At 74.0% G+C, this 46,422-nt stretch carries 42 protein-coding genes and 1 pseudogene (1 of these 43 running past the window's edge); 25 read left to right on the top strand and 18 right to left on the bottom strand.

Annotated features, from left to right (window positions below; translation table 11 throughout):
- Together ACH4ZA_RS05875 and ACH4ZA_RS05880 are read left to right on the top strand one after the other, a co-directional pair.
- Positions 1 to 298, top strand: the 3' portion of a protein-coding gene (locus tag ACH4ZA_RS05875) for a cytochrome P450 (protein WP_319277780.1). Its footprint begins 1,049 nt before the window's first position; the window shows 298 of its 1,347 coding nt (coding positions 1,050–1,347); its start codon lies off the left edge, out of view; the stop codon is at positions 296 to 298.
- A 222-nt stretch (positions 299 to 520) separates the two neighbouring features.
- On the top strand, positions 521 to 1,681 hold the full coding sequence (locus ACH4ZA_RS05880; RefSeq protein WP_319277779.1) for a tryptophan dimethylallyltransferase family protein: 1,161 nt from the start codon (positions 521 to 523) through the stop codon (positions 1,679 to 1,681).
- Between the two features lie 167 nt (positions 1,682 to 1,848).
- Here ACH4ZA_RS05880 and ACH4ZA_RS05885 read toward each other — a convergent pair whose 3' ends face one another.
- The 8 genes from ACH4ZA_RS05885 to ACH4ZA_RS05920 all read right to left on the bottom strand — a co-directional run bounded on the left by ACH4ZA_RS05885 (position 1,849) and on the right by ACH4ZA_RS05920 (position 10,393).
- The gene (locus ACH4ZA_RS05885) at positions 1,849 to 3,135 is read right to left on the bottom strand and encodes an NAD(P)-binding domain-containing protein (RefSeq protein WP_319277777.1); all 1,287 of its coding nucleotides are present in this window, start codon (positions 3,133 to 3,135) and stop codon (positions 1,849 to 1,851) included.
- 187 nt (positions 3,136 to 3,322) lie between these two features.
- On the bottom strand, positions 3,323 to 4,054 hold the full coding sequence (locus ACH4ZA_RS05890) for a GntR family transcriptional regulator (RefSeq protein ID WP_319277775.1): 732 nt from the start codon (positions 4,052 to 4,054) through the stop codon (positions 3,323 to 3,325).
- A gap of 116 nt (positions 4,055 to 4,170) precedes the next feature.
- Positions 4,171 to 5,172 (bottom strand): proline racemase family protein, encoded by a 1,002-nt coding sequence (locus tag ACH4ZA_RS05895; protein WP_398428209.1) that lies wholly within the window; start codon positions 5,170 to 5,172, stop codon positions 4,171 to 4,173.
- Between the two features lie 222 nt (positions 5,173 to 5,394).
- On the bottom strand, positions 5,395 to 6,384 hold the full coding sequence (locus tag ACH4ZA_RS05900; protein WP_398428210.1) for a dihydrodipicolinate synthase family protein: 990 nt from the start codon (positions 6,382 to 6,384) through the stop codon (positions 5,395 to 5,397).
- 47 nt (positions 6,385 to 6,431) lie between these two features.
- Positions 6,432 to 7,862 carry an FAD-dependent oxidoreductase gene (locus ACH4ZA_RS05905; protein ID WP_398428211.1) on the bottom strand — a complete coding sequence of 477 codons (1,431 nt, stop codon included), beginning with the start codon at positions 7,860 to 7,862 and terminating at the stop codon, positions 6,432 to 6,434.
- Positions 7,855 to 8,154: a (2Fe-2S)-binding protein gene (locus tag ACH4ZA_RS05910; protein ID WP_398428213.1), complete on the bottom strand. Its 300-nt coding sequence runs from the start codon at positions 8,152 to 8,154 to the stop codon at positions 7,855 to 7,857. The genes ACH4ZA_RS05905 and ACH4ZA_RS05910 overlap by 8 nt, the downstream gene beginning before the upstream one ends.
- Positions 8,151 to 9,383: an NAD(P)/FAD-dependent oxidoreductase gene (locus tag ACH4ZA_RS05915; protein ID WP_398428215.1), complete on the bottom strand. Its 1,233-nt coding sequence runs from the start codon at positions 9,381 to 9,383 to the stop codon at positions 8,151 to 8,153. The genes ACH4ZA_RS05910 and ACH4ZA_RS05915 overlap by 4 nt, the downstream gene beginning before the upstream one ends.
- A gap of 92 nt (positions 9,384 to 9,475) precedes the next feature.
- Positions 9,476 to 10,393, bottom strand: coding sequence for a hypothetical protein (locus ACH4ZA_RS05920; protein ID WP_398428217.1), 918 nt, complete (start codon positions 10,391 to 10,393; stop codon positions 9,476 to 9,478).
- A gap of 249 nt (positions 10,394 to 10,642) precedes the next feature.
- Between ACH4ZA_RS05920 and ACH4ZA_RS05925 the strand changes: the two genes are divergently transcribed.
- Both ACH4ZA_RS05925 and fusA read left to right on the top strand, forming a co-directional pair.
- Complete coding sequence (locus tag ACH4ZA_RS05925; RefSeq protein WP_398428218.1) at positions 10,643 to 11,332, top strand: DNA polymerase beta superfamily protein; 690 nt, start codon at positions 10,643 to 10,645, stop codon at positions 11,330 to 11,332.
- A gap of 462 nt (positions 11,333 to 11,794) precedes the next feature.
- Entirely contained in the window at positions 11,795 to 13,981 is a 2,187-nt protein-coding gene (fusA, locus tag ACH4ZA_RS05930) for an elongation factor G (protein ID WP_398428220.1), read from the top strand.
- Between the two features lie 206 nt (positions 13,982 to 14,187).
- Here the strand turns inward: fusA and ACH4ZA_RS05935 are convergent, their stop codons facing one another.
- Positions 14,188 to 16,038, bottom strand: coding sequence for a coagulation factor 5/8 type domain-containing protein (locus tag ACH4ZA_RS05935; RefSeq protein WP_398428222.1), 1,851 nt, complete (start codon positions 16,036 to 16,038; stop codon positions 14,188 to 14,190).
- Between the two features lie 269 nt (positions 16,039 to 16,307).
- Between ACH4ZA_RS05935 and ACH4ZA_RS05940 the strand changes: the two genes are divergently transcribed.
- Genes ACH4ZA_RS05940 through ACH4ZA_RS05955 form a run of 4 tightly spaced genes read left to right on the top strand, consistent with a single transcriptional unit; the run spans position 16,308 to position 20,851 of the window.
- Positions 16,308 to 17,627 (top strand): ABC transporter substrate-binding protein, encoded by a 1,320-nt coding sequence (locus ACH4ZA_RS05940; RefSeq protein ID WP_398428224.1) that lies wholly within the window; start codon positions 16,308 to 16,310, stop codon positions 17,625 to 17,627.
- Between the two features lie 5 nt (positions 17,628 to 17,632).
- Positions 17,633 to 18,616, top strand: a complete 984-nt coding sequence (locus tag ACH4ZA_RS05945; RefSeq protein WP_398428225.1) for a carbohydrate ABC transporter permease — start codon at positions 17,633 to 17,635, stop codon at positions 18,614 to 18,616.
- Entirely contained in the window at positions 18,606 to 19,463 is an 858-nt protein-coding gene (locus ACH4ZA_RS05950) for a carbohydrate ABC transporter permease (protein ID WP_398428226.1), read from the top strand. The genes ACH4ZA_RS05945 and ACH4ZA_RS05950 overlap by 11 nt, the downstream gene beginning before the upstream one ends.
- A 29-nt stretch (positions 19,464 to 19,492) precedes the next feature.
- Positions 19,493 to 20,851 carry a GH1 family beta-glucosidase gene (locus ACH4ZA_RS05955; protein ID WP_398428228.1) on the top strand — a complete coding sequence of 453 codons (1,359 nt, stop codon included), beginning with the start codon at positions 19,493 to 19,495 and terminating at the stop codon, positions 20,849 to 20,851.
- A gap of 95 nt (positions 20,852 to 20,946) precedes the next feature.
- Here ACH4ZA_RS05955 and ACH4ZA_RS05960 read toward each other — a convergent pair whose 3' ends face one another.
- Complete coding sequence (locus tag ACH4ZA_RS05960) at positions 20,947 to 21,339, bottom strand: SCO5389 family protein (protein ID WP_398428229.1); 393 nt, start codon at positions 21,337 to 21,339, stop codon at positions 20,947 to 20,949.
- Between the two features lie 105 nt (positions 21,340 to 21,444).
- Positions 21,445 to 22,395, bottom strand: a complete 951-nt coding sequence (locus ACH4ZA_RS05965; RefSeq protein WP_319282099.1) for an ATP-binding protein — start codon at positions 22,393 to 22,395, stop codon at positions 21,445 to 21,447.
- A 128-nt stretch (positions 22,396 to 22,523) separates the two neighbouring features.
- Here ACH4ZA_RS05965 and ACH4ZA_RS05970 point away from each other — a divergent pair, with 128 nt between their 5' ends.
- The 6 genes from ACH4ZA_RS05970 (at position 22,524) to ACH4ZA_RS05995 (ending at position 29,282) form a co-directional block, all read left to right on the top strand.
- Positions 22,524 to 23,123 (top strand): GNAT family N-acetyltransferase, encoded by a 600-nt coding sequence (locus ACH4ZA_RS05970; RefSeq protein ID WP_398428231.1) that lies wholly within the window; start codon positions 22,524 to 22,526, stop codon positions 23,121 to 23,123.
- A 4-nt stretch (positions 23,124 to 23,127) separates the two neighbouring features.
- Positions 23,128 to 24,708 (top strand): ABC transporter substrate-binding protein, encoded by a 1,581-nt coding sequence (locus ACH4ZA_RS05975; RefSeq protein WP_398428233.1) that lies wholly within the window; start codon positions 23,128 to 23,130, stop codon positions 24,706 to 24,708.
- Positions 24,709 to 24,712: 4 nt separating this feature from the next.
- On the top strand, positions 24,713 to 26,524 hold the full coding sequence (locus ACH4ZA_RS05980; protein WP_398428234.1) for an ABC transporter permease subunit: 1,812 nt from the start codon (positions 24,713 to 24,715) through the stop codon (positions 26,522 to 26,524).
- Complete coding sequence (locus ACH4ZA_RS05985; RefSeq protein ID WP_398428236.1) at positions 26,521 to 27,750, top strand: MDR family MFS transporter; 1,230 nt, start codon at positions 26,521 to 26,523, stop codon at positions 27,748 to 27,750. The genes ACH4ZA_RS05980 and ACH4ZA_RS05985 overlap by 4 nt, the downstream gene beginning before the upstream one ends.
- Before the next feature lie 50 nt (positions 27,751 to 27,800).
- On the top strand, positions 27,801 to 28,400 hold the full coding sequence (locus ACH4ZA_RS05990) for a hypothetical protein (RefSeq protein ID WP_319282087.1): 600 nt from the start codon (positions 27,801 to 27,803) through the stop codon (positions 28,398 to 28,400).
- 99 nt (positions 28,401 to 28,499) lie between these two features.
- The gene (locus tag ACH4ZA_RS05995; protein ID WP_398428262.1) at positions 28,500 to 29,282 is read left to right on the top strand and encodes a YcnI family protein; all 783 of its coding nucleotides are present in this window, start codon (positions 28,500 to 28,502) and stop codon (positions 29,280 to 29,282) included.
- Positions 29,283 to 29,355: 73 nt separating this feature from the next.
- On the opposite strand, the gene ACH4ZA_RS06000 is transcribed toward ACH4ZA_RS05995, so the two are convergent.
- Positions 29,356 to 30,111 carry a CDP-alcohol phosphatidyltransferase family protein gene (locus ACH4ZA_RS06000; protein WP_319281858.1) on the bottom strand — a complete coding sequence of 252 codons (756 nt, stop codon included), beginning with the start codon at positions 30,109 to 30,111 and terminating at the stop codon, positions 29,356 to 29,358.
- A gap of 108 nt (positions 30,112 to 30,219) precedes the next feature.
- Here ACH4ZA_RS06000 and ACH4ZA_RS06005 point away from each other — a divergent pair, with 108 nt between their 5' ends.
- The 5 genes and pseudogenes from ACH4ZA_RS06005 to ACH4ZA_RS06025 form a co-directional block, all read left to right on the top strand.
- Positions 30,220 to 31,209: a zinc-binding alcohol dehydrogenase gene (locus tag ACH4ZA_RS06005; RefSeq protein ID WP_319281860.1), complete on the top strand. Its 990-nt coding sequence runs from the start codon at positions 30,220 to 30,222 to the stop codon at positions 31,207 to 31,209.
- Between the two features lie 112 nt (positions 31,210 to 31,321).
- Entirely contained in the window at positions 31,322 to 31,720 is a 399-nt protein-coding gene (locus ACH4ZA_RS06010) for a 6-carboxytetrahydropterin synthase (RefSeq protein WP_319281863.1), read from the top strand.
- Positions 31,717 to 32,910 carry a glycosyltransferase family 4 protein gene (locus ACH4ZA_RS06015; RefSeq protein WP_319281865.1) on the top strand — a complete coding sequence of 398 codons (1,194 nt, stop codon included), beginning with the start codon at positions 31,717 to 31,719 and terminating at the stop codon, positions 32,908 to 32,910. The genes ACH4ZA_RS06010 and ACH4ZA_RS06015 overlap by 4 nt, the downstream gene beginning before the upstream one ends.
- Positions 32,907 to 33,980, top strand: coding sequence for a class I SAM-dependent methyltransferase (locus tag ACH4ZA_RS06020; protein ID WP_319281867.1), 1,074 nt, complete (start codon positions 32,907 to 32,909; stop codon positions 33,978 to 33,980). The genes ACH4ZA_RS06015 and ACH4ZA_RS06020 overlap by 4 nt, the downstream gene beginning before the upstream one ends.
- Positions 33,977 to 34,987, top strand: a pseudogene (locus ACH4ZA_RS06025) (YbhN family protein); the annotation flags it as partial. The gene ACH4ZA_RS06020 and the pseudogene ACH4ZA_RS06025, both read left to right, overlap by 4 nt.
- Positions 34,988 to 35,226: 239 nt before the next feature.
- Here ACH4ZA_RS06025 and ACH4ZA_RS06030 read toward each other — a convergent pair.
- Positions 35,227 to 35,991, bottom strand: a complete 765-nt coding sequence (locus tag ACH4ZA_RS06030) for a creatininase family protein (RefSeq protein WP_319281870.1) — start codon at positions 35,989 to 35,991, stop codon at positions 35,227 to 35,229.
- Positions 35,992 to 36,029: 38 nt separating this feature from the next.
- Here ACH4ZA_RS06030 and ribA point away from each other — a divergent pair, with 38 nt between their 5' ends.
- From ribA to ACH4ZA_RS06050, 4 genes are all read left to right on the top strand, one after another.
- Positions 36,030 to 36,689, top strand: a complete 660-nt coding sequence (gene ribA / locus ACH4ZA_RS06035; protein ID WP_319281872.1) for a GTP cyclohydrolase II — start codon at positions 36,030 to 36,032, stop codon at positions 36,687 to 36,689.
- A 109-nt stretch (positions 36,690 to 36,798) separates the two neighbouring features.
- Positions 36,799 to 37,944 (top strand): FAD-binding oxidoreductase, encoded by a 1,146-nt coding sequence (locus ACH4ZA_RS06040; protein WP_319281875.1) that lies wholly within the window; start codon positions 36,799 to 36,801, stop codon positions 37,942 to 37,944.
- The gene (locus ACH4ZA_RS06045) at positions 37,941 to 39,002 is read left to right on the top strand and encodes a saccharopine dehydrogenase (RefSeq protein ID WP_398428237.1); all 1,062 of its coding nucleotides are present in this window, start codon (positions 37,941 to 37,943) and stop codon (positions 39,000 to 39,002) included. Before ACH4ZA_RS06040 ends, ACH4ZA_RS06045 begins: the two co-directional genes overlap by 4 nt.
- Positions 38,995 to 40,158, top strand: a complete 1,164-nt coding sequence (locus ACH4ZA_RS06050) for a saccharopine dehydrogenase family protein (protein ID WP_319281879.1) — start codon at positions 38,995 to 38,997, stop codon at positions 40,156 to 40,158. Before ACH4ZA_RS06045 ends, ACH4ZA_RS06050 begins: the two co-directional genes overlap by 8 nt.
- Before the next feature lie 42 nt (positions 40,159 to 40,200).
- On the opposite strand, the gene ACH4ZA_RS06055 is transcribed toward ACH4ZA_RS06050, so the two are convergent.
- The 3 genes from ACH4ZA_RS06055 to ACH4ZA_RS06065 all read right to left on the bottom strand — a co-directional run bounded on the left by ACH4ZA_RS06055 (position 40,201) and on the right by ACH4ZA_RS06065 (position 43,499).
- A complete protein-coding gene (locus ACH4ZA_RS06055) occupies positions 40,201 to 41,430 on the bottom strand; it encodes a serine hydrolase domain-containing protein (protein ID WP_398428239.1) in 1,230 nt (409 codons plus the stop codon).
- Positions 41,431 to 41,493: 63 nt separating this feature from the next.
- Positions 41,494 to 42,855, bottom strand: a complete 1,362-nt coding sequence (locus ACH4ZA_RS06060; RefSeq protein ID WP_398428263.1) for an MFS transporter — start codon at positions 42,853 to 42,855, stop codon at positions 41,494 to 41,496.
- 53 nt (positions 42,856 to 42,908) lie between these two features.
- Entirely contained in the window at positions 42,909 to 43,499 is a 591-nt protein-coding gene (locus tag ACH4ZA_RS06065) for a TetR/AcrR family transcriptional regulator (RefSeq protein WP_319281884.1), read from the bottom strand.
- A gap of 106 nt (positions 43,500 to 43,605) precedes the next feature.
- On the opposite strand from ACH4ZA_RS06065, the gene ACH4ZA_RS06070 reads away from it, so the two are divergent.
- The gene (locus tag ACH4ZA_RS06070; protein WP_398428240.1) at positions 43,606 to 44,055 is read left to right on the top strand and encodes a TIGR03618 family F420-dependent PPOX class oxidoreductase; all 450 of its coding nucleotides are present in this window, start codon (positions 43,606 to 43,608) and stop codon (positions 44,053 to 44,055) included.
- A gap of 168 nt (positions 44,056 to 44,223) precedes the next feature.
- Positions 44,224 to 44,634, top strand: coding sequence for a VOC family protein (locus ACH4ZA_RS06075; RefSeq protein ID WP_319281890.1), 411 nt, complete (start codon positions 44,224 to 44,226; stop codon positions 44,632 to 44,634).
- Positions 44,635 to 44,804: 170 nt separating this feature from the next.
- Here ACH4ZA_RS06075 and ACH4ZA_RS06080 read toward each other — a convergent pair whose 3' ends face one another.
- Together ACH4ZA_RS06080 and gnd are read right to left on the bottom strand one after the other, a co-directional pair.
- On the bottom strand, positions 44,805 to 45,392 hold the full coding sequence (locus ACH4ZA_RS06080; RefSeq protein ID WP_319281893.1) for a histidine phosphatase family protein: 588 nt from the start codon (positions 45,390 to 45,392) through the stop codon (positions 44,805 to 44,807).
- Between the two features lie 8 nt (positions 45,393 to 45,400).
- Positions 45,401 to 46,282, bottom strand: a complete 882-nt coding sequence (gnd, locus tag ACH4ZA_RS06085) for a phosphogluconate dehydrogenase (NAD(+)-dependent, decarboxylating) (protein WP_398428264.1) — start codon at positions 46,280 to 46,282, stop codon at positions 45,401 to 45,403.
- Between the last annotated feature and the right edge of the window lie 140 nt (positions 46,283 to 46,422).

The raw sequence follows: 46,422 nt of genomic DNA on the forward strand, positions 1-46,422 counted from the left end.
CGCCTGCCCGTCCAAGGATCCCGCCCGGCAGATCACCGTGACGGCCATCGAGAACCTGCTGAACAAGCTGCCCGACGTCGAGCTGGCGGTGCCCACCGAGAGCCTGACCTGGCGTCCGGGCCCCTTCAACCGGGGACTCACGGTGCTGCCCGCCAAGTTCACCCCGGTCCAGATCGTGCGGCGGCCCGCCCCCGCACCCAGGGAGGCCCCGGTGCGTCCGCAGCACACGGTCCCGGCGGGCGGCAGGAGCGAACGGGGAGGCGTGTGGAGCCAGTTCCTCAACTGGCTGACGAGGTGACGCACACAACACCCGTCAACTCCACCACAGTGCATGACGATTCAACCGCAGGGGTAGTGAGGAACGCGTTATTCCGTGTTCCTCACGAGTAGGAGGAGATGTCGTGGACCGTAGATCCGCCGACGCCGATCTCATACGACACCCCATCGTCGTGCACCCCCTGATACCCGCCTCCCCAGGCGGGTATCTTCTTGCCCGCCCCGTTTCCGACGGCGAGGTCCGATGAGCACCCCGCGCCCCGACACCCCGGGCGACCCGGCGGGGGACACGCTCGGCGGCCACGCGGCCCGTCAGTTACTGCGACTGAGCGAGATCGCGGGTCTGCCCGCCGCCGACTGCGCGGACTACGCGCGCACGCTTCTCGACGTGCTGGGCCCTCTCGCGCACCGACCGCTGCAGTTGCCTCCGGCCAGCCGCAGCTTCCTCTCGGACGACCACACCCCCGTGGAGTTCTCCCTTTCCTGCGAACCGGGCGCGCCGCCCACCCTGCGGGTGCTCCTCGAGCCGGGGGCGGGCGCCGACGACCTGGCGGACAACGGCCGCACCGGGCTGCGGGTGATACGGGAGATGGGCCGGCGCTGGGGCTTCGGCACCGAGCCGCTCGACGACCTGGAGGATCTGTTCTTCCCGGCGTCGCCTCAGGGGCCGCTGGCGCTCTGGTGCGCGCTGGAGCTGTGTGCGGGCGGCGTCCCCCGGGTCAAGGTCTATCTGAACCCCGCGGCCTCGGGAGAGAAGCGGACCGCCAAGACCGTACGGCAGGCGCTGAAACGACTCGGTCACCGCAAGGCGTTCCAGGCGCTGCCCGACGGCGACCGTCATCTGTTCTTCGCCCTGGACCTCGGTGACTGGGCGGAGCCACGGGTGAAGGTCTATCTGGCGCACGACGACCTGTCGGCCGCGGAGGCGGGCGCCCTGTCCCGCATGGACGACGGCCCCGGCAGCGCGGAGATCGAGGAGTTCTTCCGCATCGTGGCGGGGGAGGAGCACAAACCGCAGCTCGACCGCCGGCCCGTCCAGACGTGCCACGCCTTCACCGAGACGGGGACCGGCCTGCCGAGCGGCTTCACGGTCTACATCCCGGTCCGCGACTACGCCCGCCACGACGGCGAGGCCCTGGGCCGGGCCGCCGCACTGCACGCCCGCTACGGCATCGACCCGGTCTCGGTGCGGCGCGCCTCGGCCGCGGTCACCTCGCGGCAGCCGGAGGACGGCGTGGGCCTCGTCGCCTACCTGGGGCTGGCCCACCAACGGGGCCGTCCGCCGCGGGTCATGACGTACATCTCCTCGGAGGCGTACGAGGTCCGGCCGCCCACGGCCCTCTCGCCGGACCTGCCGGCCGCCGTGCCGACCGCCGTCCCGCCCCCGGTGCCCGCCGAGGCGTGAGCGCGCGGTGACCGGCAACGGGGGACGGGAACCCCGAGGGGGGCCGTGCGCCGACGCCGTCGAACGCTCCCCTCGCCCGCACGGCACGCGAAGCCGGCGGGACGCACCCCGGCGCACGGACGCGCCGGGCTCGGCTCCGTCGGCCGCCGCCTCGAGGTGACACGGCGTCACTCCGCCTGCAGGTCCTCCAGATAGGGCGCGACGTCGACCTGGATCGACGCGCCCTGCACCTGGCCGTACTGGCCGGCGATGCCGTCCAGGTAGTCGACGATCTCCTTGCGCATGACCTCCCGCTGCGGCAGGGTCGCCCTGCCCGCCGCGATCCGTGCCACCCAGCGGGACTGGGCCTCCACGAGACGGGTGACGGAACCGTGCGGCCGGACCAGGCCGACGAAGTGCAGACCGGGGTGGTCGGGCGCGACGACCCGCTTGTACAGCTCGACGGATCCCTGCGGACCGATCGGGCAGCCCGGCGGCAGGAACGGGTACGCCATGCGGTACCCGGTGCAGTGGACCACCGCGTCGGCGGGCACGGAAGTGCCGTCGGTGAAGACCACGCGGTCGGCGTCCAGGCGCTCGATCGCGGGCTTGGGGACGACCCCGCCGTGCCGGATGCGGGTGAGGATCTCGTCGGAGACGGTCACGGCCGAGGCGAAGATCGGATGGTCCGGCTCGGGCAGCCCGTAGTCCGAGAGCTTGCCGCGCGCGACGAGCAGGGCCTGCTCGATGAAGCGGCGCTGCTCCGCGAGGGTCATGGCCGTCCACCACGGCGCCTCGGCGACGTCGTCCAACGGCATGCCGAAGAGCTGCTTGGGCATGATGTGCAGTCCCCGGCGCACCGACAGGACGGTCTGCGCGGCGTACCGGGAGACGTCGGCGGCGATGTCCACCGCCGAGGCGCCCAGTCCCACCACGACGACCCGCCGGCCGGTGAAGTCGCTGCCGTCGCGGTAGTCGAGAGCGTGCAGCACCGCGCCTTCGAAGGTGTCGGAACCCGGGAGCGGAGCGGGCAGGACCGGCTCGGTGTTGTGCCCCGAGGCGACGACGACCTGGCTGAAGTCGCGTGTGGTGCGCCGTCCTCGGGCGTCCTGGCTGACCACGGTCCACGAACCGCCGGCGCTCTGCGTGACGGACTCGACCGTCGTCCCCTTCTCGATGCGGTCCGTCAGGCCCGCCCAGTCGGCGAAGGCGCACAGGTAGGCCGCGACGTCATCGTGGCGCGGGTAGACGGGGTAGGAGTCGGGCATCGGGTAGTCGGCGTAACCGGTGAGCCGTTTGTTGGTGTTGAGGTGCAGCGAGAGGTAGCCCGGCCCGCGTTCGCCGGCCTGCGGCTGCCGCCAGAGCCCGCCGACCTCGGGCGCCCGCTCCAGGACGACGAAGTCGACGCCCTCGGACTTCAGGGCGTGCGCGGTCGCCAGCCCCGACAGTCCAGCACCTATCACACACAGGCTCACACGTTCCCCCACAGAAAAGACACCGATCGTTCGTGCACGGGCAGTTGCATGCCCGTGCGGCGCACCCAGCACGCTTCGCACAGCCGCGACAAGGATCACAGACGTGCTCGACGGCCCGGGGTGGGGCGCGGAGCGGCGGGGGGTACGGCGGACTTCGTGGGGCGAGCCGCCCACTTCGGGCGGGCCGTCACTCCCGAGCGGTGGCCCACAGGCCCCGGACGTGGCCCAGGTGCCGGGTCATGACCTCGCGCACCGCCCGCTCGTCGCGGGCCAGCAGGGCGTCGAGGAGCTCCAGATGCTCCTCGGCGGACGCCAGCAGACGCCCCGACGCGGACAGGGCGGTCAGCCCGTACAGCCGGGCGCGACCGCGCAACTCGCTCACCACCCGCACGAGATGGGTGTTGCCGGCGAGGGCCAGCAGGCCCAGGTGGAAGCGGGTGTCGGCCTCGACGTAGGCGATGAGGTCGCCCGCGACCGCCGCGGCGACGATCTCACGGGCCGCGGGACGCAACGCCTCCAGGGACACCGGGTCGGCGGTGGTCGCCAGCGCGACCACCGTGGGGATCTCGATGAGCGCGCGGACGTGGGTGTACTCGTCGAGCTGCCGGTCGGAGACCTCGGTGACCCGGAACCCCTTGTTCGGGACGGCGTCGACCAGGCCCTCCTTCGCCAGGTCGAGCATCGCCTCGCGCACCGGGGTGGCCGAGACGCCGAAGCGGGCGGCGAGGGCGGGCGCCGAGTACACCTCGCCGGGCAGCAGCTCGCCCGCGATGAGCGCGGCCCGCAGGGCGTCGGCGACCCGCTCGCGGTAACTGCTCCGGCGACCGCCGAGCACCGGCAGGGCGGGGGCGGGTGCGGGCGCCGGAGCCGGAGCCGGTGAGGCGGGCTTCCGGCTGCTGGTGCGCGGGGCGGCGGCCATGGGGTCTCCTCGGAACGCTGTGCCATGTCACGTGCCACCAGTATCTACGGGCCCGGCCGCCCCGGGCCGCCGCCGTCACGGTCGCCGGACGGGGCGCGGGCGGGCCGGGCGCGCGGTCAGAGCACGAAACCGGCCGGGAAGGGGTCGGTGGGGTCCAGCAGGTACTGGGCCGTGCCGGTGATCCAGGCGCGGCCGGTGAAGCTGGGCAGCACCGCCGGACGGCCCGCGACCTCGGTCCGCCCGAGGAGGCGGCCCGTGAAACGGGTGCCGATGAAGGACTCGTTGACGAACTCGGTGTGCAGCGGCAGTTCGCCTCGCGCGTGCAGCTGGGCCATGCGCGCGCTGGTTCCGGTGCCGCACGGCGAGCGGTCGAACCAGCCGGGATGGATGGCCATCGCGTGCCGGGAGTGCCGGGCGGTGGCGCCGGGCGCGTACAGGTGGACATGATGGCAGCCGCGGATGGACGGGTCCTCCGGATGCACCGGCTCCTCCTCGGAGTTGATCGCCGCCATCAGCGACAGCCCGGCGTGCAGGATGTCGTCCTTGCGGGCGCGGTCGAAGGGCAGCCCGAACTCCTCCAGCGGCAGGATGGCGTAGAAGTTGCCGCCGTACGCCAGGTCGTAGGTCACCGTGCGGCCGTCGGGCAGAACCGCCTTGCGGTCCAGCGCGACCGCGAAGGAGGGGACGTTGCGCAGGGTGACGGAGGTGGCCGCTCCGTCCTCCACCGCGACCTCGGCGACGACGAGCCCGGCCGGGGTGTCCAGCCGGATCGTGGTGACGGGTTCGACGACCTCGACCATGCCCGTCTCGACGAGGACGGTCGCCACCCCGATCGTGCCGTGCCCGCACATCGGGAGATAGCCGGAGACCTCGATGTAGAGGACGCCCCAGTCGCAGTCCGGCCGGGTGGGGGGCTGCAGGATCGCGCCGCTCATCGCGGAGTGTCCGCGCGGCTCGTTCATCAGCAACTGCTTGACGTCGTCCCGGTGTTCGCGGAACCACAGCCGCCGCTCGTTCATGGTCGCGCCGGGGACGACGCCGATGCCGCCCGTGACGACCCGGGTCGGCATGCCCTCGGTGTGCGAGTCGACGGCGTGCAGGACGAGCTTGCTGCGCATGAGGTGCCTCTCCGTGCCGTGCGGTCGCCCGCCGGCCGCGTGTCGTGCGCCGCGGACGGGTGGAACCTGTGGTCGTCCGCCGTGGCGGTCCGTCCTGTGATCTGTTGCGGCGGTCCGCCGTGGCGCTCTGCCGTGGTCCGCTGCGGGGCCGCCGGCCGTGGGCCGGGCGACGTGCGCGTCTCGGGCGGCGTGCGCGCCGCGGGGGCCCAGGGCGGGGCCGCGTCATGCGAGACCGGCGGCGACGGCCTTCTCGGTGGCCGCGCGGACGGCCGCCTCCTGGTCCGGCAGCAGCGGGACCCGCGGCGGACGGCAGCGGCCGCCGTGCCGGCCCACGACGTCCATCGAGAGCTTGATGGCCTGGACGAACTCGACGCGCGAGTCCCAGCGCAGCAGCGGATGCAGTTCGCGGTAGAGGGGGAGCGCGGTGGTGAGGTCGCCGGCGACGGCCGCCCGGTACAGCTCCGCCGAGGCCCTCGGCAGCGCGTTGGGGTAGCCGGCCACCCAGCCCTTCGCGCCGGCCACGGCCAGCTCCAGCAGTACGTCGTCCGCGCCCACCAGCAGATCGAGTTCCGGGGCGAGTTCGGCGATGCGGTAGGCGCGGCGGACGTCGCCGGAGAACTCCTTGACGGCGTGGACGTGACCCTCGCCGTGCAGCCGCGCCAGCAGTTCGGGCACCAGGTCGACCTTGGTGTCGACGGGGTTGTTGTACGCCACGACCGGCAGGCCCGTGCGGGCCACCTCGGCGTAGTGGGCGACGACGGACCGCTCGTCGGCGCGGTAGGCGTTGGGCGGCAGCAGCATCACCGCCGAGCACCCGGCCCCGGCCGCCTGTTCGGCCCAGGAGCGGGCCTCGGCCGAGCCGTACGCGGCGACCCCGGGCATGACGCGCGCCCCTCCCACGGCGGCGACCGCGGTCTCCACCACCCTGGCGCGCTCCTCGGGCGTGAGCACCTGGTACTCGCCCAGTGAGCCGTTGGGCACGACGCCGTCACAGCCGTTCGCCACCAGCCAGGCGCAGTGCTCGGCGTACCGGTCGTGGTCGACGCGGAGGTCGTCGTCGAGCGGCAGCGCGGTGGCGACGAGGACGCCGTGCCAGGGGCGCCGGCGGGAGGCGGTGGGAGCCGGGGCGACGACTGAGGAGCGGGCGGGCGTCGACGGGCCGGCGGGCACCGGCGGTGCGGCGGGCACGGGGGATGTGGCGGGGGTGGTCATGCACGGGTCCCTTCACAGGCGGTGACGTGGGAACGAGGTGTGACATGTCACGTGTTGGCCGGGGGTTCGACCGGAGGTTCGAGCGAGGGTTCGGCCTGGGCGGCCAGCACGCCGAGCGGCACCGGGCGGGCGAGCAGCCGTCGCGCAGGGGTGAGCGGGCAGCCCGCCACGCCGGCCACGCCGGGCTCGCACACGCGGCCCTGGCACCAGCCCATGCCGGCCCTGGTCAGCAGTTTCACGGTCCGCAGGTCACCGGCCCCGAGAGCGTCGACGGCCTCTCGGACCGCGCCGGCGGACACCTCCTCGCAGCGGCACACGAGCGTCTCGTCGGTCACCTGCTCCGTCCACCGGACGGGCTGTGCGGCGTACGCGGCGTCCAGCGCGGCGAAGAACGTCCGCAGCCGGTCACGGGTCCGGGCGGCCGGCGCCCAGCCGTCCGGGTCGGGGACCCGTCCCGTCAGCCGGGCCGCCGCCGACCGGCCGGCGATGTGGCCCTCCGCCAGCGACAGCGTCGCGCCGCCGACGCCCGTGCTCTCGCCCGCGGCCCAGACGCCGGGCACGTCGGTGCGCTGCTCGGCGTCGACCCACACACCCGGTCCGTCGGGGCGGCAGCCGAGCCCGTCCGCGAGATCCCGGTGCGGCAGCAGACCGTGACCGACGGCGAGGGCGTCGCAGGAAAGCCGCCGTCGGCTGCCGGGCACGGGACGGCCGTCGGCGTCCAGCGCGGCCACGGTGACCGACTCCAGCCGGTCGGCGCCATGCGCCTCCAGCACGACGTGACGGACCATCACCGGCACGCGCAGGAAAGCCAGTCGGGCCGCGAGCGCCGCCCCCTCGGCGAGCTTCGCGGGGACCGCGGCGAACGCGCGGGCGCCGCGTGCGAGACCCTTGGGACCGGCCGACTCGACCAGGGCGACCACCCGCGCGCCCGCCGCCGCGAGAGCGGTCGCCACGGGCAGCAGCAGGGGACCGGTGCCGGCGACGACGGCCGTACGGCCGGGCAGCGACAGCCCTCCCTTGAGCAGCGCCTGCGCGCCGCCCGCGGTGACCACCCCGGGCAGGGTCCAGCCAGGGAAGGGCAGAACCTTCTCGTATCCGCCGGTCGCCAGCAGCACCGCGTCGGCCCGCACGGCGACGGACTCGCTCTGCTGCGGACCCAGCAGCGCGTGCACGACGAGGCTGCCCGACTCCCGCTCCACACACCAGACATGACGGTCATTCAGGTGCGTCACCCGGCCCGCGGCGACATGGGCGTCGAGTCCCGCGCGCAGACGCTCCCAGGTGCGCCACTGGTGGTGCAGCGCCTCGGGCCGCCGAGCGCCGAGGCCCCGCGCCGGCTGCCGGTAGAACTGCCCGCCCGCCTCGACCGCGGAGTCGATCAGCACCACCCGCACGCCGCGCGCCGCGGCCGCCAGAGCGGCGGCGAGTCCGGCCGGGCCGGCGCCGATCACCGCGAGGACGGGGCGGCGCTCACTCACCGTGACCCGTCCCGGCCTGCGAGCGGACGACGGCCCCCGGCGCGGCCGGCACCAGACAGGCCCGCTGGTCGGGCCGGCCGTCGACGGTGACCAGGCAGTCGAAACAGACTCCGATCCCGCAGAACACCCCGCGCGGCCGGCCCGCCCCACGGGTCGTGCGCCAGGCCGTGACACCGGACGACCACAACGCGGCGGCCAGCGTCTGCCCGGGCAGCGCCTCGATCTCCCGGTCGTCGAAGGTCACGGTGAACGCAGCGCCGGGACGGGCCCGGACCAACCGCAGGGGATTCACGGGGAGGCCTCCTCGTCGAAGGATTCCGCACGGTCCGGGCGGCCGGCGACGCGGCCGGGGCGCGGGGTGCGGGGCGTGCGGTCGAAGCGGTCGAAGCGGTCGGGACGGAACGGCGTCAGATCCAGCTCCGGGCCGGCGCCGGTGAGCGTCTGCGCGAGGAGCCGGCCCGTGCCGGTGGCGAGACCGATGCCCGCGCCCTCGTGTCCGCAGGCGTGGAACAGCCCGGGTACCCGCGGGTCGGGGCCCAGCGCGGGCAGGTGGTCGGGCAGGTACGGGCGGAAGCCGACGTAGGCGCGCATCGCCCGGACGTGCGCCAGGAAAGGGAAGAGGCGGGTGGCTCCCGCGGCCAGGGCGCGCACGACCGGCAGCGAGAAGGACTTGTCGAAGCCGACCCGTTCCCGGCTCGCGCCGATCAGCACCGGTCCTGCGGCGGTGCCCTCGACGACGGGGGAGGTCTGCAGGGCCGCCGAGTCGCTGGCCACGTCGGCGACGTAGTCGGCGGCGTACACCTTGTGGCGTACGCGCGGCGGCAGCGGCTCGGTGACCAGGACGAAGCCACGGCGGGGCAGCACGGGAACGTCGACGCCGGCCAGGGAGGCGACCTCCGCCGCCGCGACGCCCGCCGCGTTGACCACGGCGGGCGCGAGGATGTCCCCGCGATCCGTCCGCACCCCGCGCACCGCCCCGTCGGGGCCGCGCAGGACGCGGGTCACCGCACGGCCGGTCTCCACCCGTGCGCCCGAGGCGCGCAGCAGGTGGGCGGCGGCGAGAGACGGCATGACCTGCGCGTCCTGCGGGTACAGCACACCGCCGGCGAGTCCGTCCGCCACGTGCGGCTCCAGGTCCCGCAGTCGGTCCGCGTCGACGGCGACCGCCCGTACCCCTGCGGCGCGCTGCCCGGCCGCGAGGGCCGTCAGGGCGGAGAGGGATGCCGCGGTCGACGCCACCACGAGACCGCCCTTGGGCTCGTACTCCACGGCGGCGGCGAGCTCCTCCTGAGCCAGTTCGCGCCACAACCGGGACGACAGCAGGGCCAGTTGGAGCTCGGGCCCGGGCTCCTTGTCGGAGACGAGGAGATTGCCCTCGCCGGCGCCGGTGGTGCCGCCCGCCACCGGCCCGCGGTCCACCACGATCACGTCGAGACCGGCGCGCGCGGCGTACAGCGCACAGGCGGCGCCCACCATGCCCGCGCCGACGACCACCACGTCACCGCTCGGTCGCTTGGTCACGCCAGTAATATGTCACATGGCGCTGCACCGGGGAAGACGGCGTACGGGCGTGCGCCGACGGCCCGCCGAGCCGGTGCGCCCGGACTGCGCCCTCAGTCGAACTCGCTGGGCTCCGGGGCCGGAGTGCGGCCCTCCCGGACGTCCTTGAGCCGGGTGGTGCCGTGGGTCATCGCGGCCTTGGTGCTGTCGTGGTCCACCCCGTGGTACCCGCCGTTGGTGACGGTGATCGCGTCGTCACCCACCCGTACGGCCGCGACGTCCAGGGTGAGGGTGACCGGCGCGCCGCCGGACGTGCCCTTCACCGTGACGGTGACGCCCTCCCGGGCGTCGCCCACCTTCGGCAGCGAGGAGATCGCGACGACCTGCACGGTGCGCGTGCCGCCGGAGCCTTTCGCGGTGAACTGGTCGCACTCGGTGGTCAGGGATCCCAGCCAGTCCAGGGACTTGTCGAGGTCGTCCCGGTCGTACGCGCCGACCTGGTAGAGGAGCCGGGAGACGCCCTCGGTGAAGCCGGTGAGCGCCGACGCGCCCGACGGGCGGCCCAGCAGGTCGTCGCCGTACAGCCCGTCGAGCAGCCGCTGGCAGGCGGCGGCCTGCGTCTTGCCCGTGAGGAACTGCTGGGTGTCGACCGTGCCGACGACCAGCTCGTCCTCCCAGGACGCGGCCTCCTTCTCCGACACCTGCGTCCAGTCGTCCTCCAGGTCGCCCTCGGTGATCAGAGCGGTCCGGGCGCCGGCCGGTGTGAGCGTGTCCTTGCCGGGGGACGGGGTGGTCGTCCGTTCGGCCACGGGCGAGGCCGCGACGCTGGAGGCGCTGCCGGCGCTGGACGTGCCGGACGCGCCGTCCTCGCCGCCCCCGCAGCCGGCCGTCGTGACGAGCAGCGTTCCGGCGGCCAGGGCGGCGGTCAGCGCCCGCACCGGGCCGCCCGGCCGGCCCGGACGGGTCGGACCGGCCGGGCCCGACGGACGGGGCGGACAGGTCGGACGGGACGACGGACGAGGGGTGGTCACGGGTACCTCCAGAGGACGGGGCCGGGCTGCCCTGCCCTCCACGGCACCACCGGCCGGGCCGCTCGACCAGCGCAACGAGTCGTACGGGTGACGCCGCGGCGCGGGCGCGGGCACCGGGCGACCCGGCGTCCGCGGCGCCGCCGGGAAAATGCGAGGTGACCGGCACCGGGGGCAGGGCATCATGGCGGTCCCGTAGCCCGACCGCGGCGCCGGGACGATCATCGTCGGGGGAACGACCGGGGGGCACCTGTGACCGTCACCAACATCCTGCTGTCCGGCGTCGTCGGCTCGACCGCCTACGGACTCGCCCACGAGGGCTCCGACGTGGACCGGCTCGGCATGTTCGCCGCCCCCACCGAGGAACTGCACGGCCTGCACACTCCCAAGGAGTCGCACGTCAGCACGGCGCCCGACCGCACACTGCACGAGGCCGCGAAGTGGTGCAGGCTCGCGCTCGGCGGCAATCCGACCGCCATGGAACTCGTCTGGCTGCCCGACGAGCTGTACGAGGTGCGCACCCCGCTCGGCGACGAACTCATCCGGCTGCGCTCCACGTTGCTCAGCGCCCAGCGGGTCCGTGACGCCTATCTCGGCTACGCCACGCAGCAGTTCCGCAGGCTGCGCAACCGCGGCGAGGGCGCTCCCGCGCAGGACGGCCGCCGACGCAGCGCCAAGCACGCCAGGCATCTCAAGCGGCTGTGCGTCCAGGGCTACGAGCTCTACGCCACGGGACGGCTGACGATCCGGGTCGACGACCCGGAGAGCTACCACCGGTTCGGCGACGAGGTCGCCGCCGATCCCGACGCCGCGCTGCCGCTGCTGCGCGGTTTCGAGGAGGCGTTCGCCAAGACGCGCAGCGTCCTGCCGGACCGGCCCGACGAGAGAGCCGCCGACGCCTGGCTGCGCCGCGTGCGCAGGCGGTTCTACACGACGCAGTAGTCAAGTCCCGTTCTTCGTCCTGGCCTTGACGGCAGGCCCGTCCGGGCGATGGCCGAGGCCTTTGCCCGGACGACGGCAAAAATCGCGTGCCGGGCCGCTCCCCGGCTCCTACACTCGCAGCAGACCGAACGCGGCCGCCGCAGGGCGCCGCACCGTACCGAGAGACACGAGGGGAGCCGGACCGTGCGTGACCACACCGCTGTCGCCGCTCCCCGTTCCCGCTACGAGGTGATCCTCGTGTCCTCGTCCGTCCGGTGCCCGCAGCGCGGCCGGCACCGGATCTCCTGACGTAGGCCCGAGCGAACAAGAGGCAGTCGACGCCGTACATCTGACGATCCATCATCGTCGCGTCGGCTTCACCGCGGGACGCCCTGTCCGCACTCTCGCACCCTCGATCCGTCGCACCCTCGTCCGGTACATCGCGCTGCCCGTTCCCAGGAACACCCCGAAAGGCCAAGGGCCGTGCGCAACCACCTCGATCGTGACCTCACCCGTCTGTCCACCGTCCGCAACCTGGGCATCCTCGCCCACGTCGACGCGGGCAAGACCACCGTCACGGAGCGGATCCTGTACGCCACCGGGACCACGCACAAGCGCGGCGAGGTCCACGACGGCACCACCGTCACCGACTTCGACCCCCAGGAGCGCGACCGCGGGATCACCATCTTCGCCGCGGCCGTCAGCTGCGAGTGGGAAGGCCACCGGATCAACCTGATCGACACCCCCGGGCACGTCGACTTCGCCGACGAGGTGGAGCGGTCCCTGCGGGTGCTGGACGGGGCGGTCGCCGTGTTCGACGCCGTGGCCGGCGTCGAACCGCAGAGCGAGTCCGTGTGGCGGCAGGCCGACCGCCACGGCGTGCCCAGGATCGCGTTCGTGAACAAGCTGGACCGGGCCGGCGCCGACCTCGACGCCGCGGTGGACTCCGTCCGCGAGCGCCTGCATCCCGTGCCGTTGACCGTACAGCTGCCGATCGGGGCGGAGGACGCCTTCGAGGGCGTCGTCGACCTGCTGCGCATGCGGGCGCTGACCTGGAGCGCGGACGGCGGTGACACGGCCGCCGACACACCCGTGCCGGCGGAACTGCGGGAGGAGGCGCTGCGCCGGCGCAGGCTGCTGGAGGAGGCCGTGGCGGAGCGGCACCCCGCCGCCCTGGAGGAGTTCTGCGACCAGGGGACGCTGTCGGCACGGACGCTCTCCGCGGCCCTGCGCGACCTCACCCGCACCGGTGACGGCCTGGTCGTGCTGTGCGGCTCGGCCTACCGCAACCGCGGGATCCAGCCGCTGCTCGACGCCGTCGTCGCCTATCTGCCGTCCCCCCTGGACGTGCCGCCCGTGCGCGGCGCGGCCGGGGTCGACGGCGGGGTCGACGGCGGGGTCGGCGGCCCCGGCCGGGAGCGCGGCGCGGCCGGCGAGCGGCGTCCGGCCGATCCGCACGCGCCGTTCGCGGCCCTCGCGTTCAAGGTCGCCGCCATGCCCACGGGACGGCTGACCTACCTCAGGGTGTACTCGGGCACGATCGAGAAGGGAGACGCGGTGTGGGAGTCGGGTACGCGGCGCACCGAGCGGATCGGGCGGATCCTGCGGGTGCAGGCCGACCGGCACGCCCAGCTGGAGCGGGCGGTCGCCGGTGACATCGTGGCGGTCGTGGGGCTGAAGGCGGCGCGTGCGGGCTCGACGCTGTGCGCGCCGGAGGCGCCCCTCGTCCTGGAGCCGCCCGGCGTGGCGGCCCCGGTCGTCTCGGTGGCGGTGGAGGCGCGTACGGGCGCCGACGCCGACCGTCTGGCGTCGGCGCTGGCGCGGTCGGCCGAGGAGGATCCGTCGCTGGTGGTCAGGACCGACCCCGAGACCGGTCAGACGGTGCTGTCGGGCATGGGCGAACTGCATCTGGAGGTCGCGGTGGAGAAGATCCGCCGCAGCCTCGGGCTGGAGGTCGCCGTCGGCCGCCCGCGGGTGACGTACCGCGAGACGGTGGCCCGGGGCGTGTCCGGCCTCGTCTTCCGGCACGTCAAACAGGACGGCGGGGCAGGGCAGTTCGCGCATGTCGTGCTCGACGTCGAACCACTCGACGCCGGATCGCCGGCCGGCGGACCGCACGGTGCCGGATCGCACGGTACGGGTTCGCCGGGGGCGGACGGCGGCGCCGCGACCGGGTTCGCGTTCCGTTCGGCGGTCGTCGGCGGACGGGTGCCTCAGGAGTACGTGCGTGCCGTGGAGGCCGGCTGCCGGGACGCCCTCGCCGAGGGCCCGCTCGGCGGGCACCCGGTCACCGGCCTCAGGGTCACCCTGACCGACGGGGCGACGCACGTGAAGGACTCCTCCGAGACGGCCTTCCGCACGGCCGGCCGCCTCGGGCTCCGGGAGGCCCTGCGTCGTTGCGCGATGGTGCTGCTGGAACCGGTCGTCGAGGTGACGGTCACCGTGCCGGAGAGCGCGGTGGGCGGGGTGCTCGGCGACCTCGCCGCCCGGCGCGGCCGGGTCACCGACTCGACCGTGCGCGGTGGTTCGGCGGTCGTCACCGCGACCGTGCCGCTGTCCGAACTGTTCGGCTACGCGACCCGGTTGCGCAGCCGGACGCAGGGCCGCGGCGCCTTCTCGGCCCGTCCGACGGGGTACGCCCCGGCGCCGACGGCGACACCGGCGCGGTAGCTCCCGGCGAGGGCCGAGGGGAGCCCGCTCGGCCCTCGGCGCGGTAGCTCCCGGCGAGGGCCGAGGGGAGCCCGCTCGCGCGGTCGCCGGCGCGTGCCGCGAACCTGCCGGGTTCGCGGCACGCGCCGGGCCGAGTCGGTGGCACCGGCCCCGTGCGGCCGACGCGCGCACCGGGGCGCGCGTCGATCCGCGGGCTGCCGTCGCCGTCAGGGATACGAGACCACCGTGGACGGCACCGTCGACGTGCCGGACGTCGGCGCGCCCAGGTCGTTGATCACGTGCTCGTACTGGCCCTGGCCGCCGAGCGAGACCACCAGGAGGTCGTGGAACTTCACGCCCGGCGCCTGCGGGGCGGCGAAGCCGTGGTGCTGGACGATGGTGGGGTCGACGTTGAAGAAGCAGTAACTGCCGAGGCCCCAGCCCTCGTGCGCGGTGACGTCGTCGCCGACCTTGTAGGCGGCGTAGCCCTTCAGCGCGCCGTTCTGGATCGCCGCCTGGTCCGGGGCGTCGTACGCCTTCTCGTTCTGGAAGAAGATCGTGCGGCCGCGCTGCCCGTGCCACTGCACGTCGTACTTGTTGAAATGCTCTACGAACAGGCCGGTCGCCAGCACGTCGTCGCCGTTGACGACGACCCCGTAGTCGGCCCGGTTGGTCTCCCAGCCGACGCCCTCGCCGTGGTCGGCGCGCCAGACCCAGGTGTGGTCGACGATCGTGTGCCGGTTGTTGATCACCATGCTGGTGGTCGCCTTGCCGGCGCCCGCCCCGCCGATCCTGATGAACACGTCCTGCACGGTGGTCGGGTTCGCGCGATGGTCGCGCCGCGCTCCCGGCGGACCGACCTCCAGCAGGGTCCTGGAGTTGACCGGGCCGGCGTCGACGAGGAAGCCCGCCAGCCGCACGCCGTCCACGTCGGCGACCTTCATCGCCGTGACGCCGTTGTCGGGGATGAGCGTCGCGTAACCGAGGCCGAGGACGACGGTGCCTGCGCGGTTCACCCGGATCGGCCGGTCGAGGTGGTAGACGCCCGGCGTGAGCAGCAGATGCAGGCCCTGGTCGAGGGCCTGGTTGAGGGTGGCGGCGGAGACGCCGGGCCTGGCCACGTAGAACCGCGACAGGGGCAGCGAACTTCCGCGCGGGGTGCCGCGGCCCCAGGACACGCCGCGTGCGTCGGTGCGCTTGGCGGGCAGGAACACGCGGTAACCGCCGCGGTCGAGATACAGGAACGGCTTCTCCCGCGAGACGGGGGTCGTCTCCAGCGTGGTGTACGGCGGGCTGGGGAAACTCTGGGCGGGGGCGCCCTCGACGCCGGAGAAGACCATGTTCCACACGCCGTTGAGCCAGCTGCCGATCGCGCTGTCGCGGGTGTACCACTGCTGCTGCGAGTAGGGGCCGATCTCGCCTTCGATCCGGCTGTCGGCGATATAGCCGCCGCTGGCCCAGCCGAAGCCCGACGGGGCGAGGTTGAGACCGCCGTGGACGTGCATCCGGCGGAACGGGGCGGCCTGGGCGACCGCCCAGCGGTTGACGCCGCCGGCCGGTACGAGCGCGAGGTTCTCCGCGGAACGCCAGAAGTTCTGCGTGGCGTTGCCGCCGAACCAGCCCGCGTCCACGGTCACGTCGCCGTTGATGGTGGTGTCGTCGGGGGACAGGCCGAGGCCGGCGATGGAGGTGTAGAAGCCGAGCTGGGCGTTGAGTCCGTGGTAGACGCCGGGCCTGAACAGCAGGGCGTAGCGTCCGGTGCCGAACTGGGCCGACTCCTGCCGCCGGAACACCTCGTCCAGCCGGGCCTGGATGTCGGGGGTCGACGGGTCGAAGACGAGGACGTTCGGGCCGAGATCGCCGCCGCCCGGCAGGGCGCACCGACGCCCGCCGCGCGAGGCGGCGGCCGACGCGGCGCCGGACGACGCGCCGGGCGAGGCCGCGGACGCCGGTGCGGCCGAGGCGGGCGCCGCGGCCAGTGCGGTGAGCGCGGGGGCGGCCGCGGCCGTGGCGGCGGCCGCGAGCACGGCTCTGCGGCGTACGGCGGGGGTGTCCGACGGCGGCTGGGCGTGGGGCATGGCGGCTCTCCTCGGTGCGGGACCGCTCACGGGGAGCGGCTGGCTAAAGGAAGTGAACGGTCATGTGCTTGAGAGCGCTCTCTCAGCGCTGAATGCTTCAACTGTCCGAACGTGTGCGTCAAGTGGTGTGACCGCGGTTGTCCGTGCCGGGATGTGTCGGGGCGGGGGTCGGGGCCGGGTCGGGGCGCTGCCGTGACTCTTGACGTGGGCGCGTTCCGCCGTTTAACTCACGTCCTAAATTAAGCCCTGATGACACCGGGAGCCGACCCATGCGCACCATTCGAGCCGCGGCCGCAGGCGCCGTCGTCATGTCACTCGCCCTCGCGGCCACGGCCTGCGGCGGCGGGAGCTCGACGGACGGCGGGGGATCCAACGACTCGCCGAAGACCCTGACGTACTGGGCCTCCAACCAGGGCGCGAGCATCGAGGTGGACAAGAAGGTCCTCCAGCCGGAACTCGACAAGTTCGAGAAGCAGACCGGCATCAAGGTGAAGCTGGAGGTCGTCCCCTGGTCGGACCTGCTCAACCGGATCCTCACCGCGACCACGTCCGGTCAGGGCCCCGACGTCCTCAACATAGGCAACACCTGGTCGGCGTCGCTCCAGGCCACGGGTGCGCTGCTGCCCTGGAACGAGGCGAACCTCGCGAAGATCGGGGGCAAGGACCGCTTCGTGGCCTCCGCACTCGGCTCGACCGGCGCAGCGGGACAGGACCCGGCCGCGGTGCCGCTGTACTCGATGGCGTACGCCCTCTACTACAACAAGCAGATCTTCGCCGACGCCGGCATCGCACAACCTCCGGCCACCTGGGCCGAGTTGGTGGCCGACGGCAAGAAGATCCAGGCGAAGGGCAAGCAGGTCCTCGGCGCCGAGGGGGCGAACGTCGCGGAGAACGTCCACCACGTGTTCGTTTTCGCCAGGCAGCACGGCGCGGACTTCTTCACCGCCGCAGGCAAGCCCGACTTCACCTCGGACGGCGTGGTCTCGGCGGTCGAGCAGTACGTCGGTCTGATGGCGAAGGACAAGGTCGTCCCGCAGGGCAACGCCGAGTACGCGCAGAACCAGTCCGTCAGCGACTTCGCCAAGGGGAGGACGGCGATGCTGCTGTGGCAGTCCGCGTCCGCCAACCTCGCGTCCCAGGGCATGAGCGCGGACGCGTACGGCATCGCCCCGGTCCCCGTGCAGTCCGGCTCCCCGGGCGCCGGCGCCCAGGTCAACTCGATGGTCGCGGGCATCAACCTGGCGGTCTTCAAGAACACCGACAACCTCGACGGCGCGAGGAGGTTCGTGAAGTTCATGACCGGCGACGAGGAGCAGAAGATCCTCAACACGGCCTACAGCACCATCCCGCCCGTCGCCTCCGCCCAGTCGGACGCCGCCTTCGACTCCCCCGCGAACGCGGTACTCAAGGACACCCTCGCCAAGAGCGCCGCCGCGCTGCCCCAGGTCGCCGACGAGTCGCAGTTCGAGACGGCGGTCGGCACGGCCGTCAAGGAACTGTTCGCCGACGCCGCCGCCGGCCGCGCGGTCACCACCGAGTCGGTGAAGGCCGGGCTCGCCAAGGCGCAGCAGCAGATGCCGGCGAAGTGAGCCCGATGACCACCACCGTCGAGGTCGCGAAACCTCCTGTACGCTCCGACGGCGGCGGGACTTGTCGGCCGCGCCCCGGCCGCCTCCGCCGCGTCGGACTGCCCTACCTGCTGCTCCTGCCCGCCCTGGTCCTCGAACTCCTCGTCCACCTGGCGCCGATGGTGATCGGCATCGTGATGAGCTTCAAGGAACTCACCCAGTTCTACATCCGCGACTGGGACACGGCCCCCTGGTCCGGCCTCGGCAACTACCGGGTGTCGGTGGACTTCGACGCCCCCGTCGGCGCGGCCCTGCTCCACTCGTTCCTCGTCACCGTCTGCTTCACCCTGCTGTCGGTCGGCCTGTGCTGGGTCGTCGGTACGGCGGCGGCGGTCTTCATGCAGGACGCCTTCCGCGGCCGCGGACTCCTGCGGGCGCTGTTCCTGGTGCCGTACGCGCTGCCCGTCTACGCGGCCGTGATCACCTGGGTCTTCATGTTCCAGCACGACAACGGCCTGGTGAACCATGTCCTGCACGACCAGCTGCACCTCACCGACAAGCCGTCCTTCTGGCTCATCGGGGACAACAGCTTCTACGCGCTGCTCACCGTGTCGGTGTGGAAGGGCTGGCCGTTCGCCTTCCTCATCGTGATGGCCGGCCTGCAGAACATCCCGCGCGAGCTGTACGAGGCCGCCGCGCTGGACGGCGCCGGGATGTGGCAGCAGCTCCGCCGTATCACCCTGCCGTCCCTGAGCCCGGTCAACCAGGTGCTGGTGCTGGTGCTGTTCCTGTGGACGTTCAACGACTTCAACACCCCCTACGTCCTGTTCGGCAGGGCCGCCCCGGAGGCCGCGGACCTCATCTCGGTCCACATCTACCAAGCGTCCTTCGTCACCTGGAACTTCGGCACGGGCTCGGCGATGTCGGTCCTGCTGCTGCTCTTCCTGCTGGCCGTGACGGGCGTCTACCTCGCCCTCACCTCGCGACGGAGGTCGTCCCGTGCGCGGTGACTCACCCACGGCGCCGCCGCGTTCCTTCCTCTGGTCCCGGCGGATCTTCCTCACCCTGCTCACCGGCTTCGTGCTGCTGCCGGTGTACGTGATGGTCTCGAGCTCGCTCAAACCGCTCGCGGACGTCACGGGCGGGTTCCGCTGGTTGCCCAGCGATCTGACCGTCCGCCCGTACATCGACATCTGGACGACCGTCCCGCTCGCCCGGTACTTCGTGAACTCGCTGATCGTGGCGGGTGCGGCGACGGTCTGCTCGGTGGTGATCGCCGTGTTCAGCGCGTACGCGGTGAGCCGCTACGAGTTCCGGGGCAAGCGGGTCTTCACGGTCACCGTGCTGTCCACGCAGATGTTCCCCGGCATCCTCTTCCTCCTCCCGCTGTTCCTGCTCTACGTCAACATCGGCAACGCCACCGGCATCGCGCTGTTCGGCTCGCGGGGCGGGCTGATCCTGACGTATCTGACGTTCTCGCTGCCCTTCTCCATCTGGATGCTGATCGGGTACTTCGACTCGGTCCCGCGCGACCTCGACGAGGCCGCCCTGGTCGACGGCTGCGGGCCGCTCGGCGCGCTGGTGCGGATCGTGGTGCCGGCCGCGCTCCCCGGCATCGTCGCCGTCGCCGTCTACGCCTTCATGACCGCCTGGGGCGAGGTGCTGTTCGCCTCCGTCATGACCGACGACACCACCCGCACGCTCGCCGTCGGACTCCAGGGCTACTCCACCCTGAACGACGTGTACTGGAACCAGATCATGGCCGCCTCGCTCGTCGTCAGCGTGCCCGTGGTCGCCGGCTTCCTGCTGCTCCAGCGCTATCTGGTCGCCGGGCTGACGGCGGGCGCCGTCAAGTGACCTCCTCCGCACCCTCCGAAGGGACTTCCGTGACCATCGACCTCGCCGCACTCCCGCACGACTTCCTGTGGGGCACGGCCACGGCGGCGTACCAGATCGAGGGAGCCGTGGCCGAGGACGGACGTGCGCCGTCGATCTGGGACACCTTCTCCCACACCCCCGGCAAGATCGCGAACGACGACAACGGCGACGTCGCCTGCGACCACTACCACCGCTGGCGTGAGGACATCGCGCTGATGCGGCAACTGGGCGCGGACGCATACCGGTTGTCCGTCGCCTGGCCGCGGGTGGTGCCGGGCGGCGACGGTCCGGCCAACGCCAGGGGCCTCGCCTTCTACGACCAGCTGATCGACGGGCTGCTGGAGGCGGGCATCACGCCGTCGGTCACCCTCTACCACTGGGACCTCCCCCAGGTCCTCCAGGACCGGGGCGGCTGGCCCGAGCGGGCGACCGCCGAGCACTTCGCCGCGTACGCCTCGGTCGTGGCCGGCCGCCTAGGCGACCGCGTCACCCACTGGGCCACTCTGAACGAGCCCCTGTGCTCGGCCTGGATCGGGCACCTCGAGGGCACGATGGCGCCGGGTCTCAAGGACCTGACGGCGGCCGTCCGCGCCTCGTACCACCTGCTCCTCGGCCACGGCCTGGCCACCCAGGCGATCCGTGCCGCCGCTCCCGGTGCCCGGGTCGGCATCGTCAACAACCTCTCCACGATCCACGCCGCCACCGACCGCCCGGAGGACGTCGCCGCCGCGCTCCGCATGGACGGCCACACCAACCGCTGGTGGCTCGACCCGGTGCACGGCCGGGGCTTCCCCGCCGACATGCGCGAGGTGTACGGCGTCGAACTCCCCGAGCGCCAAGGCGACCTGGCGACCATCGCCGCGCCGCTGGACTGGCTGGGCCTGAACTACTACTTCCCGCAGACCGTGGCCGACGACCCCACCGGCCCGGCGCCCCGGGTCCGCACGGTCCGCAAGGCCGGCGTCCCGCGCACCGGCATGGACTGGGAGGTCGACGCCAGCGGTCTCGAGGACCTGCTGCTGCGCCTCACCGACGCGTACGGGGCGCGCAGGCTGTACGTCACCGAGAACGGCTCCGCGTTCCCCGACGTCGTCCGCCCCGACGGCACGGTGGACGATCCGCAGCGTCAGGACTACCTGGTGAAGCACCTGGCCGCCTGCGCCTCCGCCGCCCGCAAGGGGGCCCCGCTGGCCGGCTACTTCGCCTGGTCGCTGCTGGACAACTTCGAGTGGGCGTACGGCTACGACCAGCGCTTCGGCCTCGTCCACGTCGACTACGCCACCCAGACCCGCACCGTCAAGGGCGCCGGCCGCCGGTACGCGGACATCATCCGCAGTCACCGGGAGCAGGGGCGAAAGGCCGCCTGAGGCCGTCCGGCCGGGCCCGGTGGACACGGACGGCCCGGTGGACATGGGGGAGCGGGCTCGTGTCCACCGGGCGGTTGTGTCCGGGACCTCGGGGTTCAGCAGTCCCGCAGTTCCGCCGACTGGTTGAGGATCTGGGCGCGCTGGGAGGTGAAGCGGGTGTGGGTGGCGCCGCCGCGGGCTTGCGGGCGGAAGGCCGCGACGCGGTGGCAGTTCTGGAAGGCCAGGGCGATGCCGAAGTGGCGTTCCAGGCTGCCGCGGATCGCGTCGCTGGCGAGGGCGCGCAGCAGCTGGCCGCGCTCCTGCTCGGAGGACGGCGGCGTCTGGTTGTCGGCGAACTCGGCGATGCCGCCGTGGAGTCGGGTGGCCAGGTCGGAGACGAGACCGTAGGCGTAGGGGAGGGACGTGCGGATCGTGTCCACGAAGTCCTCCTCGCGGACGGCGCCGGACTCGGCCTGGGCGAGGAGCTTCGGGGAGACGTCGAGAGACATGGGTGTCCTGGTTTCTGTGGTGGGTGGGTCAGGAAAGGGGGGTGGGAGGCGGCGGGGCGGTGCGGGATGCGCGCGGGTGTGTGCGGGGGGAGGGGTGCGGCCGGGTCAGGGGAGGGAGAGCGGGCCGGGGGTGAAGCCGGGGTCGACCTGGGACGCCAGGTCCTGGCCGGTCGCCTCGTTCGCCCAGGAGCGGGCGTTGCGGAGGTGGAAGCGGACGGCGTGGCCGTGCAGGGTGGGCCAGTCCTTCGGGCGGGCGTCGACCGCGCTGCGCAGGACGTCCAGGGCGTGCCGGTTGGCTTCCTCCAACTCGCCCTGCGGGGCGCCGCGTTCGGCCGAGCGGACCCAGGGGGAGAGGGCGACGTGGGTGAGGAGGTCGTCGCCCACCTCCTCCTTGAGGAAGAGCAGGTCGTCCTCGCCGGTCACCTTGTTTCCGACCACGGCGAGGGGGATGTCGTACTCGCGGGCGTGGTCGCGGTACTGGCGGTAGACGGAGACGCCCCTGCGGGTGGGTTCGGCCACCAGGAACGTCATGTCGAAGCGGGCGAACAGGCCGGAGGCGAAGGCGTCGGCGCCCGCCGTCATGTCCATCACGAGGTACTCGCCGGAGCCGTCGACCAGATGGCTCAGATAGAGCTCCACCGCGCCCAGCTTGGAGTGGTAGCAGGCCACCCCCAGGTCGCTCTCGTCGAACGCGCCCGTCACCATCAGCGGCACGCCGCCCACGCGCCGGACGTGGCGGGTGTGCAGCTCGTCGTCGCCCAGCAGGCGCAGCAGCCGTGAACCGCGCCCCGGCGGGGTCGTCTTGACCATCGCCTCACGGGAGGCGATCCGCGGATTGTCGCCGCGCAGCAGGTCCTTGACGTCGCCCAGGTGCGCGGCCAGCGGCGGGGCCGTGAACGGCGTCGTGCCGGCCGGGTCCAGGGCTTCGGAGAGGTGCTGGTTGATGTCGCCGTCCACGGCGAGCACCGGTGCCCCGGAGAGCGCCAGCCGCCGGGCGAAGAGGGCGGACAGGGTCGTCTTGCCGCTCCCGCCCTTCCCCACGAATGCGACGCGCATCACAGCGCCTTGTTGAAAATGAATGTCATGTGGCTAGATTTAGGGGTGCCTCATGATCTCTGTCAAATCGACGCCCTGGGGGTGATGTCGTGATCACCCTCGCCCCGCTTACTGCATATGATGTGCAAGTGCGTGACTACTGCATAAGGGCTGCGGGCCCCGAGGACCTCGACGGCGCCCGAGCCGTCATGCTGGACACCGTCTACCGGGACTTCGGCAGCGGGTACGTGCCCCGCTGGCACCGCGACATCATCGATCCCGGCGCCGCCTACCTCACCCCCGACCGCCACACCCTGCTGGTCGCGGTCACGGTCGCCGACGGCCTCGGCGACGGGGGCGGCGAGGTCGTCGCCACCGCCGCCCTCGACTCCCGCGGCCCCGCGCATCCGCCGAACCCCCGGCACGTCGCCGAGCGCTATCCCTGCGGCACGACCGCGCAGTTGCGCCGCGTCTACGTCCGTCCCGAGCACCGCCGACGCGGTCTCGCCCGCCGACTGGTCGCCGAACTGCTCGCCTTCGCGGTCGCCGACGGCGGCTACCGCTCCGTCTATCTGCACACCGACCCCGCCGTCGAAGGCGCCGAGGCGTTCTGGCGGTCGCTCGCCACCGTCGTGCACGACGAACGGGAGGAGGCGGACGGCGGCCAGGGCATCGTGCACTTCGACGTCCCCTTCGACGCCCTCCTCCCCGCCTACCTCTCCCCCCGCCCCCGCACCACAGGCCGGTAACCCCATGCGATTCGCCCCTCCCGCCCCGCTCGCCCCTCACACCGCTCCCGCTCCACTCCTTCCTGCGGCCCGCCTCGCCTCCCCGCTCCGTCGCCGCCCCCGGCTCCTCGCCGCCCTCTGCCTCGCGCCGCTGCTCACCGGCTGCTTCGCCGCATCCGGCGGCGACGGCGAGGGCGAGCGGTCCGCCGCCGGGGCCGACGCCCGGCTGCGTGTCGCCCTCGCCTTCCCGCCCGCCGAGAACCTCTCCCCGTACGGCGCCGACGCGACGATCCTCAGCAGGCTCGGCGTCACCGAGGGGCTGACCGCCCTCGACGCCAACGGGTCCGCCGCCCCCGCGCTCGCCGCATCGTGGCGCCGCGAGAGCGACCGCAGCTGGCTGTTCACCCTGCGCGAGGCCGTCTTCCAGGACGGCACGGACGTCACCCCCGCAGCCGTCGCCGCGTCCCTCACCCGCGCCACCCTCGCCAAGCCCGCCCCGGCCGCCCTCACCGGCGTCACCCTCACGGCGAAGGCGGAGGGCGGCACGGGCGTGCGCGTCACGACCGCGCGGCCCGACCCCGTCCTTCCCCTGCGGCTGTCCAGCCCCCAACTCGCCGTCCTGTCACCGAAGGCGTACGCGAAGAAGGACGCCGTCGACCCGGCAGGCACCGCCACCGGGCCGTTCGAACTCACCAGCCGGAACGGGGCCACCGCCGCGGTCCTCGACCGCTTCGACGACCACTGGGGCGGCCGGGCCCAGGCCTCCGGCGTCGACGTGCGGTTCATCGCCGACGGCGGGGCCCGCGCCAACGCCCTGCGCACCGGACAGGTCGACGTCGCCGAGGCGATACCCGTGGCCCAGGCCGCCGGCCTCGACGCGGACACCCGCCGCGAGACCGCCACGACCCGCACCACCAGCCTGCACCTCAACACCGGGTCGGGCGTCTTCAAGGACCCGGCGCTGCGCGCCGCCGCCCGGGCCGCCGTCGACCCCTCCGCCCTCGCCGAGGGCGTCTACGAAGGACACGCCGACGCCGGCGCCGGCATCTACGGCCCCGCCGTCACCTGGGCCGCGAACAAGCGCGTCCAGCCCGCCGGGCGAGCGAGGGCCGCTGCCCCCGGCGGCGCCTCCGTCACCCTCGCCACCTATGACAACCGGCCCGAACTCCCCGAAGTGGCCCAGGTGCTGAAGCAGCAGCTGGAGAAGGCCGGCTTCACGGTGAAGCTGGAGGTGCGCGAGTACGCGCGGCTGGAGACCGACGCGCTCGCCGGGAAGTTCGACGCCTTCGTCGGGGCCCGCAACAGCCTCCTGGACACCGGCGACCCCGTGTCGCTCCTGGCGAGCGACTTCACCTGCGGCGGCGGCTACAACCTCTCCCTGCTCTGCGACAGGGGGGTCGACCGGGCCGTGGGCACGGCGCAGGCCGTCGCCGACACCGGCGGACGGCAGGACGCCGCCATGGCCGCCGAGGCCGCGGTGCTCCGCACCGACGCCGTCGTCCCGCTCGTCCACCAGCGCGTCGTCACCGGCGTCGACGAAGACGTCCGCGGTGTGCTGCTCGACCCCTACGAGCGCACCCTCGTCGGCGCCGGGACCCGGCGCTGACGGGATGACGAGCAGGCTGGGCACGCTTGCGTGGCGTGCCGTACTGGCCGCGCTGCTGGTGTGCGGGACCGGGCTGCTGCCGTGGATCTCGCACACCGATCCGGCGCTCACCGTGCTCAAGGCACAGTCCGCCGAGCGTGACGCCACCCCTCAGGCGCTCGCCGACGTCCGCGCCCGACTCGGCCTGGACGACGGTCCGCTGCACCTGCTCGGGCAGTGGCTGACGGGCCTGCCGCGCGGGGACGCCGGACGGTCCTGGATCTCCGGAGCGCGGGTCACACCCGACGTCCTCGCCGCGCTGGGCGCGTCACTGCTGCTGGTGACGGCGGCCCTGGCCGTCGCGCTGGTCACCGCCGCCGGCGTGTGCGCCCGCACCCTGCGCCTCGGTGCGCGAGGGGCCCTCGACGGCCGGCCCGCCGGCGGCTCCGGCTCCGCCGTGCTCGCGGCGCTGCCGGAGTTCCTCGTCGCCTCCGTCCTCGCCACGGTCGTCGGCGTGCAGCTGGGGTGGCTGCCCGCCCTCGGCTGGTACGGCCCGCAGTGGACCGTGCTGCCCGCGCTCGCCCTCGGCCTGCCCGCCGGCGCCGTCCTCGGGCGGCTCCTCGACGACCAGCTGCCCGCAGCCTTCGCCGAGCCCTGGGCGGTCGCCGCGGCCGCCCGAGGAGTGGCCGGCCCGAGCGTCGCCCGCAAGGCGCTGCGCCGCTGCGTGCCCGGACTGCTGCCCAACCTCGGGCTGTTCCTGGTGGGACTGACCGGCGGCTCCGTCGCCGTGGAGCAGATCTTCGACATCCCGGGGCTCGGCCGGACGACCCTGCAGGCGGCGATCGCCCAGGACCTGCCCGTCCTCCAGGCGGGCGTCCTCGTGCTCGTCGCGCTCGCGGCCGCCACCACCGCCGTGCTCCGGCTCGCCGCCCGGCGGCTCATCGGACCCGCCCTGCGCGACGGGGCCCTGCACGCCCTGCACCGGCCCGCACCGCGCCCCCGCCGGATCCCGCCCCTTGCCCACGGCGGCGCGCTGCTCGCCGTCGTCCTGTGCGGTCTGCCCCGCGACCCGCTCGCCCTCGACACCGAGGTCCGCCTCCAAGCCCCGTCCGCAGCGCACCCGTTCGGCACCGACGCACTGGGGCGCGACGTCCTCGCCCGGGTCGCGCACGGCGCCCTCGACACCCTCGCCCTCGCCCTCGCGGTCAGCGCGACCGCGCTGGCGGCAGGCATCCTGCTCGGGCTGCTGCCCCGGCTGTCCGGGCCGCTCGTCGACACGGTGAACGCCGTCCCGCCCGTCCTCGCCGCGCTCCTGGTCGCCGCCGTCCGGGGCGGCGGGGCGTGGACGCCCGTCCTCGCCGTGGCCGTCGTCGCCTGGGCGCCGCTCGCCGCGCACACCTCCGCGCTGCTGCGCGAAGAACGGGCGACCCTTCACCTCACCGCCACCCGCGCCCTCGGCGCCGGACCCTGGCGCCTGCTCACCGGCGAGCTCCTGCCCGCCGTCCTGCCCCCGGTCACCCGCCACGCCCTCCTGCGCCTGCCCGGCATCGCCCTCGCCCTGGCCGCCCTCGGCTTCCTCGGCCTCGGAGCGCAGCCGCCCTCCCCCGAATGGGGCCTGCTGCTCGCCGAGAACCAGCCCTACGCCGAACGCGCCCCCTGGGCCGTCCTCGCCCCCGCCGCCGCCCTCGCCCTGCTCGGCGCCCTCGCGGTGACGGCGGCCGGACTGCGGCGTAACCCGGGGCGACGCCGTGCGGCGGAACCCGGCGTCGGCGTACGCTCCCGCGCGGCTTCCGGTGAACGTCCCACGACCCGTGCGGAGTCGGTGGGCGCAGGATGACCGCGGTGCGACTCGGCGTCCGCCGGGGGGCGAAGGCAGGGCCCGGACTGCCCTCCCTGCCAAGGCTGCTGATTGTCACTCAGTTCGCCTTCAACGTCGGCTTCTTCGCGGTGTTGCCCTTCCTCGCCGAGCACCTGGGCGACGCGGTGGGCATGGCCGGCTGGCTGGTCGGGTTCGTGCTGGGACTGCGGACCTTCAGCCAGCAGGGGCTGTTCGTCGTCGGAGGGGCGCTCGCCGACCGTCACGGCGTACGGCCCGTCGTCCTGGCCGGGTGCGCGCTGCGCGTCGTCGGATTCGCCTGGCTCGGATACGCGGAGCAGACCTGGACGGTCGTCGCGGCAGTGCTCCTCACCGGGTTCGCGGCCGCGCTGTTCTCGCCCGCCGTCGAGTCCGAGGCCGCGCGGCAGGCCGTCCTGCACGAGGCGGCCGGCGGCGGCCCGCGGACCCGGGTCCTGGCCCTGTTCACGGTCGCCGGGCAGGCCGGGGCGTTCGTCGGACCGCTGCTCGGCGCACTGCTCCTCGAGGTCGACTTCCGCGCGGTGTGCCTGGCCGGCGCCGGGGTCTTCGTGCTCGTGCTCGCCGGTCACGCCCGGCTGCTGCCGCGGCACCTCCCCGGACGCCCCCGCGTGCGTGTGCGCGGCGGCGCGGGCCCGCTGCTGCGCAACCGCCGCTTCCTCGCCCTGTGCTGCGCCTACGGCGCCTACCTCCTCGCCTACAACCAGCTCTACCTCGCCCTGCCCGCAGAGGTCGAGCGGGCGGCCGGTTCGCAGGCGCCGCTCGCCTGGCTGTTCGCGTTGTCCTCGCTCCTGGTGGTGACCGCCCAGCTGCCGGTCACCCGGTGGGCGGGGGAGCGGACCGGCCCCCGCCGGTCGATGGCCGCCGGACTCGCGCTGATCGCCGCCGGGTTCGCCGTCGTGGCCGCCGCCCTCCCCGCCGGCCGGACCGGCACGGCCGGGCTGCTGCCCGCGGCCGCCTTCGTCGTACTGCTCACCCTCGGTCAGATGCTCGTCGCGCCCGCCGCCCGCGCCTGGGTGCCCGACCTCGCCGAGGAGGGCCGGCTCGGTCTGTACACCGGGGCGCTGTCCTCGGTCTCCGGGCTGATCGTGCTGCTGGGCAGCGCGGTCACCGGCGCTCTGCTCGACACCGCACTGCCCCCGGCCGTCCCCTGGCTGGTGCTCGCCGCCGTGCCGGCCGCCGCCGTCGTGCTCCTGCCGCGCCGCGGGTGAAAACGCGGGCCGTGACCGACGTGCCGGGTGGACGTGGCAGGATCCCCCCGATGAGTGCGTCCCCGGCCGTCCGGAGTCTGCGCGCCGCGGTGTTCGCCGCGGTGTGCGTGGCGCTGGCCGCCGCCGGACACGGGCTCGCCACCGGCAGCCCGCCCCCGCCGTGCGCGGACGGCGCCGGCTTCCTGGCGGTCTTCGCCGCCGGATGGCTGCTCGGCGCCCGCGAGCGCTCGCTGCCCGGGATCGGCGCGGCCGTGCTGGCCACGCAGGCCGGCCTGCACGTCGTCTTCGGCGCCGCCCGCTCCCGGGCGGCCGCGCGCACCATGCCCGCGATGCCCATGACGTCCGCGCACGGCATGCACCTGCACGCCCACGCGGCGGCCGCGACCCCGCACGCCACGGCGGCCCACGTCCTCGCCGCGATCGCCGCCTCCTGGTGGCTGCGGCGCGGGGAGGCCGCCCTGTGGTCGCTGCTGCGCTGGGCGGTGGCGTTCCTGCCGGGCCTCGCCGCCTGGTGGCGCGGGACGCCCGTACCGCCGCCGGCGCCGTCGGTCCCCGCCGCCGCACCGGCTCGTGTCCCCGCACGGCCCTCGCGGCTCCGCCACGCCGTGAGCCGGCGCGGCCCGCCCACCCCGGTCCCGTACGCGATCTGACCCCGGGCCGGCCCGAGCCGGACCACACCCTTCCTGTACGGAGATCACCTGCTCATGTCCTCGACACCCATGTCCCTGGCGTCCATGTCCTCGACACCCATGTCCCCGGCGTCCGGCTCCGCGGCGTCCGGGTCCACGACCCGCCCCGCCCTGCGCCGCGCCGGTCTCGGCGCCGTGCTCGCCGCCGCCGCGGTCCTCGCCGCCGCCGGCGCCGCCTCCGCGCACGTCACGGTGCACCCCGAGAGCTACGCCCGGGGCGCTGCCGACGGCGTGCTCGCTTTCCGGGTCCCCAACGAGGACGACACCGCGAGCACCACCGAGGTGCAGGTCTTCCTGCCCACCGACCATCCCGTGCTCGGCGTGCTGGTCCGCCCGCAGGACGGCTGGACCGCGAAGGTCACCACCACGCGGCTCAGGACGCCCGTGAAGACCGACGACGGCACGATCACCGAGGCCGCCTCCGAGATCACCTGGACCGGCGGGAAGATCGGTCCCGGCGGGTACGAGGACTTCGACGTCGCCTTCGGGCAGCTCCCCGACGACACCGGCCGGCTGACCTTCAAGACGCTGCAGACCTACTCCGACGGCAGGACCGTCCGCTGGATCGAGGAGGCCGCGTCGGGAGCGGACGAGCCGGAGAACCCGGCGCCGGTGCTCGAGCTGACGCCGGCGGCGGGCGCCGGCGCTACCGAAGCCCCCTCCGCCGCCCCCGAGAGCGCCGGCGGCACGGACGCCGCGGCGACCGGGACCGGCACGGCACAGGCGGCCGACGCCGGTGACTCCACCGCCCGCGGGCTGGGCGCCGCCGGGCTGGCCGTCGGCGTCCTCGGCCTCGCGGCAGCCGCCCTCGCCGTCCTACGGACACGCCCGAAGCGCTCGTAACGGCACGAAAAGCTCAAGGGGAGGGGCCCGGACCGAGTGCACGGTCCGGGCCCCTCCCTCGCGAAACGAGGGACTACACGAGCTCCAGGACCTTCTCCGCCGAGGTCTGCGCCGCGACCCGGGAGGTCCGCCACAGCCACAGCACGTCCCGGCCGAACGACCACACCAGCGAGCCCAGCGCCAGCAGCACGACCGCGAAGTTCGCGGCGTACGGCAGCAGATCGGCGCCGGCCAGCAGCAACAGGACGCCCTGCAGGGCGGCGACCGTCTTGCGGGCGGTGCTCGGCGGCAGCGCGGCGTTGAGCCAGGGGGCGACCCGGGCCGCCGCGACGAACACGTACCGCATGCCGCCGATGAGCAGGACCCACGGGCCGAGCGCCATCGACACGTACACGCTGAGCACCAGGATCAGGAACGCGTCGACCTCCATGTCGAACCGCGCGCCCAGCGCCGTCGAGGTGTTGGTGCGGCGGGCGACCTTTCCGTCGACGCCGTCGAGGATCAGGGCCACCGCCGTCAGACCGACCAGCAGCGTCACCGGCGGAGTGCTCTCGAAGGAGTCCGCGACCAGCGCGGTCACCCCGCCGACCAGCGTCGCCCGGCCGAGCGTGACCCGGTTGGCCGGGCCGAAGGAGCGCAGGCTGGAGCGGTGCAGTGCCCGGGAGAGGACCGCCCAGGTGGCGATGGCGAAGACGAGGCCGGTGACCCAGCCCGCCGGCCCCATGCCGATCGCCGTGCCGAGCAGGGCCAGCAACAGGATCTGCACGCCCGCTCCCACAGCGGTCTCCTGCTGGACCAGCCTTGCGTCGTAAGTGTTGTTCAGGGCCACCGCACATTCCTCCGGCCAGATGACAGAGATGATCAGTGCCGCGTACTGTGCGCGGACTGTGCACACCTCGGTACGTGAACAGGTTCCCGATCGTTCAGGAGGATGTGGATGTCGACCGGCGCACGTGCGTTCTGGGTCAGCTCTCCGGGAGAAGGCGAGATCCGCCACGTCGATGTCCCGGACCCCGCCGAGGGCGAGGTCCTGGTGCGTTCGCTGTGGTCGGGCGTCAGCCGCGGCACGGAGACCCTCGTCTTCCGCGGCGGAGTGCCCGAGAGCCAGCACGCCGTCATGCGGGCCCCGTTCCAGGAGGGCGACTTCCCCGGACCCGTGAAGTACGGCTATCTCAACGTGGGGGTGGTGGAACAGGGTCCCGCGTCGCTCGCCGGGCGCACGGTCTTCTGCCTCTACCCGCACCAGACGCGGTACGTCGTCCCGGCGTCGGCGGTGACGGTCGTGCCGGACTCGGTGCCCGCGGAACGCGCCGTCCTCGCCGGCACCGTCGAGACGGCCGTCAACGCCCTGTGGGACGCGGCGCCGCTGGCGGGCGACCGGATCGCGGTGGTCGGCGGCGGGATGGTCGGCTGCTCGGTGGCCGCGCTGCTCGCCCGCTTCCCCGGCGTGCGGGTACAGCTGGTCGACGCCGACCCGGCGCGCGCGAAGACCGCCGAAGCGCTCGGCGTCGACTTCGCGACTCCCGCGGACGCGCTCGGCGGCCGCGACCTCGTGGTGCACGCCAGCGCGACGGAACAGGGCCTCGCCCGCTCCCTGGAGCTGCTCGCCGACGAGGGCACGGTCCTCGAACTGAGCTGGTACGGCGACCGGAAGGTGTCCCTCCCGCTGGGCGAGGACTTCCACTCCCGCCGGCTGGTCATCCGCAGCAGCCAGGTCGGCGCCGTCTCCCCGGCCCGCCGCTCCAGCCGCACCTACGCCGACCGGCTCGCCCTCGCGCTGGAGCTGCTGGCCGACCCGGCGCTCGACGCCCTCGTCACCGGGGACAGCGCCTTCGAGGAGCTGCCGCAGGTGATGCCGAAGCTCACGTCCGGCGAGATCCCCGCCCTGTGCCACCGCATCGGGTACGAGCGGGAGCGCCTGACCTGAGAAAAGAGTGAGATCCGACTGAACGGGGGGAACCGAGGAGCCGTACTACACGGCATCCCCCGGTTGGCCAATGACCGGGGGACCAGACGCGCCGCACCTGGAGGGTCGTCCGTTGTTCAGTGTCACCGTCCGCGATCACATCATGATCGCCCACAGCTTCCGCGGCGAGGTCTTCGGACCCGCGCAGCGCCTGCACGGAGCGACGTTCCTGGTGGACGCCACATTCCGGCGTGAGCAGCTCGACGACGACAACATCGTCGTCGACATCGGACTCGCCACGCAGGAGCTGGGGGCCGTGGTCAGCGAGCTGAACTACCGCAACCTCGACAACGAGCCGGACTTCGCCGGGGTCAACACGTCGACCGAGTTCCTCGCCAAGGTCGTCGCCGACCGGCTCGCGGAGCGCATCCACCAGGGTGCGCTCGGCGAGGGGGCCCGCGGCATCGCCGCCATCGCCGTCAGCCTGCACGAGTCGCACATCGCCTGGGCGAGTTACGAGCGTGCGCTGTGACCGATGCGACCCTGGAGAAGGCCGTGCACGCGGCCCCGCTCGCCTACGTGCCCACGCAGGCGGCGCTCTCCCAGATCGGCGGGATCATCCCCATGTCCCTGCGTTCCGTGCACTTCGTGATGCCGGGCGGCGTCGACGACGCGGCGAACCCGAGCGGCGGCAACGCCTACGACCGCCGGCTGTGCCTGGATCTGCCCGGCTTCGGCTGGCAGGTCCACAAGCACCTGGTGGCCGGCTCGTGGCCCCGGCCCGAGGCGGCCGCCCGCGCGGAACTGGCGCGCACGCTGCGTGAGTTCCCCGACGGCACGATCGTCCTGCTCGACGGGCTGGTGGCCTGCGGGGTGCCGGAGATCATCGCGCCCGAGGCCGAACGGCTGCAGCTCGCCGTCCTGGTGCATCTGCCGCTGGGCGACGAGCGCGGCATCGCGCCCGAGACCGCGGCCGAACTCGACGCCAAGGAGCGGGCCGTGCTGCGGGCCGTGCCCGCGGTGATCGCCACCAGCGAGTGGGCGGTCCGCAGGCTCGTCTCCCACCACGGGCTCGCCCCCGAGCGTGTGCACGTCGCCGCCCCCGGCGCCGACATCGCCCCGCTCGCCTCCGGCACCGACGGGGTCTCCCGGCTGCTGTGCGTGGCCGCGGTGACACCGCGCAAGGGCCAGCACCGGCTCGTGGAGGCGCTGGCCGCGGCCAGGGACCTGCCGTGGAGCTGCGTGTGCGTGGGCGGCCTCGGGCAGGACCCGGAGTACGTCGACCACCTGCGCGGCCTCATCCGCAGACACGGCCTCGAGGACCGGCTGGAGCTGGCGGGCCCCAAGGCGGGCGCCGAACTCGACGCCGCCTACGCCGCCGCCGACCTCATGGTCCTCACCTCCTACGCCGAGACGTACGGCATGGCCGTCACGGAGGCGCTGGCCCGCGGCATCCCGGTCCTCGCGACGGACGTCGGCGGTCTGCCCGAGGCGGTCGGCCGCGCCCCCGACGGCGGCGTCCCCGGCATCCTCGTCCCGCCGGAGGACCCGGCCGCGCTCGCGGCCGAACTGCGCGGCTGGTTCGGCGAGGCCGACGTGCGACGGCGGCTCAAGGCGGCCGCACGCGGCCGCCGGGCGGCCCTGAACGGCTGGGCGAGCACCGCCCAGAGCCTGGCCGGCGTGCTCGGCCGGTTCCCGAGCGAACCCCGGAGGGCGGCATGAGGAAGACGACGGCGACCCCGGCGGACGTGGCGCGACGGGTGGGCGGCATCCCGACCCAGCCGGGCCGGACGGAGGCGGGTTCTGTGCTCGAGACGACGGCTCTCGCCGACGGCGGCCCCGTGGGGCCGGCCGCGGTGCACGGCGTCGAGGCCGTGGCGCCGGGCGTCATCGCGGGCGCCGGCCCGGTCGGCCGGCCCGGCGAGCGGCCCACCGTGCGGCTGCGCGACAGCGGACCGGAGGAGCAGCCCCGCTACGCCCCCGAGTGGCTGGAGCTGCGCGAGCCGGCCGACGCCGCCGCCCGGGCGATGGACCTGCTGGACCCGCTGCGGATCCGGCTCGCCAACCTGCCCGGCCGCAGCGGAATCGCCATCCACGACCTGGGCTGCGGCACCGGCTCCATGGGCCGCTGGCTGGCCCCCCGGCTGGACGGCGCCCAGCACTGGGTCCTGCACGACCGCGACCCCTACCTCCTGCACTTCGCCGCCGTCGCCTCGCCGCGGGCGGCCGCCGACGGCAGCCGGGTCACCGTGGAGACGCGGCGCGGCGACGTCGCCCGGCTCACCCCGGACGCGCTGGCCGGCGCCTCGCTGGTGACCGCCTCCGCGCTGCTCGACGTCCTCACCCGCGAGGAGATCGAGACGCTCGCCGCGGCCTGTGCGGGCGCGGGCTGCCCGGCGCTGCTGACGCTGTCGGTCGCCGGCCGCGTCGAACTCAGCGCGCCGGACCCGCTGGACCAGGAGATCGCGGCGGCGTTCAACGACCACCAGCGACGCGACGGCCTCCTCGGCCCCGACGCGGTCAACGTCGCCTGCGAGGCGTTCGCCGACCAGGGCGCGACCGTCAAGGTGCACCCCAGCCCGTGGCGGCTCGGCCCGGAGAACGTCGGCCTGACCGCCCAGTGGCTGCGCGGCTGGGTCGGGGCGGCCGTGGAGGAGCGCCCCGAACTGGCCGAGCGCGCCGAGCCCTACCTGGCGGCCCGGCTCGCGGCCTGCGCGGCGGGCGACCTCCAGGTCACCGTGCACCACAGCGACCTGCTGGCACTGGCCCGTCCGACGGGCGGAGCCGGATGAGCGCGGAGACGGTCGGCCCGCGGGTGACGGCCGCCGCGCCCGCGCTGTGGGGCGAGGGCGCCCTGCCGGCCGCGCGCCGGCCGCAGCGCGGCCCGGTGGCCGTCCGCACCGGCCCGGCCGTGTCGGAGGCCCGTATCGGGGTCATCGTGACCGAGCCGCACACGAAGCCGTCGCGGCTGCGGGCCCTGCTCGCCAACCGTGCGCTGCGCACGCACTTCGGGACCGTCGCCGGAGTCGTCATCCTCACGGCCCTGCTGTGGAAGCTGGGCACCGGCGTCTTCCTGGACGGGCTGCGGCGGATCGACGCGCCGACCCTGCTGGCGGCGCTCGGCATCGGCGCGGTCACCACCGTGTTCAGCGCCTGGCGGTGGGCACTGGTGGCCCGCGCGCTGCGCATCCGGCTGCCGCTCGGCCCCGCCGTCGCCGACTACTACCGGGCCCTGTTCCTCAACGCGGCACTGCCCGGCGGCGTCCTCGGCGACGTGCACCGCGCGGTGCGGCACGGGCAGAGCGCCGGCGACGTGGGACGCGGCGTGCGGGCCGTCGTGCTGGAGCGCACCGCGGGACAGCTGGCGCTGACCGTGGCGGGCGTGACGATCCTGCTCGCCCTGCCCTCGCCGGTCATGGCGGACGCCCGCCAGATCGCGCCGATCGTCATGCTGGCCGGCGCGGGCGCACTCGCCGTCGTCCTCGCCGTCCGGATGAACTCCGCCGCGCCGCGGCCCTCGGGGCGGCTGCGGGCGGTGCTGGCCGAGGCGCGCGAGGGCCTGGTGTCGCGGCGCAACGGCCCGGGAGTGGCCCTGTCCTCGGCGGTCGTGCTGGCCGGGCACCTCGGGATGTTCGTCGTGGCCGCCCGGGTCGCCGGCTCCGGCGCCTCCGTTCTCACGCTGCTGCCGATCGCCGTCCTCGCGCTGCTCGCCATGGGCCTGCCGCTGAACGTCGGCGGCTGGGGGCCCCGCGAGGGCGTCACCGCGTGGGCGTTCGGCGCGGCCGGGCTCGGCGCGAGCACCGGCCTCGCGGTCGCCGTCGTGTACGGCGTGCTCAGCTTCGTCGCGGCGCTGCCGGGGGCGGTCGTGCTCGTCGTCCGCTGGTACGCGGGACTGCGCGAGGGCGACGCCGGCGCCGGGTCGGCCCGCGACGGGGCGCGCCTCGCCGAGCCGCCCGCCACGCCGGCCCCGTCCGCTCCGCTCTCCGACGCCGCGCAGACCGCCGGGGCCGCGCAGACCGCCGCGGCGGCGAAGGCCGTTCAGGCTCCGGAGGATTCCGCGGTGAGCAAGTCGAAATACGCGCCGAAGGAATCCGCCAGGCTCGCCAGGAGTTCCTTCCCCTTTTCCGCCGACCCCAGGGAAGGACGGCCGATGACGCCCGAATCGGTATAGGCGGACATTCCCAGCGTGAGCAGATGACGGCGGTCGTCCGCGACGAAATCGGCCGACTCGTGACCGGGCCGGACGAGTTCGGGGTGGGCGTGCAGCAGGATCGAGGTCTCGATCTCCCCGGCGTGCATGTCGGTGAGCAGCGAGGTCGACACCCCGGACCGCACCAGCGCCGCCTCCCAGTCCTCCGGGGCCGGAAAGAGCGCCATCCGCTCACCTGCGGCGGAGGACTCCTGGACGACGTTGCCCAGGACGTAGTTCCCGCCGTGTCCGTTGACCAGCACCAGGGCCTCGACGCCCGAGCGGCGCAGTGACGCCGCGATGTCCCGTACCACCGCGTGAAGGGTCACCGAGGAGATGCTGACGGTTCCCGGCCAGGCCGCGTGCTCGTGCGAGCAGGCGATGGTCACCGGCGGGAGGAGGTGCACCGGGTACGCCCCGGCGATCTCCCGCGCGATGGCGCAGGCCACCAGCGTGTCGGTGGCCAGCGGCAGGTACGGGCCGTGCTGTTCGAAGCTCCCGACGGGAAGAACCGCCACCTGCGTCGAGACGCCGGCGCCCCTGGTCCGTACGTCTTCGGTAGTGTCCGTCGGCACCAGTCCGTACGCCGCCGACCGTATGTCCGAACCACTCATTTCTTCCCGGCCTTTCGTCTCTGCTTAGGAACCAGATCATGACAGAAAAAATTGGCGTACTCGGCACGAAGACCCCGCAGCGCACCGGTGTGGAACGCGTGGTGAATGCCCCCCTGCCCACCGTGTACGGCAAATTCCAGGCGATCGGCTACATGGACCACGACCGCGGTGACGAACAAGTCGCGCTCGTGTACGGGGAGATAGGCGCCGAGGATGTGCTGACCCGGCTGCATTCCGAATGCCTGACCGGCGACGCGTTCGGCTCCCAGCACTGCGAGTGCGGCGCGCAGCTGGAGTCCGCGCTGCAGGCGGTCGTCGCCGAAGGCAGCGGCATCGTCGTCTATCTGCGCGGCCACGAGGGCCGGGGCATCGGTCTGCTGGGCAAGCTGCGCGCGATGGCGCTGCAGGCGGAGGGCCTGGACACCGTCGAGGCGAACGTCGCCCTCGGGTTCCCGGTCGACGCCCGCGACTACAAGGTGGCCGCCGACATCCTGCGCGACCTGGGAGTGGACTCCGTCCGCCTGATGTCGAACAACCCCCGCAAGCGCGAGGCGCTGACCGACAACGGCATCAGGGTCGCCGAAGAGGTGCCCCTGCTGATCGAGCCGTGCGAGAACAACATCACCTACCTGCGCACCAAGCGGGAGCGGATGGACCACCGGCTGCCCCACCTGGACGCGGTGGCCCACTGGTCCTGAGAACGCTTCGGACCGCGGTCCCCGCGGGTAGGGATCACAGCGGACCCGGCGCACCGCCGCCCCGGCCCCGGCGCACGGGCCGGGGCCGCCGCCGAAAGGAGCCGCTCGCGTGAACACGCATGCCTCGGTCGTCGTCGTCGGCGGCGGGGTGATGGGCACGAGCATCGCCTACCACCTCGCCGCCGCGGGCGTCCGCGACGTCCTGCTCGTCGAGCGCGACGAACTCGCCGCGGGCTCGACCTCGAAGGCCGCCGGAGGGGTCCGCGCCCAGTTCTCCGACGAGCTCAACATCCAGCTCGGCGCGCGCAGCCTCGAGGCGTTCGCCCGGTTCGGCGAGGAGATCGGGCACGACATCGGACTGCACCGCGTCGGCTACCTGTTCCTGCTCTCCACCCCGCAGGACGTCGCCTCCTTCGAGGCGGGCGTACGGCTGCAGAACGCGCTCGGCGTGCCCAGCCGCCTCATCGGCCCCGACGAGGCCGGCCGGCTCTCCCCGCTGATCCGCACCGACGGGTTACTCGCGGCCGCGTTCTCGCCCGACGACGGCCACTGCACGCCCGAAGCCGTCGTCCACGGGTACGCGGCCGCCGCCCGCCGCTGCGGCGCGCGCATCCTGCGGCACACCGCGGTCACCGGCATCGAACGGCAGGGGAACGCCGTCACCGCCGTGCAGACCACCCTCGGCCGCATCACCACCGACACGGTGATCTGCGCGGCCGGCGCCTGGTCCCGGGCCGTCGGCGCGATGGCCGGCGTCGACCTGCCGGTGCAGCCGCTGCGCCGGCAGATCGCCGTCACCGAACCGGTCCCCGGCCTGCCGCCGCACCTGCCCATGACCATCGACTTCAGCAGCACCCTCTACTTCCACGCCGAGGGCCCCGGCCTCCTGGTCGGCATGTCCGACCCCGACGAGCGCCCGGGCTTCGCCACCGACGCCCACGACCGGTGGATCCCGCGCCTCGCCGACGCCATGCAGCGCCGCGCCCCCGCCCTGCTCGACCTGCGCCGCACCGGCGGCTGGGCGGGCCTGTACGAGGTCACCCCCGACCACAACGCCCTGATCGGCGAGGCGTCGTCGGTGTCCCGCTTCCTGTACGCGACCGGCTTCTCCGGCCACGGTTTCCTGCAGGGCCCGGCGGTCGGCGAGGTCGTCCGCGACCTGTATCTGGGCCGCGTACCCTTCGTGGACGTCACCCCCCTGAGCGCCGACCGTTTCGCGGCCGACGCCCCGCGTCCGGAGGTCAACCGCGTATGACCGAACTGCACCTGTGGCTGCGCCACGAGGCCCGCACCACCGAACGCCGCACCCCGGTCGTCCCCGACGACGCCCGCCGCCTGGTCGAGGCAGGGGTGGCGCTGACCGTCGAGGACTCCCCGCAGCGCGTGTTCCCGGCCGACGCCTACGAGGCGGCCGGCGCCCGGATCGCTCCCGCCGGCTCCTGGACGTCCGCCCCGCGCGACGCGGTCGTCCTCGGCCTGAAGGAACTCCCCGATGCGCCCTCCGGGTTGACGCACCGCCATGTCTTCTTCGGGCACGCCTACAAGCAACAGCCGGGCGCCGCAGACCTGTTGCGACGGTTCGCCGCCGGGGGAGGAGCCCTCCTCGACCTGGAGTACCTGGTCGACGAGCAGGGTCGCCGCCTCGCCGCCTTCGGATACTGGGCGGGCTACCTCGGCGCGGCGCTGGCGGTGCTGCACCACCGGGGCCGGCTCACCGCGCCCCTGCGGCCCTCGGAGAAGGCCGACTGGGACGAGGCGCTGCGCCCCGTCCCCGGCGACGAGGAGTTCACCGCGCTCGTCGTCGGCGCTCTGGGCCGCAGCGGCCGGGGCGCGCGGGCCGCGTTCGGCGCCGCCGGCGTGGAACCCGCCTGCTGGGACCTGGCGGAGACCCGCGACCTGGACCGCCCCGCGCTGCTGGCCCACGACATGCTGGTCAACTGCGTGCTCGCCACGGCCCCGGTGCCGCCGTTCGTCCGCGAGGAGGACCTCGACGACCCCGCACGGCGGCTGCGCACCCTCTCCGACGTGACCTGCGACGTCGGCTCGCCGCTCAACGTCCTGCCCGTGTACGACCGCACCACCGAGTGGAGCGAGCCCGTGCGCCGGCTGCGCAAGGAGCCCCCGCTGGATCTGATCGCCATCGACAACCTGCCGTCCCTGCTGCCGCGCGAGGCCAGCGTGGACTTCTCGGCGGCGCTCACCCCCGTGCTGCTGGACTTCGGCGCCGCCGGACCGTGGGGCCGCTGCCTCGACCGCTTCCACGCCGCCTGCCGTGAACTCGGCCTCACCGCAGGGGAGTCCGGCCGTGTCTGACCGCGTCCCCGCCTCCGGCGCCGTCCACTGGGTCGGCGCGGGGCTGTCCACGGGCAGCGGCCTGACCGCCCTGTGCGCACACGCCGGCCCGGTCCGGGTGTGGCACCGCACGGCCGAGCGGGCGGCCGAGGCGCTCGGCCGCCTGGGCCTGACCGGACGCGCCGAGCCGCGCGCCTACACCCTTGACGCGCTGACGGCCGAACTGGCCCCCGGCGACGTCGTCGTGTCGATGCTGCCCGCGTCCGGACATGCCGCGCTGCTGTCGGCGTGCGTGGCCCGGCGGGCCCACTTCGCCTGCTCCAGCTATGTCTCGGACGAGATCCTGGAGTCGGCGCCCGCCGCGGCCGCGGCCGGGATCGTCGCACTCACCGAGGCCGGCCTCGACCCCGGCATCGACCACCTCTTCGCGCACAGCCTCGTCGCCCGGGCCCGGGAGGCGATCGGCGACGACACACCGGCCTCGTACCGTCTCACCTCGTACTGCGGAGGCGTCCCCGCCGTCCCGGACGACTTCAGGTACCGCTTCAGCTGGGCGCCCCTCGGCGTCCTCAACGCCCTTCGGGCACCCGCGCGTTACGTGGACGACGGCGCCGAGATCGTGGCTGCCAGGCCTTGGGAGGCCACGCGGGCCCACGAGGTCGGCGGTGAGAGATTCGAGGCCTACCCCAACCGGGACAGCGTCCCGTTCATCGCGCAGTACGCGCTGCCGCCGGCCTGGCGCCCGCTGACCTTCGTGCGCGGCACGCTGCGGCTGGACGGCTGGCTGCGTGCCTGGGAGCCGGTGTTCGAGGAGCTGAGGGCGGGCGACGACACCCGGATCGCGGAGCTGGCCCGGGAGCTCGCGGCGGCCCACCCCACCTCCGACACGGACCGCGACCGCGTCGTCCTCGCCGTGTCACTGGAGGTCCACGCGGACGGCGCCGACAGCGGCCGCTCCTGGCGCGGAAGCCATCTGCTGGACCTGGTGGGCGACGAGACGGAGAGCGCGATGGCCCGCTGCGTCTCCCGGCCGCTCGCCCTCGGCGTCCGCCACATCCTGGACGGCTCCCTGCCGCCGGGCCTGAACCGCGCCGCCGGGACCGCCGCCCGCTCCGAGGCATGGATGCGCGAACTCGCCGAGGAAGGGCTGGAGTTCACGTCGCGGCTGGGGGAGTGAGGGCCACGGGGCCGGGGTCTGCGACGGCCGGGGGGCGTGCCGTCAGTCCTTGATCGCCTCGTGCACCAGGCGCTTGAGGTCGGGGTAGAGCTTCAGCGACCGCCTCGGCCTCAGCTGGGTCAGGAACTGCACGCTCACGTCGTGGGAAGGGTCGACCCAGAACGTCGTGGTGGCGACGCCGCTCCAGCCGTACGTGCCGAGCCCCGACGGCGCCTGGGTGCGGCTCGGGTCGACGACCACGGAGACGCCGAGGCCGAAGCCCACGCCGTCGTTGCCGGGCTCGTCGTGGGCGGGACGGCTGCCGAAGGCGCGCAGGTCGACGCCGTCCGGCAGGTGGCTGGCCGTCATCAGGTCGACCGTCTGCGGCCGGAGCAGGCGCACCCCGTCGAGCTCGCCGCGGCGGCGCAGCATCTCCGTGAAACGGTGGATGTCGTACGCGGTCGCCACCATGCCGCCGCTTCCCGACAGGAACCGGGGGCGGCCGAACAGGGGCAGGCCCGGGATCGGCTCGATGCCGCCGTCCTCGGCGTCCCCGTACAGTTCCGCCAGCCGGCCGGACTGTTCGTCCGTGACCTGGAACCCGGCATCGGGCATGCCGAGGGGGCGGAAGACGCGTTCGGCGAGGAACTCGTCGAGGGGCCGGCCGGACACCACCTCGATGATCCGGCCCAGGACGTTGGTCGCCACCGAGTAGTTCCACTGGGTGCCCGGTTCGAACTGCAGCGGCAGGCGCGCGTACGCCTCGACGGTGCCGGCGAGGTCCGATCCCGGCAGCACCGCCGACTCCAGGCCCGCCTCGCGATAGAGGGCGTCGACGGGGTGACAGTGGTAGAAGGCGAAGGTCAGGCCCGCGGTGTGGGTCATCAGATGCTTCACCAGCAGAGGCCGCTCGAGCGGGCGCGTGGTGAGGTCCGCGCCGGAGCCGGCCTGGTACACCCGCAGCCCGGCGAAGGCCGGCAGATGGTCGGCGACCGGGTCGTCGAGCCGCAGCCGGCCCTCCTCCACCAGTATCAGCGCGGCCACCGACGTGACCGGTTTGGTCATGGAATAGATCCGGTAGAGGGTGTCGTGCTCGACGGGCAGTCCGGCGGCGATGTCGCGCAGCCCGTGCGCGGTGAGGTGGGCTACCCGGCCGCCGCGCGAGACCGCCAGCAGGAATCCGGGCAGACGCCCTGCCTCGACCCGGCGGGCGACGTGCCGGTCGAGTCGGTCCAGCGCCTGCGGGTCGAGCCCTGCCTCGCCCGGTTCGACCTCTTGCCGCAGCAGTGCCATCGTTCGTTCTCCTCCGGTGTGCTCGCTCGAGGCGCGGTCCGGGCCCGACGTGCCCGGACGGCCTCAGATTCCATGGTCGCGTAGGGACCGGGCGTGCGGACCCCTTTCGGCGTCGGGATCGCTGTGCGTCGCGTCGCCCCGGCCGGCCGGGGGAGCGCCGGGCGCGGCGGGCGCGGGCGATGCGCGGCGGGGCAGTGCGCGGCAGAGCGGCAGTGCCGCCGTGGCGGCCACGGCCAGCACGAGGAGCGGCGAGCGGGCCGGTCCGACGTCCATGAGCACGGTCGCCGTCGCCACCCCCAGCACCGGCCCGACGTTCATCGCCGTCTGCTGCAGACCGCCGGCGACCCCCGCCGACTTCGCGGGCGCCAGTCGTACGACGACATGGGTCGCCGCCACCATCAGCGCCCCGAACCCCGCTCCCACCAGGGCGAACCCGGTGCAGAACGTGAGCGGCCCGAAGGCGCGGGCGAGCACGAGGAGACCGGCGGCGAGCAGGGCCGTCGCGCCCGCGACGGTGGCGCGGGCGCCGGCCCGGCGCAGCAGGACCGCGGAGGCGGGCGCCGCGGCCACCAGCAGCACGGCCAGCGGCAGACTGAGCAGGGCGCTGTGCAGCGCGGTGAGCCCCAGGCCGTCCTGGAGGACGTAGACGCAGGCGAACAGCCCGCCGTTGAGCGCCGCCGACGCGACGACGAGCACGCCGAGCGCCGCGCCCACCGCCGGGGAGCCCACCACGTCCGGCGGCAGCAGCGGGGAACCGGTGCGGCGTTCGTGGCGCACGAAGGCGGCTGCGGCGAGGAGGGCGACCGGCGCCGACCACGTCGCGCCGGGGAGGGTGACGAGCGTGTGCACCAGGCAGGCCAGCGTCACGGCGAGCAGCAGCGCGCCGGGCAGGTCGAGCGGGGCGCCGACGGCCGGACGAGGGCGGTCCCGGGCGGTGAGGGCGAGGGCGCCGAACAGCAGTGCGGGCACGATGTTGAGGAGGAAGACGGACCGCCAGCCGAACTCCGTGGCCAGCGCCCCGCCCACCACCGGCCCGGCCGCCGCGGCCACTCCGATGGACGCGGTGCGCACGGCGATCGGCGTCCGCAGCCGCTCGGGCGCATAGGAGGCCCGCAGCATCCCCAGCGTCGCCGGTTGCAGCAGCGCCCCGAACACGCCCTGCACGATCCGCAGGACGATCACCCAGCCGATGCCGGGCGCGAGCGCGATGCCCGCCGAGGCGGCGCCGAAGCCGAGCATGCCCCAGGCGAACGTGCGGCGGTGCCCGTAGCGGTCCCCGAGCCGCCCGGCGAACACCAGCAGCCCGGCCACCGCGACGAGATATCCGGTGCCGGTCCACTGGACCTGGGTGACGGAGGCGTGCAGGTCGCGTCGCAGGGTGGGCTGGGCGACCGTGAGGACGGTGCCGTCCAGGGCGACCACCATGGCGCCGGCCACGCTGCTCGCCAGGGTCAGCGGCAGGGAGCGGGGGGAAGGGCTCACCGGCCCGCCTCCGGGCCGAGATGCGCGTCCAGGACCGTACGCAGAAGAGGTGCGAAGTCGGTCGCTCCCGTGGCGAGTTGAAGGCTGCCCCAGCGCCAGAGCTGCGCGACGCCGTGCAGGTTCGCCCACAGCGCGCCGGCGACCGTGCGGGCGTCGCAGCCCGGCCGGGCCCGGCCGACCAGCTCCACCAGGACGCCGAACAGCGGAAGGCTGGTGTCCCGCAGCCGCAGATGGCCGCTCTCCAGCAGATCGTGACGGAACATCAGGTCGTACATGCCTGGTTCGTCGGACGCGAACTCCAGGTAGACGTGGGCCAGTTCGCCCAGCCGGGTGCGCGGGTCGGCGGTTTCGTCGCCGGCGGAGGCGCTCACCCGGGCGCCCAGCCGGGCGAAGCCGCGACGGGCGATGGCCGACAGCAGCTCCAGGTGGGTGGGGAAGTGGCGGCGGGGCGCGCCGTGCGAGACGCCGGCCCTGCGGGCGATCTCGCGCAGGGTGAGGGCTCCGGCGCCCTCCCGGGCCAGCAGGTCCACGCCGACGTCGACGAGACGGGTGCGCAGATCGGGATCGGGCTTCTCCGGTTCGCTCATGGACACTGTCTACCAGCGCGACGTAGACAGTGTCTACCGGCGACGTCGGGACATGCCGGAGGGGCCGGGGGGAATGTGACCCGGGGCGCCGCCGGTTGTGCCGGGCATGACTCAGGAAACGACGCAGAACGCACTGCTCGCGCTGCTCGCCGAAGGCCGCAGCGGGGTACTGGTCACTCTCAAGCGCGACGGCCGCCCCCAGCTGTCGAACGTCAGCCACCACTACTACCCGGACGAGGGCGTCATCCGGATCTCCGTCACCGACGGCCGCGCCAAGACCCGCAACCTGCGGCGCGACCCCCGGGCCTCCTACCACGTCACCGTCCCCGGCCACCGCGCCTACACCGTCGCCGAGGGCGTCGCCGACCTCACGCCGGTCGCCGCGGACCCCTACGACGAGACGGTCGAGGAACTGGTCCGCCTCTACCGCGACGTGCAGGGCGAACACCCCCACTGGGAGGACTACCGCGCCGTGATGGTCCGCGACCGCCGGCTGGTGGTGCGCCTTCGGGTGGAGCGGGCGTACGGCATCGCGCAGGGCGCATACGGCGGCTGAGCGCCGCGCCCGGCCCGCGCCCACCTCGGCCCCCGGCCGCGCGCCCGCCCCCGCCCAGGACGTAGGCCCTGGGGCGCAGGTCCGACGGCCGATGTCCCGGCGGCAGGCCGCGCCTAGGCTGCGAGGGCGGACGGACGTCCGTCGCACCCCTGATGAGGAGAAGCCGAGATGCCCGTCGACGGCCGCAGTCACCTCCGTGTCGCCCGGCCCACCCGCGACCTCGCCACGGCCGAGCGGTTCTGGACGGAGGGGCTCGGCCTTCGCGTCCTGTGGCGGGCCGAGGGCGGCGACGGGCCGGGCGAGCACGCCCTGCTGATGCTCGGCTGGCCCGACGCGGGCTGGCACCTGGAGCTCGTGCACGAGCCGGGCCGTCCCGTGGAACCCAGGCCGACGGAAGAGGACCTCCTGGTGATCTACGTCGACGGTCCGGTACCGGACGACCTGGTGGACCGGCTGGAACGCAGCGGTGGCCGGCAGGTGCGGTCGCCCAACCCGTACTGGAACGAGTGGGGAGTGACCGTCGAGGATCCCGACGGTTACCGGCTGGTGCTGTGCCGGCGCGGATGGTCCAACGCATGACCGCATGACCGCATGACCGCCGGGCCACGGCCCGCCGACCCTCCCGGTCACGACCGCGACGACCGTCGTGGCCAGGATCCGGCGACTCGCCGTCGGCCGGTGTCAGTGCTCAGTGCGTCGGCCTCCGTCGGCCGCGACTGCGGCGGGCCCTCGTGAGGGGTGTCGGCCGCCTATGCCCGTACGTTCCATTCGGCGATCACGGGTCGCCCGTGCTCCGTGGACAGGCGGCTGACGGTGGCCGTGGCGAGCTGGAACAACCGCCCCTCGACGGGCGGCAGCCCGAGCCGACGCGCCGTCAGCACCCGCAGGAAGTGGGAGTGGGCGACGAGGACGACGTCCCCGCGGGCGAGCGCCGGGCCCACCCGGTCCAGTACCCGGTCGGCCCGCCGTCCGACCTCGTCGGGCGACTCGCCGGGGTGGCCCTGCGGGCCGGGCGGCACGCCGTCCGTCCACAGGTCCCAGGTGGGACGGGTGCGGTGGATGTCGACCGTGGTGATGCCCTCGTAGCCGCCGTAGTCCCACTCGTGCAGGTCGGGCTCGGGAACGACGCCCGGGACGCCGGCGAGTCGCGCGGTGTGCGTCGCACGGTGCAGCGGGCTGGCCAGAGCGAGCGCGAAGGTCCGGCCGGAGAGGAGCGGGACGAGGGACTTGGCCTGTTCCTCGCCGTGTGCGGTGAGGGGCAGGTCGGTCCAGCTGGTGTGCTGTCCCGACCTGCTCCACTCCGTCTCCCCGTGGCGGACCAGCAGCAGGTCCCCCACGGCCGGGCCTACTTCTCCGCCGACTCGACGGCGTGGCCGCCGAACTGGTTGCGCAGCGCGGCGATCATCTTCATCTGCGGCGAGTCGTCCTGCCGGGAGGCGAACCGCGCGAAGAGCGAGGCCGTGATCGCGGGCAGCGGCACGGCGTTGTCGATGGCCGCCTCGACCGTCCACCGGCCCTCGCCGGAGTCCTCGGCGTAACCGCGCAGCTTGTCCAGGTGGGTGTCCTCGTCGAGGGCGTTGACGGCGAGGTCCAGCAGCCAGGACCGGATGACCGTGCCCTCCTGCCAGGAACGGAAGACCTCGCGCACGTTCTCCACCGAGTCGACCTTCTCCAGCAGCTCCCAGCCCTCGGCGTAGGCCTGCATCATGGCGTACTCGATGCCGTTGTGGACCATCTTCGAGAAGTGCCCGGCGCCGACCCTGCCCGCGTGGACGTACCCGTACGGGCCGTCGGGCTTCAGGGCGTCGAAGATCGGCTGCACCCGTGCGATGTGCTCGGCGTCGCCGCCGACCATCAGGGCGTAGCCGTTCTGCAGGCCCCAGACGCCCCCGGAGACGCCCGCGTCGACGAAGCCGATGCCCTTGGCGCCGAGTTCGGCGGCGTGCTTCTCGTCGTCCGTCCAGCGGGAGTTGCCGCCGTCGACCACCGTGTCGCCGGGCTCCAGCAGGTCGCCGAGCTCGTCGACCACCGACTGGGTGGCTGCGCCGGCCGGGACCATCACCCAGACGGTGCGCGGCGCTTCGAGGCTGCCGACGAGTTCGGCCAGGTTCTTGACGTCGGAGACCTCGGGGTTGCGGTCGTATCCGACGACGGTGTGGCCGGCGCGGCGGATGCGCTCGCGCATGTTGCCGCCCATCTTGCCCAGGCCGACCAGGCCCAGCTGCATCGATGTCATGTCAGTTCTCTACTTCCTGAGTTCGCGGTAGGCGGCGACGAGTGCGGTGGTGGAGGAGTCGAGGCCGGGGACGTCGGCGCCTTCGGTGAGGGCGGGTTCGACGCGTTTGGCGAGGACCTTGCCGAGTTCCA

It is taken from the genome of Streptomyces sp. NPDC020597, from assembly GCF_044335095.1.
Taxonomy (GTDB): domain Bacteria; phylum Actinomycetota; class Actinomycetes; order Streptomycetales; family Streptomycetaceae; genus Streptomyces.

Bases quoted from the DNA above. Each gene is read 5' to 3' on its own strand.
- gnd (WP_398428264.1), bottom strand. From the start codon at position 46,282: ATGCAGCTGGGCCTGGTCGGCCTGGGCAAGATGGGCGGCAACATGCGC.
- ACH4ZA_RS06030 (WP_319281870.1), bottom strand. From the start codon at position 35,991: ATGAGTGGTTCGGACATACGGTCGGCGGCGTACGGACTGGTGCCGACG.
- ACH4ZA_RS05945 (WP_398428225.1), top strand. From the start codon at position 17,633: ATGACCACCACCGTCGAGGTCGCGAAACCTCCTGTACGCTCCGACGGC.
- ACH4ZA_RS05890 (WP_319277775.1), bottom strand. From the start codon at position 4,054: ATGGCCGCCGCCCCGCGCACCAGCAGCCGGAAGCCCGCCTCACCGGCT.
- ACH4ZA_RS06075 (WP_319281890.1), top strand. From the start codon at position 44,224: ATGCCCGTCGACGGCCGCAGTCACCTCCGTGTCGCCCGGCCCACCCGC.
- ACH4ZA_RS05980 (WP_398428234.1), top strand. From the start codon at position 24,713: ATGACGAGCAGGCTGGGCACGCTTGCGTGGCGTGCCGTACTGGCCGCG.
- ACH4ZA_RS06060 (WP_398428263.1), bottom strand. From the start codon at position 42,855: ATGGTGGTCGCCCTGGACGGCACCGTCCTCACGGTCGCCCAGCCCACC.
- ACH4ZA_RS06055 (WP_398428239.1), bottom strand. From the start codon at position 41,430: ATGGCACTGCTGCGGCAAGAGGTCGAACCGGGCGAGGCAGGGCTCGAC.
- ACH4ZA_RS05985 (WP_398428236.1), top strand. From the start codon at position 26,521: ATGACCGCGGTGCGACTCGGCGTCCGCCGGGGGGCGAAGGCAGGGCCC.
- ACH4ZA_RS05895 (WP_398428209.1), bottom strand. From the start codon at position 5,172: ATGCGCAGCAAGCTCGTCCTGCACGCCGTCGACTCGCACACCGAGGGC.
- ACH4ZA_RS05960 (WP_398428229.1), bottom strand. From the start codon at position 21,339: ATGTCTCTCGACGTCTCCCCGAAGCTCCTCGCCCAGGCCGAGTCCGGC.
- ACH4ZA_RS06045 (WP_398428237.1), top strand. From the start codon at position 37,941: ATGACCGAACTGCACCTGTGGCTGCGCCACGAGGCCCGCACCACCGAA.
- ACH4ZA_RS05880 (WP_319277779.1), top strand. From the start codon at position 521: ATGAGCACCCCGCGCCCCGACACCCCGGGCGACCCGGCGGGGGACACG.
- ACH4ZA_RS06065 (WP_319281884.1), bottom strand. From the start codon at position 43,499: ATGAGCGAACCGGAGAAGCCCGATCCCGATCTGCGCACCCGTCTCGTC.
- ACH4ZA_RS05900 (WP_398428210.1), bottom strand. From the start codon at position 6,384: ATGACCACCCCCGCCACATCCCCCGTGCCCGCCGCACCGCCGGTGCCC.
- ACH4ZA_RS05990 (WP_319282087.1), top strand. From the start codon at position 27,801: ATGAGTGCGTCCCCGGCCGTCCGGAGTCTGCGCGCCGCGGTGTTCGCC.
- ACH4ZA_RS05940 (WP_398428224.1), top strand. From the start codon at position 16,308: ATGCGCACCATTCGAGCCGCGGCCGCAGGCGCCGTCGTCATGTCACTC.
- ACH4ZA_RS06020 (WP_319281867.1), top strand. From the start codon at position 32,907: ATGAGGAAGACGACGGCGACCCCGGCGGACGTGGCGCGACGGGTGGGC.
- ACH4ZA_RS05995 (WP_398428262.1), top strand. From the start codon at position 28,500: ATGTCCCCGGCGTCCGGCTCCGCGGCGTCCGGGTCCACGACCCGCCCC.
- ACH4ZA_RS06070 (WP_398428240.1), top strand. From the start codon at position 43,606: ATGACTCAGGAAACGACGCAGAACGCACTGCTCGCGCTGCTCGCCGAA.
- ACH4ZA_RS05935 (WP_398428222.1), bottom strand. From the start codon at position 16,038: ATGCCCCACGCCCAGCCGCCGTCGGACACCCCCGCCGTACGCCGCAGA.
- ACH4ZA_RS05975 (WP_398428233.1), top strand. From the start codon at position 23,128: ATGCGATTCGCCCCTCCCGCCCCGCTCGCCCCTCACACCGCTCCCGCT.
- ACH4ZA_RS06005 (WP_319281860.1), top strand. From the start codon at position 30,220: ATGTCGACCGGCGCACGTGCGTTCTGGGTCAGCTCTCCGGGAGAAGGC.
- ACH4ZA_RS05965 (WP_319282099.1), bottom strand. From the start codon at position 22,395: ATGCGCGTCGCATTCGTGGGGAAGGGCGGGAGCGGCAAGACGACCCTG.
- ribA (WP_319281872.1), top strand. From the start codon at position 36,030: ATGACAGAAAAAATTGGCGTACTCGGCACGAAGACCCCGCAGCGCACC.